Here is a 52,349-nt window from a genome sequence, read left to right as displayed (position 1 = left end):
CCAGAAACCGGCTCGACCAACGGCTAATGAAGCGGGAGTCACAGCGCAGCCGCTGCATGATCGCCTCACGTGTCTCTCCGTCGTCAAGCATCAGGATCAACCGGGCACGCCGCGTGTCTGCTGCGCGCACCGTTTGACTACGAGCCGCCGACAGCAATTGTTTGCGCTCAAGCGTGGTTAAGTTCATCTTTTCCATGTGTTTCATTGAATACCAAATAAGGTGCTTTTTCAATGACGCAATGGACTAGACCTCGCTGGGCTGACGTGTCGTGAGAGGCCGCTCGTAAGAGACGTCTTCACGGTTTCGTGAACTGACGCCATTGCTCATCAGGATTTCCCGCCAGGCAGCAGGCACTTCGGCCGGCGCGAGCTCGTTGATCGCCTCCGAAATGCAAACGCGGGCGGCAATCGCCCACACGCCATTGCGCTTTTCGAAGCGGTCGATATAGCGCCCCACCGCAAGCGTGTCCGGCTTGACGCGGTTCTCGCCGAAGAAGAGCCAGTATGTTTCCCCGTGCGCTACGTCGCCCTTCAACTCGACACTGTGATTGAACACCATATGATGGTGCGAGAGTTGATGCCCGGTATGGTACGCAAAGGCCCAGTTGACGAATTCCTCTGCATTCCCAACGAATGCGCCGTGGTCGTCGATTGCATCCGGGTGGTACGCCGACAGCGTCAACTCCCGGTCCATGCGGTCGACTCCGCGGCAATACCGGTGCACGCATTCGAGTATGGCCTGCTTGTCCAACAGCGCTTCCACGCGTGCGCTCAACTCTTCGTTCATGGTTTCAACCGTTAGTAAGTCATGGCGACAAAAAACACCACTGCGCCGATCACCGCGCCGACGAAGCAATAACCTTCGCCTGTCGACAAGTCAGTTTCGTGGTGTTGCGCGCGGCTCGCAATCGCACATCCAACGATGCCCGCGAATGCCGTCGCACCGAGCACGGCAAACGTCATCACGACGTCGAAGAGCGCCGAACGACCCAGCTCTTCCATCCGCAGATCGCGTTGCAGCAGCCAGACCGCGGCTGCGGAAATCGATAAGAGAATGAGCGGAAGCCATACCCTACGCGCTTCTCGAGCGCGCTCGCCAGGCATCGTTTTCATCGTGCTGCTTCCTCCATGCGTACCTTGCCGAAGATACGGGGCGCCATCGCACCCAACGCACGCGCCGCCCAGTTCGATTGTTCTGCGCGATCGGATTCGTCCGACGAGGGAGGATTGTTGCCAGCAGGCTGGCGCCGATAGTGGAACGTGTAGTCCGCGAGAGGACCACGTAAATCGCTGTCGAGAAGGTACATCGCATGTCTCCGATCAGGCCTATGCCTCTCGGGCGCTTTCGCGGCGCCTCTATGCGGACATCCTAGGTGACAGAGTCCCGTTATGCAACAACTCGTTCAATTAAATGCGTCGGTGTTTTCACTAGCCGCCGGGGCGTAGTGTGCAATGCATGCGCGTGCGCACGCTACGCACGCAGCTAAGCGTGCGCAACGGATCGTATTCAATCGGGGGAAGCGAAATGCAGCCCTAAGCCGCGTCGCCGACGCGGCTTAGCAACGCGAACTAACGAGCCGCTGGCGAGCGATCAGGAAACCTGGAAGCCGCCATCGACGGCCAGAAGCTGGCCGGTCACATAATCCGATGCGGGCGATGCGAAGAACAGCACGGCACGCGCGATATCGGAGGCGACGCCTATGCGGCCCAAGGGCATACGGCCGGGCTGTGTAATTGGCCCGCTTGCCTGATGGACCTTGGTCGATGCAGCCGCGCCCTCGGTTGCCACGCCGCCGGGTAGTACGGCGTTCACGCGAATTCCGTCGGGTGCGAATTCGAGAGCGGCTACTTTGGTGAGATTGTTGACGCCCGCCTTCGATGCGCCGTAATCGCCGTTGTCGAAAATCACGGGCTGCAGCGATGCCACCGACGAAATATTGATGATGGAGCCACCGTTCCTGGCCGCCTGCATGCGCTTGATCGCTTCGCGCATGCAGAGAAAGGTGCCGCGCAGGTTCACGCCGAGAACCTTGTCCCACTTCTCGGCCGTCGTTTCGACGAAGGGCGTCTTCGGGTAGATACCCGCATTGTTGACGAGAATGTCGAGACGCCCGAGCTTCGCCTGCACGGTATCGTACATCGCAAGAATCGAAGATTCATTGCCGATGTCCACCTTGACGGCGATTGCCTTACCGGACACGCTTTCGATTTGTTTGACCGTCTCCTGCGCCGCTTCGTCGTTCAGATCCGCCGCGACCACAGCTGCGCCGGCCGACGCCAGCAGCAGCGCCGTCTCGCGGCCGATACCGGAACCGGCCCCTGTTACCACCGCAACCTTCTGATCGAGACTGAAGAGACTCGCCACATTCGTGCTCACTGCTCCTCCTTTGGCTCGCCATGCGAGCGGGTTGTTTTGTGAACGTCATTCGTAAACATAAACACGCCACCTTGAGGTGTCAAGGTGAACGCGGAACCGAATGACGCGAGGAGCAGCTGGAACGAATCAGTTCATCGGCGCGACTGTGCGCATCACGTCTCGGCCGGCGCCGCGATTTCGCGCATGATGTCGAGCATCGAGCGGTGATACGGCTTGTGAGGTCTATCCGCCCACACCAGCGAAACCTCTGTTTCGCCCGGAGCCGGAACATCCTCAATGTCGACGTAAGCAACACCTTCCACGGGCAAATATCGCGCCGAGTCCAGCATCAAACCGACGCCCAGTTCGTGAGCAACGAGGTTGAGCATCGTATAGGGGTGGCGAGCTTGTTGGGTAACGCGGGGCGACAAGCCCTCCTCGCGCCGCGCTGCTTCAAACGCAGCGAATAGCGGTTGCGACATCTGCTGAGGGAACATGATGAGCGGATATCGCGCGAGATCCGCGATGCGAATCGAACGCTGCGTCGCCACGGGCCACTTCGCCGGAACCGCGGCCACCACCCGCAGACGCTCGATGACTACGCTCTCCAGACCAGAGACGTCCGCGGCGCTGGTGACCACCACACCGAGGTCGATGCTACCGTTTTTCACACCTGCGACTGTTAGGGCACTACCACGTTCGATCAACCGGACATCCACACCCGGCCATTGCTTGCGCAGCCCCTGAATGGCCAGCGGCATGATGCGTAGCGCGCACATCGGCACGAACGCTACGCTCAGGCTCGCCAGTTCGTCGGCTGCCTGGCGTACCCGCCGCTCGGCTAATTCCGCTTGCGCGATCAGCGGCTTGGCTTCCGCGAGCAACGCGGATCCGGCGGGCGTGAGGGATACGCCGCGCGGCGTGCGTTCGAGGAGCTTGATGCCAAGCTGCTCTTCCAGCCGCATGATCGACTGGCTGAGCGGCGGCTGCGCCATGCCGAGGCGTGCTGCCGCACGCCCGAAGTGCTGGGTCTCCGCAACCGCAACAAAGTGTCTGAGATGCCGCAATTCCATGGCTTGATATGACTTCGATATTGGCGTGCCGCCAGCATATCGCCTTTGTTCCGTCGCGGTGCACTGCGGATGAACCCTGGTCACATTGTTGAACGTAGGCCGCATCGGGCGTATCCGGACTTGACGTCGACCAGGGTTCGACATACATTTTTGAATGTCGTTCTAAATTATGAATAATAGACGGGGCCGCCCGGTCGATCTGGAAGAGGCATGGGGCAAGAGAACAATTCGAAGCGTGAATACGAACTGCAGGACCATGAACTGATGGTTTGCTGCGTAGGCGTCCAATCTCAGGTCGTCTATTCGAACCCGGTTTATCAGCGTGTGACGGGATATTCTCTGCAGGAGCTTCAAGCCATGCAGGGTTCGAACCGCATTCGCGACGTACCTCAGCCGGTGCTGGCCGACCTCGGGGCGGCCGTCAGGCGAGGCAAGCCGTGGAGCGGCCTCATCAAGCTCGCCTGCAAGAGCGGCACGCTGGTGTGGTGCCGGCTCAACATGGCCCCGCTCGTTTCGAACGGGCGATACATCGGTTCGCTGATGGTTCTCAGCAAGCCGGCTCATGGGGAAATCGACCAAACCGAGGCACTTTATCGCCGCCTGCACGCCGACCGTGACGGGAAGCTCGGTTGGGAGCAAGGGCGCGTCGTTCGCGGCGGCCTCATTGGCCGGGCCGCCGGCCGGATCCGCTCGTTCGGTCTCAAACGCTATATCTGGGGCGCGCTCTTCGCGCTCGCCCTCGTGGACGCGCTCGGACTGGCCAGCCGGAGCGACGGCCTTGCATCGCTCTCGTTCTGGGCCGAAGTCGCCGCCCTCCTTCTGTTGACAGCTGCGGCAGGTGTTTTCCTTTCTCGCACGATCGTGCACCCGTTGCAGGACGCTGCGCGAGCCGCGATGAAGATCGCCGCGGGCGATCTGAGCACCACGTGCCACAGCGCTCGAAGCGATGAGATCGGCGATGTGCTGCGCACCTTGAATCAGGTCAGCATCAACATGCGCGCCACGGTGCTCGACGTGCGCAACGGCGTACGTGCCATGCGGCAAGCGACGACGCATATCGCGTCGGGCACGCTGGAACTTTCCGGCCGGACGGAAGCGCAGGCCAGCAGTCTCGAAGAGGCCGCGGCTTCAATGGAGCAGATCAACTCGACGGTCGGCAACAATGCCGACGCCGCGAGGCAAGCCAGCGATCTGGCAGAAAGTGCGAGCCAGGCCGCGGAAGAAGGCGGCCGCGTGGTGGACCAGGTCATCTCGACGATGGGGCACATCACGCAATCGAGCCGCAAGATATCCGACATCATTTCCGTGATCGACGGCATCGCCTTCCAGACCAATATTCTCGCCCTGAACGCGGCGGTTGAAGCCGCGCGAGCCGGCGAGCAGGGACGCGGATTTGCCGTCGTGGCGGCCGAGGTCCGCAATCTCGCTCAACGCAGCGCGCAAGCGGCGAAGGAAATCAACGCGCTGATCACGCAGAGTGTCGAAACGGTGGAGAACGGTTCGAAGCTGGTCGATTCCGCAGGCAAGACGATTGCCGACATCGTTGCACAGGTTCGTGATGTCACCACTTTGGTGTGCCAGATTGCCGAGGCATCGCGAGAACAGTCGGCTGGCGTCGGTCAGGTGAGCCAGGCGGTGGAACAGTTGGACCGCATGACGCAAGTGAACGCAACGCTCGTTCAACAACACACGAGCGCCGCCGATAGCATGAAGCAGCAAACCGAGCGGCTCGCCGAAATGCTTTGCGTTTTCACGCTATCGCGCGATGAACGGAACGTGCTGCTAACAGGAGCCGGCGCGTGATCCCTCCGCGCTAAACGCGGTTCAGGAGAATCCTGGCGTTCGTTTCGATCTACCCGAATACGCCCGCCAGCGTTCGATCATCCCGCCACTATCAGTTCCGCAGCCTTCTCAGCAAGGGCGATGGTTGCTGCGTTAGTATTGCCCGAAATGATGTTCGGCATGACGGAGGCGTCAACCACGCGCAGCCGCTCGACACCGCGAACCCGTAATTGCGGATCGACAACGGCCATGTCGTCCGTCCCCATCCGGCAACTGCCTACGGGGTGGTAGCCGATACCTACGCGTTGGCGCACGTATGCTTCCCATGCGCTTTCGCTCTCAGGAAGCGATGCGGGCTCGTGATCGCCGATGACGTGTTTCGCCAGCGGCGCCGCCGCAAACACCCTGGTCACGAGACGACTGCCCTTGATGGTCAGTTCGAGATCGCGAGGATCGCCAAGCAACGCGTGCTTGATGACCGGCTTCGAAAGCGGATCGCGATCCTTCAGACTGATGCGGCCGCGTCCGTGCGGCCGCAAAACCTGCGATCCGATCGTGATGCCCGCCTGCTTCGCCATCGCGGGATGTCCGCCCACGAAGCCAATCGCCAGCGGCAAAAAGCTCATGGCGATGTCCGGTTCGCTCAACTCGGGCGAACTGCGCGCGTAGGCCATCGCATGGACGGCGATTGACGTCAGAATGCCCTTCTTGACGGTCGCATGCTGCAAGAGGTGTCCCGCGAGACGCAGCGGACCCACCATGGTGTTGTACGTCGGCACGTCGATCTGGCGGCTCTGCGAAACCCCGCAGTGCTCCTGAACATTGCTGCCGACGCCGGGCAGATCGGCAACGACATCGATCCCCAACGCGGACAGATCCGCGCCTGCGCCGATGCCGGATCGCAACAACACGCCAGGTGATGCGATCGCTCCGCCACTCAGGACGACCTCCCCGTTTGTATGCAGATATGCGCCGAGGCCGTAGCGCGTGCCGTTGGCGATCGCGAGCGCTTGCGCGTCGTCGGCGAACGGGGTGATCGAGAGCACGGGACCGAACACTTCGTTCTGTTCCAGCGCACTTCCTGGCTGAACATCAGCGAACACGTTCGGCTGGATGAAGAAGCCATCACCCAGTTCGCCCTGCAATCGCTCGCCGCCCGCAATGAGCCTTGCTTCGCGTCGCGCTTGCTCGATGATGCCGAGGATACGGTCGCAAGCCGCCTGGCAGATCACCGGGCCAGCGACCGTATCCTGATCGAAGGGGTCGCCTACCTTCATGTTCGCAGCCACTGCCGCGGCGCGCGCCACCATTTCGTCGTAGCGCTTTCGGTGCAAGAGCAGCCGAGTCGGGTTCACGCAGCCCTGACCGCTCAGACCCAACGCGCCATAGACAGCCTGTACCGCTGCTGCTTCGAGATCAGCGTCTTCGAAGACAAGATTGGCGGACTTGCCGCCCAGCCCCAGCGCGACCGGCTTGAGACACGCCGCCGCCGTCGCCATCACCCGCCGCGCGACGCCTTTGCCGCCCGTGAACGTGACCTTGCCGACGTCGGGGTGCGCCACGAGCGCCTCGCCCGCTTCGGCCTCGCCGGGCACGACGTTGAGAAGGCCCGCCGGAAAGCCGGCTTCGTGAGCGAGTTCGGCGATTCGCAGTGCGACGAACGGCGCGAGTGCGGGGCGGCTTCAGAACGACGCCATTGCCAGCGGCGATGGCCGGAAGCGCCCTCATACAGGTCGCCATGAGCGGACCGTTCCACGGGATGATGACGCCCACGACGCCATAGGGCTCCCGGCGCGTATAGTTGAACCCCGGTGCCGGATAAGACTCTGCGTACGAACCCGCGATCTTGTCGATCCAGCCCATATAGTGGTCGACCCAGCCGAGCGCCATGTCCATCATCGGGAGTGCTACCGGGATCCCTGACTCTCGGGCACCGAGAAATGCCAGCTGCTCCCGATGCGCCTCCAGCAACTCACCGAGGCGCCGAAAGCTTCGCGTCCTCGCGCGGGGCCCCATCTCCATCCATATACGCTGCGCCGCCTTGGCGGCCTTCACGGCGCGGTCGATGTCGCTCGCGCTGCCGAGGGGCACGACGGCCTGCGGCCGGCCTGTTGAAGGGTTGACATGCTCGACGCTGGCCACGCCGTCACCTTCGACGAACGTGCCGTCGAGCGGGCGCTGGTGCGATGGGGAAAGTGCCATGTACTGTTCCATTGAGCGTTTGACTGCTACAGGCAGGAGACGCGTGCAGGAACAGGCGCCGGTCACGCGCCGTCGAGGTCAGTCGTGTCGTCTCCTGAACATTCTCGTAGCTGGCCTCGCGCACGCGACGCGGGCCGCCTCAGATAAATTCGATTCTAGCGGCGGCTCATGCTCTACACTGCTTATCGAACGGAACATTTAGAGTGACTTTTTTTCATTAATCGACGATGCCAGAAATCCGGAATCTGCAGCCTTTCGTCCAGGCCGTCCGCTGCGGCAGCTTCATCGCGGCGGCAACCCGCCTCCAGGTCACGCCGCCTGCCATCAGCAAGAGCATCGCAGCGCTGGAGCGTGAACTGGGCGTGCGCCTTTTCAACCGGACCACGCGCAAGCTGAGCCTCACGAGCGAAGGGCGCCAGTTCTATCAACGAGTGGCGCCATTGTTGGGTCAGCTCGACGAAGCGGTCGCGGATGTGCGGCGCAGCCCCGAGCATCCGGAGGGATTGATCAAGGTATCCGTCACGCCGACGTTCGGGAGGCATTGCCTGACTCCGGTGATCGCAGAGTTTCTGCAACGCTATCCACTCGTCGAAATCGACATCAGCTATGACGAAATTGCACCCAGCCTGGTCAACGACGGCATCGACGTCAGTATTCAGCACGCGCGGGGACGCGGAACCAATCACGTTTCCCGTCCGCTGTGCGAATACCCCATCGTACTGGTCGCGAGCCCGGGCTATCTCGAACGCAAGGGCGTGCCTCAATCCCCGGATGAACTGGCGGAACACGAATTCGTCGGCATCCGCATGTCGTTCGGACTCGCCGCGCTTCATCTCGAACGCTCGCCAGGAAGCACGCGAAAGCGCGGCGCCCGGAAGGACAGAACGTTCGTTCACCATCCCCGCGGGCGTCTAACCGTGGCAGGCCAGCCGGACATCAGCCTCGTCGCTGCGCTCAGCGGCGCAGGGATCACGCCGTCATCCGTGCCCGTGGTGCTGCCGTATCTGCGCACCGGAGCACTCAAAATCGTCCTTCCCGAATACAGGGTGCGCGGCGACGAGGCGGATGGTACGGGGCCGCGCATTTACGTGCACTATCCCCACCGCCAGTATCTGCCCGCGAAAGTCAGGGTTTTTGTGGATTACCTGCTCGAACAGTTTCACTCGACCGATACCGGCAAAGCGGAACTCGACATGTTTGCGGCCTGAATGCTGGCCAGTTTCATTCGCGGCCCGCACCACGCCGTCGATACGCAGAGGGACTCATCGCAACGTATTTGTGGAAGATGTTGCGAAACGCGCGCACATCTGAATACCCAACCATAACGGCGATCTGCTCGATGGAGACCTGTGTGTTGCGCAGCATTCGCTTTGCTGACTCGATACGCAGTGAGCTTGCATAAGCCCGCGGCGTCATGCCGAGGCTTCGCGTAAAGCGGCGCAGCAACGTGGCGTGACTGACGGCCAGCACGTCCGCCAGTTCGCTGATCTTGAAGTCCTGAGCGAAACGCTGTGCGAGCCAGAACTGCGCGCTGCTTACTAGCGGATCATCACTCGACAGGCGCCCTTCCTCGCGATCGCCATCCGTGCCTGTCGTCGAAGCGAGCCATTGGGCGGTATGCGGTGAAATCGCACGATCGACGAGGCGCGTCACGAGTTGCCATTCGCTTGCTGGCACGCTGCAGGTGTGAGCGCCACCGTGCTCGGCGATCGTGACGCCCGTGTCCACGCGCACCTTCGGATAGCGCGACCGGAGCAAGCCCCTGAGCACGCGCGGAACGGCCGCAGGGCCGCCGTCGAGAAAGCCTGCCTGCGCGAGCAGCAACACCGCCGTACCGCTTGCGGCCAATACCGCGCCCCGAGCACGTTGCCAACGCAACCACTCCGTTACCGGCTGTGCGTGGTCGAGCAGCGTAACGAGCGCCTCTTCGCTGGTCACCGCAAAGGCCGGGACGTAGACGATGCTGTACTCGGCATCGCCAAGCAAGTCGCCGTCGCTATCCATCTTTCGGCCGCCGGCGAACTCCAGACCGCCCGCAGTGGCGCTCAACAGGCGCACCTGCGTCTTCATCGTGTGCCGGTACGGCGGCGCGAACTGCGTAAATACATGTCGCGCAATGAGCGCAAATCCATCTACCAGCGCGCCCACGCTCGACAGGTAGCTGCCTGGCAGCACGAGCGCGGCAACGTCTTTCACTGGCTCAGTCGGCATGGCGGGCTTGCGAATTTCTATCCCCTTATATGCAGAATTTGATCCTCTTTCGCGGCGATCTTAGCACGCATCATCGTCATCATTGCCAGCGAAAAGAATGGCGGGGAGAGCGCAGCCGTTACCCGTCACAAATAGCCGCGCCGCCGCGGCAAAACAGGAGACGCAAATGAAGAGCCTCGAAGAAAAGCACGCCTATGGTTTAAAGGTATTCGGCGAGATCATGGGTGAAGAGAAGGCAGCCGGCTTGCGCACCGCAAGCGAGTCCACCGGCTTCGGCGCCGATATTTCACGCCTCGCCGTCAATTACGCGTTCGCGGACGTATGGGGCGACGACAAGCTCGAGCGCAAGCAGCGTAGCCTCGTGACGCTCGGCATCCTGATCGCCAGCCGGCAGACACTCGAACTGAAGAACCACGTCCGCATTGCCGTGCGCAACGGTCTGAGTGCTCGCGAGCTGGAAGGTGTGCTTATCCAGGCGCTGCCGTATGCGGGCTTCCCGGCTGTCGCCTCTGCCACCACGGCCGTACTCGAGACGCTGAGGGAACTGGGCATCGACACTACCACCCGCACTTCGGAAGAACGCGGATTGCTGTGAGGCGGCGTCAGAGCGCCCCTGCAACAAGAGGAGACAATTTGTGAGCACACCAATCCTGGATATCGTGCCGACGATGCGCGAGTTCAACATTTCGAACGATCTGCTCGGCGATCACGCCGCACTGCAAAAGCGGTGGGACGAAGACGGCTACCTGTTCTTCCGCGACGTACTGGACCACGAGCCGCTGGAGCGCATGCGCGGTTTGCTCGTCGACCACCTCGACCGCCACGGTTTCGTGGACCGCACTGATCGAGACGTGCGATGGACCGGCAAGGAGCGCGACAATTTCAGCTTCTTTCCCGTGAAGGAAATGAATGAGCAGCGTGCGGCACGCACCGTCATGGAAGACCCTGCAATTCGCGCGTTCTTTCAGCGGCTCTTCGACGTACCGCTTTATTGGGTGCCGTTTACCGAATACCGCACTTCACCGCCTGCCATCGACAAAAACCGCACGCGCTTCGACTTCATTCACGAAGATGCGATCTACAGCGACCGCCTCGATTTCATCATCTGCTGGGTTCCACTCAGCGATATCGATGCGCAAGTCGGCGGACTGGCCGTAGCGGAAGGGTTGCACAAGCTTCCGTGCCTGCATAAGAAGGATGGCGACAAGATCATTCCAATCGACCTCGCGAGCGTGCCCGAAGATGCATGGCGCCGCACGAACTACCGCCTGGGCGACGTCCTGTTGATGAGCCGACGCACGCCACACTCTGGGCTCAGCAATCATTCGGACCGATTCCGCCTTTCGCTCGACACGCGCATCCTGCCGCAAGGCGGCAGTTTCCCGTTCGAGCCGCGGCTGCCCTATGTGGGCACGCTGACGTCGATCGCGCCTGAACAGATCGTCGTGCGCGACGCGGATGGCGAACATGTCTTGCGGCTCGACGAAACGAGCTATCTGCGCGGCTTCCAGGGCAACCGCGTGCGCGGCGACGAAATTGCCGACGTCTATCAGCCAGGCTGCGAGGTGATCGTCGCACATGAAGGCGGCCTCGTTCAAACGGTGCGGCCGCAGCATTGATCGTGCCACCACGCGGAAAGACGAAGCTTCGCCTTTCCGCTTTATCGCCCGGATTTCGTCACCAGCATATTTTCTGAACATCGTGCTAATATTAGAACATCAGCACGATTGCAGGTGTCTCTGCAATGGCCTGTTGCCTGGTTAGTGACTTCGTGCGCTACGCGCCCAGCCACGATACGGCTGGCCTAGCTTTATAGTTCGACCACCGGAAAAGTCATGACCGAATCATCCGACGTGATACTCGTCATCGGCGCTACAGGCGCGCAAGGAGGTGCCACGGCTCGCCGCCTCCTTGCGGCCGGACGTACGGTGCGCTTCCTGACGCGAGATCCAGACTCGTCGGCTGCGCGGGCGCTCGTCGAATTGAATGCGCAGGGCGTAAGGGGGGATCTGGACGACCGTGAGTCGCTCGAAAAAGCGATGAAAGGTGTCCGCTCCGTCTTTTCCGTTCTCCTCCCCGACTTCGATCGCAGCGACAGGGAGCGCCGCCAGGGTTTCGCGCTCGTCGACGCGGCGCGCAACGCGGGCGTCCAGCAATTCGTTCACACCTCCGTGGCGCAGGCAGGCAATCATTTGACGTTTCCGGGCTGGAACGAGAAGCGCTGGAATCAAAAATACTGGACAGACAAATGGGACGTCGAAGAAGCCGTTCGCTCTGCGGGTTTCGAATCGTGGACGGTCTTGCAACCTGCATTCATGATGGACAATCTCGCTGAGCCGAAAGCACGCGCGATGTTCCCGCACTTGCGCGACGGCTTGCTGCTCAGCGCGTTGCTGCCCGACTCCCGGCTCGACTGGATTGCCGCCGACGACGTGGGGGCGCTCGCAGCCGGCGCGCTCAACGATGCGCAACGCTGGCATGGTGAGACTGTGCCGCTGGCTTCGGAGAAACTCACGATGTCTGAAGTGGGAACTCGCCTCGGCCAGGTTCTTGGCACACAGATTGGCGTTTCGCACGTCTCGCCGGACGAAGCGCGGGCAAAGGGCCTCGCACCAGGCTGGGTGAATGCGCAGGAATGGATCAACGCGGTCGGGTATCGCGTCGACATCGATTCGCTCTCCGAACGTGGTATCGAGCTGACCTCGATGACGGATTGGATCGACGCGAATCGACGGCACATCAAACTCGTCTAATTGATTTGCGAAACAATCCTTGCGTAATGGAAGAGCCGCAATGAATGTCAGTGTTCCCTCCTGGTTCGATCTCGCCATGAGCCAGCCACGCCGCTCCCATTTCACGGAAGCCGGCGGGGCTGCAGTGCACTATGTCTCCTGGAACGCCGCAGACACGGACAAGCCTCCACTCGTCTTCGCGCACGGCTTTCTGGGACACACGCATTGGTGGGACTTCATTGCACCGTTCTTCACCGATCGCTTCCGCGTGTTCGCTCTGGATTTCAGCGGGATGGGTGACAGCGGCTACAGGCAGGAATACAGCGCAGACATTTTCGTGCGCGACCTCGTAGCCGTCGTGGATGCAATCGGCCGCGGTCCGTGCGTCGCGGTCGGCCACAGCTTCGGCGGATCGCGTCTCCTGCAGGCCTGCGCGACTTTTCCCGATCGTCTCTCGCACGCCATCGTGCTCGATTCGTATTTCATGCTACGCGGCGATAGCTTGCCTGCCGTGGAACGGCGTCCGCCTCCGCGCCCCTATCCGGACTGGCATACCGCAGTCAGCCGGTTTCGCCTCATCCCAGAGCAGGATTGCGAGCCGTGGCTTCTCGAACATCTTGCGCAAACATCGCTTCGCCAAACCTCCGACGGCTGGGTATGGCGCTTCGACCCGAAGCTGCGGGATCTCCAGCCGGTCGAAGGCGAGGAAGACCTGCTGACCCGCGTCACGGTCCCCGTCAGCTACGTTCACGCCGAGTGCAGCAGCGTGGTCAGCGCGGATCGCGCGCGCCACATCGTCGGGGCAATTCCCGGCGCGAAGGGACCCATCACGATGCCGCGCGCAGGCCATCACATGATGCTTGACCAGCCACTCGCGCTGGTCAGCCTCTTGCGAGCATTGCTGGCATGAGACCCAACATGCGCGAATCGACAACTGCACCATGGTCGAATGAGCTGCCTCTCTCGGCCCTGATCGCGCGCGCCGTCGAACAGCACGGCGCCACGCCGCTCCATTTTCATACCCAAGGCGGCGCCTACACGTGTACCACGCAGTCCCTGCTGCGCGACGCGAGAGAAATAGGCAAGGCGCTGCGAGCGATCGGCCTGCATCGAGGCGATGTGATCGCGATACAGCTCCCCACGCAGCGCGAGACTGCGCTTCTGTACCTGGCCGCGCTCGAGATTGGTGCCGTGCTCGTGCCGATCGTTCACATCTACGGTCCAGCCGAAGTCGGCTTCATCCTTCGGCAATCGCGCGCCCGACTTCTTTGCGTGCCCGACCTCTGGTGCGGCACAGACTATCTGGAGCGTGTCGCAGCGCTGGGCGCCCCACCCGACCTGGAACGCGTTATCGTAGTCGGCAATCGAGCGCCCTCGAACGGCATCACGTTCGATGCGCTGCAACGACTCGCGGCAACAACGCATGATCAGCATCCTGCTGAAGCGCCAAAGTCGGAAGACATCTGCCTGCTGCTGTACACGTCGGGGACGACGGCTTCACCCAAAGGCGTTCAGCATTCTCATCGCACTGTGGGCGCAGAGTGGCAGATTCCGTTCATCGACGGGCCAGGGCCTTACCTCACGCCCTTCCCCGCCGGGCATATCGCGGGCTTCAATTTTCTGTTGCGCCCGTTCGTCACGGGCACCGAGATGGTGTTCATGGATCGATGGGACGCCTCGCTCGCGGCGCGACTCATCGAAGAGCATCGCGTACGCCTTTCGGGTGGCACGCCGTTCCATCTTCAAGGACTCCTCGATGCCGGCCGCCGCGATGGCCACAGCCTGGCCTCGCTCGTTTCTTACGGTCTGGGCGGCACGGGCGTCACGCCCGAGCACGTCGCCCTCGCCGATCGCGCGGGATTCACGGGAACACGCGCGTATGGGTTGACCGAGCATTCCACGGTGAGCGTTGGTTGGGCCGATTCGCCATTTGACGTCCGGGCCAATACTGACGGGCGCGTTCAGCCCGGCTCGCAGGTGCGCGTTGTCGACGAGTTGGATCGCGACCTGCCTGCGGGACATGACGGGGAGATTCTCATCAAGGGACCGGAGTTGTTCGTCGGTTATACCGATCCAGCGCTTAATGCAGCGGCCTTCACTCGCGACGGATGGTTCCGGACTGGCGATATCGGCCATCTCGACGAACGCAGTTGCCTGACCATCACCGACAGGAAAAAGGACATCGTGATTCGCGGTGGAGAAAACATCTCGTCGCTCGAAGTCGAGCGCGTGCTTGCCACTCACCCCGCAGTGCGCGATGTCGCCGTCGTGGCGCAACCCGACCCCCGATACGGAGAAAAGGTCTGTGCCGTGGTGGTCTTGCGCGAACACACGACGCTCAACCTGAGCGCAGTTCAGACCCACTTTGCCGCTGCGGGCGTGGCGAAGCAAAAGACCCCCGAGCACCTTTGCATCGTTGCAGAACTGCCGCGCACGCCATCGGGAAAAGTACGAAAGGGCGATCTGCGCAAGCAGCTTTCCACATAGCGGCAGTTCGCTCGGCGCTTATTGCGCAGGGCCGTCCTGACGCGACTTGAAAAAGCGATCTCGCTGCCTCGACACCTCATCGGACGAAGCGAGTTGATCGTAGATCCCGCGCGCCGCGGCCAGGCCCGCCTCGAAATCAGCCGATTCGGCGGCGGCAGCGATGGCATCCAGGCACTTGCTTTCTATGGCATCGCCACAGGCAAGGCGTGCGCGCGCCTCAGCGACAACAGTAACCGGATCGTGATCCGGCAATAGCAGCCGGCGTATCAATGGCAACGTCGCGCTCCCGATCTTCTCTCGCGCCAGTTCAATCGCCAGGCGCAACACTTGTTGCTCATCGCCCTCGACGATTCGGTCGAATAGCGCTGTTCCAGCGAACGTACTCGCGGGCACGATTTGCGCACCGAGAATGAATTCGATCGACTTTGCGAGGCCTAGCACGCGCGGCAAACGCTGCGTCCCGGACAAAGGGATCACACCAAGCTTGCACTCCGGCAGACCTATCTGTGCATTGTCCGCCACAAGCCGGTAGTGGCAGACCAGCGCGGTTTCCAGCCCTCCACCAACGGCAAATCCGTGGATTGCGGCGACAACCGGCTTCTCGCTCGCCTCGATAGCCGGATGAACGTGCAGCGACAACGCTGGGGCCGCCGCCGCTGCGGGCGTGCCGAATTCGCGGATATCACCGCCTGCGCAGAAACCGCGGCCGCTGCCATTGAGCACGATTGCGCGAACCTGCACATCGTGCCGCGCCGCTTCGAACGCAGCGACAAGTCCACGACGGACTCCGAGACCCAACCCGTTGACCGGCGGATGGCTCATCGTGACGATGGCCACCTCGTCTTCTACGCGATACTCGACGTTGTTGAAGCGCTGGGCGTCGCGGTTCGTCATCGATTGGCCAGCCAACTCGGCATATCCTGCGGCCACGGATCGGCATATACCGCGTGCACACCCATCGCAGTCGTGTAGGCAAGGTTCAGTACGTTGCAAAACGCGACGAATACCAACACGCGTAGTGCCGTGCGAACCGCTGAATGGCACTCGAGACGATCGACGCCTCGCTCGATCGCGGTGTATCCGTTGTTGTCGACGCTCATCAAAAGGAACGCAGAAGCCACGAAGGCTGTCGGAAACAGCAGGAACTCGTACACCGGAAACTGGTAGTAGTGGCCGCCCCAGAAGGAAACACGCTGAAACGCGCCCGGCCACGCGTCGAATCCCATGAAGCGGCTAGCAGCGATGTCGAGAAAGCCCATCGTCAACCAGATGGCGGCGAAGCCCGCGAGCGTGAGTCCAACGTTACCTGCGCGAGGCCAATGCTTGCGGACTGCACGCATCGCCCACAGCGCGACCACTGCCGTACCCGTGAACGTGTAGAAATAGCTTGGCGCGTCGATCAGGATGGGCTCAGCAATACGCGCATGCGGCGATTGCCAGAACGGAATGAAACGGCACCAGCAGCCGAAATTCAGTGCATAGGCGTTATACGTGAACATCGGCCTAAGGAAGTCCAGCCACGGATCGAGCCAGTATGCCGAGAGCCAGCCGATCATCATGAGCCGCACCGCGTCGATGCGGCGGCTTTTGACGATTCCGTAGACGAACCAGATTGCTACCGGAATCAATGTCAGCACGCTGATCCGCTGGTAATGGTCGATCGTCGTCCTTACGGATTCCGGAATCGGGTCCGCGCCCAAATCGACAGGGCGGAAGTCCTCCGAACGAATCCATGCCACGTAGGCGTAGGTTTGTGCAAATGCGAAAAGCGCGCCGAGCGCAGCCCACGCATACACCCTGTGCCAGGTCGTGCTGCGTCGAGCGACCATCTCCAACATGCTTGCCTCCTCATTATTATCGCATCATTCATATTTGTGAATGATGGTCACAAAAATGTACTCTGACGAGGAGACCGCGTCAAGCGCCATACTCAACGCGGCATTGGTAGCGGCACGCCTGGCTGTGCCGCTCAACGCCACCGAAGATTACCGACCCATCAGGTCATAGATCTCGTGATCGAGCGCTGCCATCGCGAATCGCGGCGCAACGGCACAATTGTTGACTTCCACTTGCCATTCCACGGGGTTCACGAGCCAGAAAAACAGCCCATAGACGATGTGCCGCCGATACGCGTCGAGCGCGCCTTCAAGTGAGGGCGGGTTGTTCACGCCGTGAAACGCAAGCCGCTCGAGATAGTGCTCAAGCAACGCTCGCTCCCATCGTGGTCGATCCGCAATGTCCAATGCCGAGATCAGGAAATACGTGACATCATGGGCCCACGGTCCACGTCGATACGACTGCCAGTCGAGAAAGCCAGGCGTGCCATCGCGGTCGAAATACAGATTTCCGAGGTGAACGTCGCCGTGGAGAAGCGTCATTGGCCCGATACGGTCGAATGCGCGCAGATCGAGCAACGCGTGCTCCATCCAGTCCCGATCATGAAACCGCTTCGGCAAGGCAGCGCCGCGCGGCATTTGCGTATAACTCGCGAAAATATCGGGTTTTAACTGACCCCGGTGATAAGTGCCTGACTCGCCGTCGGGGAGTGGATCCTGCGGTGCGAGCCAGGCTAGTTCGCCATCGTTATCGAGCGCCAGCGATTGCCAGAACTGCGCGTGCCAACGCGCTTGCGCGTCCAGATTCGCCGCGGCCTGCGCAAATGTCAGCGGCTTCTGGACGCGACAGAATTCAACGTCCCGCGAACGTAGATCTTCGAGGATCACGATAGACTGCCCGCTTCGACCATCCGTCTCTGCGTAGAAGCTGGCCGGAACATTCGCGTGCAAGTGAGGATGGACTTCCTTGAAGAACCTGGCCTCGTATTCGTATATGTAGGCGTTCAGATTCCGATACTCGGGAACGAAACCGCCCTTCACGATCAACGACTCCGGCAAGCCAAGCTCGCGCCCTCTTGCGTTGTAGGCAGGATAAACCCTGACTTTGGTGGCGGTTCCGTACATCACATCGCATATGGCGAGTGATTCGACCGCCACGCCCTCATGACCGCGAGCGAGCGCCGACGTCAGCCACGACGGCGTAATTTCCTCGACGTCCAATGGGAGTCTTTCGGCATCTGGGCTCGATCCATTCGACTCAATCAACGCCCGACTATTGCTCGAAATAGACATGTTGACGCGCTCCTGAGAAGTGCATGTGAGTTCACGCGCATGTTGCGCGGCACGTCCGGACGCTCGCAACAAGGGAACTCCCGGCTGGCATCATTGTTACAAATCTAGAACGGCGTGCGTATTTTTGTGAACAGCTTTCGCCCGGTTGCTGGCTCCGCAATCGCGTCGCGACTCGAGCCCTGCCCGTTCTGCCCGACCTAAGTTAGTGAAAATTAGTCACTCTAATTGTTCCTTACGGTAACCAGTGGGTACCGAACGTTGTCGCTAGAATTCGTAAAAAGCCCTACAAGCACCCCCCACAGGAGACAACCCGATGACCACGACCGTGCTTGAACGGCTGTTCGGCATCAGCGGAAAAGTCGCTGTCGTTACCGACAAGGGACACAATTCCAGCATCGATATCGCCCCTGTATTGGCCGAGGCCGGCGCGAGGGTTGTGATCGCGGATCACCGTGCGGCGCACGTGCAACCTGTCGTCGACAGAATCCTTTCGGCAGGCGGAGAAGTCATCGCCATTGAGGCAGACGTGGAACGCGAAGCCTCCGTCATTGCGTTGTTCGAACAAGTGCACGCGACTTGGGGGAGCCCCGATATCGTGGTCAATTGCGCGGCGATGACCAATAACGGACCGCTCACGGATTTTTCCGAGGCAGCCTGGGACGAAGTCATGTCGATCGACCTGAAATCCGTGTTCTTTTGCATGCGAGAAGCGATCAAGCACATGCTCGTCGCAGGCCGGGGTGGTCGTATTGTGAACGTGACCACTATGGGAGCCATGCATGCCGTCCTCAACGGGAATGGCGCTTACGGCGCTGCACGAGCCGGCGTAACGGGATTGGTCCGCTCCGCGGCGCTCGACTATGCCCCTGAACAGATTCTCATCAACTGCGTGCTTCCCGGCGCAGTGCCTGGCAAGGTTCAGTTTCACCCCGACACGCAGGCTCGCCTGAAGACGGGAAAGCTCACGGGACCCGGTACAGACGCAGAGCGACGCTTGCCACTTGGATGGGGAGATCCCGCCGACATCGCCGCAGCGGTCTTGTACCTTGCAGGCCCGTCGGGCCGCTATATGACGGGCCAGTCGATTACGCTCGATGGCGGATTTCTGATTAGCTGACGCGCGCCGAGAAGCACGACTTTCATCGACTACTCAAACGGAGCATTCCATGTTTAGCGAAATCCAGATCGGCGCACGCCTCACGCAGATCTTCAATCTCACGGGAAAGACTGCCGTCGTTACCGGCTCTGCACAAGGTCTCGGCCGCGAAACGGCGCGGCTGCTTGCCGAGGCAGGTGCCAACGTCGTGATCGCCGACCTTAATCCGGATGCCGCATCCGTAACAGCGGCAGAAATTCATGCGAACGGTGGTATTGCGATGCCCTGCAAGGTGGACGTGGCTGATGAAGCTTCCATCAAGGCACTATTCGCGGCTGTCGATGCGAATTTCGGCAGCGTAGATATTCTGGTCAACAACGCCGCGCACCGTTCGAAAGCCGAGTTTTTTGAAATGTCCGTCGAGCAATGGGACCAGATGCAGGACGTGACGCTACGAGGCACTTTCCTCTGTTGCCGCGAGGCCATCGCGCGCATGAAAGCAAAGGGTGCCGGTGGCTCGATTGTCAACGTTTCCTCCGTTGGCGCACTTCGACCCACGTTGTGGGGCGTCAACGCCCACTACGACGCCGCGAAGGCCGGCGTGGACAGCCTTACACGATCACTGGCAAGCGAGTTTGCGGCCGATGGAATCCGCGTCAATTCGATCCTGCCAGGCGGTATGGCTAGCGAGGGCGGCAAGAACATCAGCGCTACCTTCAGGATTCGCGGTCCGATCGTCGGCGCAGGCCGCGTTCCGATGGGACGGATGGCGGCCCCGACTGAGGTCGCCCAGAGTGTGTTCTTTCTCGCCACCCGCGCCTCAAGTTATGTTACCGGGCAAATCATCGCCGCGGACGGTGGCTTCACGGTCAGCTAGGCAAACTCGGCGACGATGTTCATGCGGTAGGAAAAACTCACGATACTGAAATGCCGAAAATTGCTTTCATCGAGCATGACAACACAGAGCACACCGTCAATGCGCTTGCCGGCCAGTCACTGATGCAGGCAGCGATCGACAACTCGGTGCCTCGCATCCTGGCTGATTGCGGGGGCTACTGCAATTGCGCGACATGTCACTGCTATGTCGACGATAGGTGGGCCGCGAGCATCCCACCCGCAAAGCACCCCGAACTCGACATGCTGAGCGGCGCCATCGATGCAAATGGCAACAGCCGGCTCGGTTGCCAGATTCTGTTGACCAACGAACTCGAAGGGTTAGTGGTCCGGTTACCCGTTTCGCAAATCTGATTGAAGCGGCTGGCGAATACCTGTTCGAGGAGAACTCACATGTCCCATATCGCTGTCCCTCTTCAGCAAGCCTCCCGGCGGCGAGGCCGACATCGTCGGCGCATGGAAGCGCCTTCACGATGGTCCGGACATAGTCTGGACACCGTACAACGGCGGTCACTGGATGCTCACGCGGGCGGAAGATATTGAATTCGCGCAGCGCAATCATGACCCGTTCTCGATGCACCAGATCACGCTGCCCGCAAGCACGACGATGCAGATCTTGCCGCTCTCGGCTGACCCTCCCGAGCACGCTGACTATCGCGCGCTGATCAACCGCTTCTTCGCGCCGAAGGTGATACGCGACATGGAGGGCGAGATCCGGGAATTGGCCGTCTCGCTGATCGAAGGCTTCAAGGAAAGAGGCCGTTGCGAATTCATGTCAGACTTCGCGATGAAGTTCCCGATCACCATATTCATGCGACTCGTGAACCTCCCGCTCACCGATCTAGACGATCTGCTTGAGTGGACCGAGGCGAGCGTTTTCTCGGGGACCAGAAACATTAGCCGTGGTATTTAAACCTATGGACCGGTTAAGGTACGCGTTCATTTTCCTCTAGTAGTTTTTGTCAGATATTCTCCAAAACTCGGTCTTTGTCCTATACCTTTTAAATAATCTTCCGTGCTTCATCAGAAGATCGAGATCGTTAATGTATGCAATCGTGTTGCGAACTAGCCCTGCGGACGGATATTCGGACGTTTTCTGCGGAATCCTCGGCTAACAGACCCGCGGCTGCCGGATTGGGCTGCAATACGACAGAGTGTGAGCGTGTTAGTGAGATCTTCATGTCGCCCAGCGGTAATGGTCCGCCAAGTGAAAGCTTGCGAGCGTTGGATATGTCTATTACATAAGTCCTCCACTGCACACGACTTGACCACACTGTTTGCTCTGCCGGTTTGCCGGGATCCGTTTGACAACGCGGGCTCGATGCATCTGCCGCACCACCCCACGATTCAGCACTCTGCGCTGCCTGGTAAGCTCATGCGGTATTTCCTATCGCAAGGAAATTTGTTGCTATCGAGGTCTAGTCCGTCAAGTGAGGTTGTGTCGCAATATGCGTTTGCAAGCGAAGACCATCGCAGCGTGCGAAAACTTACCATCGCGCGCAAACTTTAGAGCCGTACCGGCGATTGAGCATAAACAGCGCGGGCCATATGGCATTTCACGCGGCAGCAATAATGTCCCGAACCGCGCTTGGGGACCAGCACTGTGCGCTCGAAACTCAGAAATTCCTTTCGCCTGCCTTGAGTCCGACCGTTCTCACAGTAACGAGTCCCTGAGTCGGAGGCGATTTCGACTCGCGCTTCAAGAGCACTTCCGACTTAGCGTCGATCGTGTCCTCTACGAATACCGCGCTATTGGGGCCGGGGCACGAGCGCCATGACGTTACGACCAAGCGCACCGTCCACAAGTAACTCCTGTCCGTTCACGTAGCCGGATCGTTCGCTCGCGAGAAATAGCACCACGTCGGCAATGTCCTGCGGCTCGGCAATGCGCCGTGACGGCACCATCCGGGTCCGCGCACGCAGCATGGCGGGGTCTTCGTAGTAGCGCGCGCTCAATGGCGTGCGCACGAGTCCGGGACTCACTGCATTGCTGCGAATATTGTCATCAGCCAGTTCAACGGCAAGCTGCTGGGCGAGCATCGCGAGCGCAGCCTTGCTGCTGCTATACGCGCCGCCCGCCGGGATCGGCGAGCTCGCTGCAATGGAGGCGACATGAACCATCGAGCCGCTCTTCCCGGCGCGCATTTGCTGGCCGAAAGCCTGCGCGCACACCAGTGCGCCCGTGAGGTTCACCGCGAGCACGCGGTCCCAGTGCTCGACATCTAGTTCGAGCAACGCGCCACGCAACGTGATGGCCGCGTTGTTCACGAGCACGTTGCAGCGCCCCAATGCGCGTTCGCTCTCGTGTGCGGCTTCGGCCACACTGGCCTTGTCGGCGACGTCGCAGCCGATAGCGATCGCCTTGCCGCCTTCGTTCCCGATGCGATCGACAATGTCGGCGCACGCCGAGCGGTCGCGGTCGAGCAGTGCCACGTGCGCTCCCTCACGTGCGAGCGAAAGCGCGATTTGCGCACCGATTCCGCCGGCTGCACCCGTTACGACACAAACTCTCTCCTCGAGACTGAGCCACGATTTCGATTTCATTGACCAGGATTCCTTTTGGTAGCTTCGCCGTAAAGCCGTGTCTACTGGCATCACAAGGCAGTCGCGCGCAGTTCGCCGATTACCGTCGCGCCCAGCGCCGTGCCGTGCACGGAAAGATGTGCGCCAAGCTGCATCGCCTGCAGAATTCGCGGCGCTGTTACACCCGCCTCGAGCGCCACGCGCACGAGGCGGCGCACGGCATCGGGATTGAACGCTGTGAAGCAGGCGTGCAACGCGATCTGAATGATGCTGCGCTCGGCATCGTTCAGCCCTCCGCCGGTCGCGCCATGCTCAAGAAAATCAAGCAGCACGTCCACGTAGGCGCGGTCCAGCGTGGCAAGCGTTTGCAGCATGCATGCGGCCTGCGGACATAGTCTCTCGATTCGTTCGCCCAACGCCGCATCGATCGACGATGGGGTCACTTGCGCTGCCTCCTGCGCGAGTATCGCCGCTGATTGATACACGCATTCGAGTCCCTGCGCGGCAACGAGATGCAGCACGTCGAAAACATCGGCCTCACTCGCACCCGCAGCAAGTGCGCCTGCCAGATGCGTTTTGAGCCCCGCTGTATACAGATGCGCCGACGACGCATCGAGCGCCACGTAGATCAGCTCCACCATGCGCGCGGACAGTGGACCGTGGCGCGCGGGGTAGCCTGCATAACGCGCGTACTGCTCCAGAAACGCCGGATGCGCATGCAGGATCGCTTCGGTCCATGGGCGCCAGTAGCCGCGCGCCTCGATGAATTGCGCCTTGATGCGCGCGCGAGCGGAATCGCTTTCGCTCATGCTGTCTCCTTGTTGTGCTGCCCGTTTGGCGGGCCTGCGCTGCCGCGCGCGACGTGGCGCCCCTCAGTCGGCCGCGCGCCATGTTTGCCCCGTGACGAACTGTGCCTGTGCCCCAGCCACGAAATGCACGAGCGGCCCTAGCCTCGTAACAGTGTGTGCGTTGGCTTGAGGGTTGACAGCGAGCGCATTGATGCGCAGCGCACGCGCGCCCCATTCGCAGGCGAGCGTGGCGACCAGCATGCGCGCCGCGCCGCTGTCGCCGGCCGCGTGCCAGTCCGCATCGTCCGCTTCGTGTGGAAGCAGCAACGTGAGGCTCGCCTGCTTCGCGTGCCGGCTCGCGAAGCGAACTGCGGCCGCATGCACGGCGGCGAGGCGCTTGCCCGGATCGGCGTCTAGCACGGAAGCATCCAGCGTCGCCGGATAGCACTCACGTTCGCCATCGCGGCCCATGCCCGCCCAACGCTCGGCCGTGTCGTCGATCACATTGAGCCGCAACGGCGTATCGAGCGGTAGTGGCGCGAACGGAGTTGGCGTGCAGGCCGCACTGCCGCCGTACACCGAAGATCCACCATCGACGCATAGTGTCTGCCCCGAGAGTGGCGCACCTTCTCCCGCGAGAAAGAACAGCGCTTCGGCGAGTTCGGCGGGGTCGGCCATGCGCCCAATCGGCGTTTTTTCCACTGCGCGCGCGGGGTCGAGCCGCCCCGCTTCTATTAACGTCTCGACCAGCTCCGTGCGCACGAAGCCAGGGCATAGCGCACTCACGCATAACTCGGGCCGCACACGCGCGAGCGCCTTGGTCTGCTCGATCAAACCTGCCTTGCTCGGACTGTAAGCGCCGCGCCACGGAATGGCATGGAGCCCCGCGCCCGATGCGACGTTCACAATGCGCGCGCCGGGACGCAGCACGCGCGCAAGCGCTGCATAAACCCGTGCGGGCGCATCGAGATTGAGGGCGACGAGCCGCGCGAGTTGCGCGGCGTCCTGCTCGGCGAGCGGTACATTGCTGCTGTCCGACATGCCCGCGTTGTTGATAATCGCATCGAGCGCCGGCGCGCCCAGCGCGAGTGCGGCGATCTGGTCGGGTTGCGTGAGATCGGCCACGCGCACCAGATGAGGCGCACCGGCCGTCGCTGGCAAGCCCAACACGAGCCGATCGAGCGCCCCGCCGTTGCGATCGACCAGCACGCAGCGCCAGCCTGCCGCGGCGAAACGCTGAGCTGCCGCCCAGCCGATGCCAGAGGCCGGGCCGGTGATCAGGACCGTCTTTGCGGCGTGCTCGCCCATTGCCTGGTGATCCTATATATTCGTGAAGGTAATGCCGCCGTCGATCGTCAGCGCCTGAGCCGTGATGAAACCCGCCTCATCGCTCGCGAGGAAGGCGATGCCGCGCGCGATATCCTCGACTACGCCGAGCCGGCCGAGCGGCGTGCGCGCCACGCGCGCCGCATCGCGCTCAGCGTTGCGGTTGCGCTGCGTGCCTTCCGTCGGCACCGCCGAAGGGCAAACCGCGTTCACGCGGATACGGCGCGCGCCGAGTTCTGCCGCGGCTGCGCGCGTGATGCCGAGTATGCCCGCCTTGATGCCGGAATAGACCACGGAGCTTGCCGCCGAGCGCAGCGCCGCCGTCGAGGCCACGTTGACGATGGCGCCGCCGCGTTCGGCGTCCATCACTTCCGTAGCGGCCTGGATGCCCCAGATCACGGCCTTGAAGCCGATATCGAGCATGCGGTCCACCGTCTCCGGCGAGATCTCGGGCACGCCCTGATACCGCACCCAAGCGGCGTTGTTGACGAGCACGTCGAAACGTCCGCGATGTTCGCGGGCCGCGTACACGGCCCCGGTCATGCCCTCGCGCGTGGCGACGTTGCGCACCACAGCGAAGGCCTGACCGCCTTCCGCGCGAATTTGCGCGACCGTTGCGTCCACAAGCTCTTCTTTCAGATCGTTCACGCCGACGATCGCGCCACGCGCAGCCAGCGCACACGCAGTTGCGCGGCCAATGCCGGCGCCAGCGCCGGTGACGAGCGCCACGCGAGCGTTCATGTCCTGTTGCATGTCTGTCTTCCTCACAATGCTGCGATGAAATCGCGGCCCACTTCGCGAGCGAGTCCGCCTGCGCCGAACGACGCATCGAGCTTGCGCACCTCGCGCAGCGAGTAATGCAGTGGCACCTCCCACGTGAAGCCCATGCCGCCGTGCAGATGAATGGCTTTCTCGATCACGAATGCCGCGTTCGCCAGCGTGCCGGCCAGCGCGGGCCGCACGTCGCGCGCAGTTTCGTATTCGTCCGTCGCGACCGAACGGCGAATCGCAGCAGCGGACGCTTCCTGCACGAGCTTCATGCGCGCGAGCAAATGGCGCACGGCCTGTTTCGCGGAGAGCGGGCGGCCGAACTGGACCCGCGTGGACATATACGCGGCTGCGGCTTCCAGCGCGCCATCGGCCGCGCCATTCGCGAAGGCGGCGGCGAGCACCTGAAGATCGCGGCGAAGCCCGGAAAAGGCGTCGGCATCCAGTGTCGCAACCACCCGCGCGCTCACGAGCGTAAGCCAGACCTGCGGGCATTCGGGATCGAGCGCGCCGTCCGTTTCGCAGCTTGCCGTGCTCATGTCCACGAGCACCGCGCAGCCTTTGGCGTCGGCGACGAGCACCCAGTCGCATTCGTTCGCTTGGCGCGCGTGGCCAGCCACGCCCTGCTCCATGCCGCCCTGAAGCGCCACGGTGGCGAGCTTTTCACCGCTCGCGAGCGAGGCGGCAATTTCGGTGCCGCCAAACGCCTTCGCCAGCACGATCTGTTCGAGCAAGGGAAAGCGCAGTTGCTGCTTGGCCGCCGCATGCACGATGGGCACCGCAAAGTCGATATCGAGGCCAAGGCCGCCATCGCCCTCACACGCGCACACGCCCATCAGCCCCGCTTCGGCCAGCACGCGCGCCGCTTCGCGCAGTGGGCGCGCTTTCGCGTCGTCGATGGGCGCCACCGCGGCCTGTGCGAATTCCTCGGGCTTGAGCCCGTCGTCTCGCATCGTCATATCAGAGATCCTTCGGCAGTTTGAGGATGCGTTGTGCGATCACGTCCATCTGCACCTCGGAGGTGCCGGCGTAGATCGTCTCCGCGCGTGAGAACAGGTAGGCGTGCGTGAAAGTCTTCCGAGCGCGCTGCGCAAGCGGGCTGGACACGGGACTCACATGCGCGACCAGCGAAAGTGCAAGACTCGCGAACTGCTGGTGGCATTCTGACCAGTAGAGCTTGGTGAGCGAGCCACGAGCACCGAGCGACTCGCCCTGCATCACCTGCTCCACAGTGCGCTCGACGAGGCCCTTGAGCGCGTCGATCTCGCCCACCACGTCGCCAATGCGACGCTGGTAGTAGCCGTCGTCAAGAAGTTGCGCGAGCAACGTATCTGACTTGCACGCACTTACAAGCTGGCGCATTTCGCATTCGAAGCGCCACGGCCGGTACATGCGGTTGGTCGCGCGCTCGATGGAGAGCACGCGGATGGCAGCGCTCCAGCCTTCGTCGGGCGCGCCAAGGCGTGCGCTGTCGGGCACCACCACGTCGTCGAAGAACACTTCGGCGAAGGACTCCTTGCCGTCGATCGACTTGATCGGAACCACGCGTATGCCCGGCGTGCTCATGGGCACGGCGAACATCAGCAGACCGCGATGCTTGTCGGCCACCGTGCCCGTGCGCGTAAGCAGCAGGCAGTAATGGGCCTTGGCTGCGCCGCTCGTCCAGATCTTCTGCCCGTTGATGCGCCACGTGTCGCCTTCCTGCACGGCCTTCGTGCGCAGACGCGCGAGATCGGAGCCGGCATCGGGCTCGGAGAAGCCCTGGCACCAGTACTCGCGCATGGCGAGAATGGCGGGCAGGAACGCGCGCTTTTGTTCCTCGGTGCCCACGGCCATGATGATCGGACCGGCCAGCTCCTTGCCGATCGAGCCTACGCTCTCGGGCATGGCCAGCGCGCCGATCTCCTTGTTCACCGCGAGATGTTCGCGCATCGTGAGGCCGTAGCCGCCATAGGCGACCGGCCAGGTCATGCCTGCAAGGCCCGCGTGATACATCTTCGCTTCCCAGTCGCGGCACTCTTCGACAGAGGGAGCACGATAGGCGAGGCTGTCCGTGCACATATGCTCGGGCAGGTTCGCGCGCAGCCAGTCGTGCGCATACTGGCGATAAACCGCCCGCCCCGCGGCGGGATCGGGCACCGCAGGCTTCTTGTCGATATACATCGTTATCCTCACTGATTGGCGGGTGCGTTGCCCGCGGGAATCATGAGCGCGTCGAGCACGACGGCGCCCTCTCCCGCGGGCCTGACCAAAATGGGGTTCATGTCGATTTCGGCCACGTCGGCGGCATGGCGGCAAGCGAACTCCGAAAGCCGCGCCACGGTGCGTGCGGCGGCTTCGAGGTCGGCCTTCGGCTGGCCACGCGCGCCGTCGAGCAGCGCGAACATGCGCAGCGAGCGGATCATCTGCAGCGCCTCGCTTTCCGTCACGGGTGCGCGCTGCACGGATACGTCCTTGAGGATTTCCGCGTGTATGCCCCCCATGCCCACCATCACCACGGGACCAAAGACCGGATCTCGCGACACGCCGGCGATCATCTCGACGCCGCCGCGCAGCATGGGCGCAACCAGCACCCCTGCGATACGCGCAGTCGGTACATGCTGCGCTGCGTTGGCGAGCACGCGTGCATGGGCCTCGCGCACGGCGTCGCCATCGCGCAGGTCCAGTGCCACACCGCCAATTTCAGTTTTGTGCGCAACGTCTTCCGAGGCAATCTTCAGGACGACTGGGTAACCGATTGAGTCGGCAAATCGCACTGCTTCTTCGGCGTCGGCGACGATGGCTTCCCGCGGCACCTCGATGCCCGCCGCCGCCAACGCAGCCTTGGCGCGACGCTCGTTGCGGAACACCTCCGGGTCGATACGTTCGAGCGGACCCGTGTAGCGCGGCGCACTCGCCTGATCGCGCAGCTTGCGAAGGCGCGCGAGCGAAGCGAGGCCGTGCGCGGCGGCGTCAATGCTGCCGAACACCGGAATACCGAGCGCGTTGATCTGCGCGACGGCGTCGGCGGGCCCGTGGCTGACGATCATGAGCAGGCGCTCGGGATGGCTCTTGCGCACCTGCGCGAGCGCATCGAGATAGATGCCGCGCAGCCGCGAATTGAACAACGAGAGCGACATGAAGAGGACGAGCGTGCTGCCGTTCGGTTCATCAAGCAGCGCCGTGAGCATCTTGAGCAGAATGTCGGGGCGGCTCGACATCTGCGCGGACGCATCCACGGGATTGTTCGTGCCTGCCGTGGGCACCGCTTCATTGATGCGAGCGCGGGTGGATGGCGCGAGCGGCGGCAGGCCAATGCCCGCTTCCGACATTGCGTCCGCCATCATGATGCCGAAGCCGCCCGACGCGGCAACCAGCGTGGCCGTATCGGTTTGCGGCAGGCGCGAAGGCAGCAGCAGCGAAGCCGCGTGGCCCACGTCGAGCATCTCTTCGATCGAGCGTACGCGCAATGCGCCGTGACGGCGGAACACGGCGTCGATCACCGCGTCCGAGCCGGCGAGCGCACCCGTATGCGAAGCGGCCGCGCTTTGTCCCTGCTCGGTCGCGCCGATCTTCAGCACGATCACGGGCTTGTTGCGCTCGCGCGCCGCTTCGAGCGCGGCGATGAGGCGATCCGCATGGCGGCACGTTTCCATGCAACACAGAATCACGCGCGTTTCGTCGTCGTGCGCGAGCGCTGCGAGACCGTCCGCCACATCGATATCGGCTTCGTTCCCGGTCGCGACGAAGCGGCTCACGCCAAGCCCGCGTCGCGCCACGCATTGCATGGTATGGCTGCCCACGTTGCCCGACTGCGAGACGATGCCAACGGTGCCCGCGGGCGGCATGCTTTCTTCGAGCGCGATGGAAAACGAACCGATGGTCCCATCGAGCACATTCACGGTGCCAAGGCAGTTCGGCCCAAGTATGCGCATGCCTGCCTCGCGTGCGATCGATACGAGTTCCGCCTGAAGCGCCGCGCCTTCGGGACCCGCCTCGGCAAAACCCGAGGAAAGCACGATGGCCCCGCGCACGCCGCGCGCCGCGCAATCGCGCAAGGCGTCGGCGGTTGCATTCGCGGGCACGGCGAGAATGGCGAGATCCGGCGCGGTGGGCGTTTTGCGCACGCAAGTGTAGGCTTTCAGGCCCTGAATCTCACCGCCACGCGGATTGATCGGATAGACCGGCCCCGCGTAGCCATATTTGCGCAACAGATGCACAGGGCGTCCGCCGATCTTGTTGATGTCTTCCGACGCACCAACGATGGCAATGCCGCGCGCGTTGAAAAACGCGTCCAACCCGGCTCCCGGCCGCTGAAATTCACTGACGTTCATGTCTCAGCGACCCTTGAAAACGGGCGCGCGCTTTTCGAGGAATGCCATGCGCGCTTCGCGTGCATCCTCGGTCTTCGAGAGCGCCATCGTGAAATCCTGCTCGTGGCGGTACGCTTCGCGCTGCGGCATCACTTCCACCATATTGGCGGCGCGCTTCGCGTAGACGATCGCGAGCGGCGCTTTCGAGGCGATCTCACGCGCGAGCCCCATCGTCACGGGAAGCAGTTCGCCCGGAGGGAGCACGTCTTCCAGCACGTTGCGGCGCAGGAGATCGTGCGCGCTCAGGCGTTGGCCCGTGAAAAACATGCGCCGTACCGTGGAACGACCGAATAGCGTGCGCAGCATCGACGCGCCGCCCGCAAGCCCCACGTTGATTTCCGGCATGGCGAAGGTCGCCTCCTCCGACGCGTAATAGATATCGCAGGACGCCATCAAACCCAGTCCCGCGCCGAGCGCCACGCCGTTCACGGCGGCAATGACGGGCTTCGCGCATTCGCGAATCGCGTTGCCGGTTTCGCGCGTCAAGCGGTTGTGCTCGAGAAAATCGCCGGCCGCTTCGCTATTCGGACGATCGCGCAAATCGGCGCCCGCGCAAAACACCTTGCCGATGCCGGTGAGCACGGCGCAGCGAATATCTTCGCGCTCGGACACTTCGTCGAAGGCCGCGATGATCTGGCGGCGCATTTCGCGGTTCAGGGCGTTGACCGGCTCGCGCGCCATCGTCACGAGCGCCACGCCATCGGCCACTTCGAGCCGCACCATACGTTCGCTCATGCTCGCGCTCCCTTGTTCGAATATTCAATCGGCGCGACGGCGCGCGCGGCCCGCAGCGGGGCTTCGAATTTCATCTGCATGATTGCCTCCTCGTGTTCTCGACTCCATGCCGGTTGCCGCGCTAACGAGCCGGGCATTGGCATGGGCTCCTGCGAACCGATTATATGGACGGACCACTCCTGCGATTTCCGCCGAAATCGTTGGATGTCTCCTGCAAAAACTCATGCTATTCGCAGGAATGGAGGTGATTTACGATGCGCAAAGCGGTGCACGAGCACGGCGGGAAGGACCGCGCGCAGACGCATGACGGCGACAATGCACTCCGCAATTACCCTGATTCGAATGGACGGATCCGCTTCATGACAATCGAGATCGAGCGCATCACGACGATTACGGCAGCACTTGGCGAGTGCCCCGTGTGGGACGCCGCGCATACGCGCCTATGGTTCATTGACAGCAGAAAGGGGCGGATTTACCGCGTCGATCCGCAAACGGGCGCGAGCATGCATTTCGACGTGCCGCCGCCTGCCGGTTCATTTGCGTTGAATCACGACGGCAAATTGATCGTCGCGCTCAAAGAGGAAATCGTCTTGCTCGATACGGATACCGGCGAGTGGCGCCCGCTTGCGCGCATCGAGGCCAGCCATCCGAATCTGCGCCTGAACGATGGCACTGCAATGCCCGACGGCAGCTTTGTGGTGGGCACCATGCATATCTATCGCGAGCGTGGCGAAGCACCGCTAGGCGGCATTTACCGCCTGCAATGCGACAGTGCGCTGAACAAGCTGGATGGGGGAATTGGCGTCGCGAACGGGCCAGCCGTGCATCCGTCGAATGGCCGCTTTCATATTGCAGACAGCGCGGCGAAAACCATCTGGTCTTACGCCATGGCAGGCGACGGCACGCTGGGTGAGCGCCGCACGTTCGTGAATACCGAATTGCTGGGCTCCGCGCCCGACGGCTGCTGCTTCGACGCACAAGGTGGCTTGTGGACCGCCCTCGTGCACGCAAGCGCCATTGCGCGCTTCGATGAGCAAGGCCGCATGACCGATCGCATCGCCTTGCCGCTCGCGCATCCTGCTTCGCTCTGTTTTGGCGGCACGCAGCTAGACGATATTTACGTGACTTCGATCACCGATAGTGGCCGGCTGCGCGCGAGCGGCGAACTCGACGGCGCGCTGCTGCGCGTGCGCGGCGCGGGCTATCGCGGCGCGCCGCGCTTTGCGTGCCGCATACGCGCGGCGTGAAAGACGCGCGCTTTGACACGCTCAAAGCGCGAACGCGTCACCATAAGCCGAAAACCGCAGTTCTTTTCCCGACACGTGCGCCGCGATGAAGTCCAAAAACAGGCGTATTTTCGCGGGAATCATGGGCGTGTCGAGAATGGTGGCATACATGCCATCCTCGAACGACGTGTTGCTCACCTGAAATCGCGGCATCAGGCGCACGAGCCTGCCGCTCGCGATATCGTGGTGCACGGTGTAATCGTCGAGCAGCGCGATGCCTTCGCCAAGCCGCGCAAAATCCAGCAGCACAATGCCGTTGTTACTCACGTGGCGCGGTTTGAACGCCACCTCCTCTACCGCTTCTTCCTGCTTGAAGCGCCAGATGTAGTTGTCGCCGGGCAATGTGTATGCAAGGCATTCGTGCGTGGCGATGTCTTGCGGCGTTTCTGGCGCCGTGTGCGCGGCGAGATAGCCAGGCGAGGCCACGAGATAGCGCTCGCTCTTGAAGAGAATGCGCCGCTTGAGTCCCGCTTCCACGGGCGGCGCAATGCGAAAGTCAATGTCGATCTGCTGGCGACGCAAGTCGGCTTTCGATTCGCCAAGAATCAATTCGACGTGGATGTCCGGATACTGGCGACGAAATTCCGCGATCAGTGGCGGCAGCACGCCAAGGCCGAACATCATGCGCGAATGCACGCGCAAGGTTCCCATGGGCGCGGCGCTAATGGCCGTAATGCTGCTTTGCGCCTCGCTGATGCTCCAGAGAATGCCCTCCAGATGCCGCGCGTATTCCTGTCCGGCTTCGGTCAGCACCACCTGCCGCGTGGAGCGCAGCAGCAGCTTGACATTCAGTTCGCCTTCGAACTCGGTGATCATGCGTGAGACCGAGGTGGCCGAAACGCCGAACTTGCGCGCCGTCTCCGAAAAACTCTCCGTTCGTGAAATAGAGAGAAACAGCTCCATCGCACGAAGCCGATCCATGATTCCTCCAGTTCTTGCAGTTCAGAACGCATGTTTTACGTTATTCCTGATAATAACATGGCGAATCTAGAATTCCTCTCAAGCCCTTTGGGTTTTATAAAGAGAGAGGAGCACTATGGAATTCGGCGTTTTCATCCTGGCCCAGCAGCGGGGCTATCATCAGACTTCACAGCAAGTCATCGGCAATTCGATCGAGCAAACCGTTGTGGCGGAACAGGCCGGATTCGACACTGCCTGGTATGCGGAGCACCACTTCAACAACTATTCGCTTTCGCCCTCGCCGCTCATGACGGTTGCGCACGCGGCCGGCAAGACAAAGCGCATTCGCCTCGGCACAGCGGTCTGCATTCTTCCGCTCTATCACCCGGCGCGTTTTCTCGCCGAAGTCGGCTTTGTCGATACGGTGTCGAACGGCCGCCTCGAACTTGGGGTCGGTTCGGGCTATCAGGAGTTCGAATTCGAGCGCTTTGGCGTGGACATTGCCGAATCGGGCGCGATTTTCAATGAATTCCTCGACGTGATCCCCAAGGGCCTCACGCAAAAGATTTTCGACCACGACGGCAAGTATCTGAAGATTCCGCCCAGCTCGATCGCCGTGCGCTGCATTCAGGACCCCATGCCGCCGCTGTGGATTACCTCAGGCAACCCCGTCACGCTCGGGCGCGGCGTACGCGAAAATCACAATTTGTTCGTGACCTCGCTGCTCAACGGCACGGACGCTATCACGAGCCTGCGCGGCCGACTCGAAAAGGTTGCGCAAGAAAACGGCAAGGACCTCGACCGCGACGTCAAATTCGGCTTCCTGCGCTGTGGCTATGCCTCGGACAATAAGGCCGAAGTCGACGCGTACCTCGATTGCGCGCGCTTTCAGCGCCGCATTTCCGAAAGCCTTAAATATCGCCGAGCGCATTCCGAAGACGGCTATATGGTGAAGGAAGAGCCGTCGCCCACCGACCTGAGCTTCGATCAGTTGCGCAAGAATTTGCCGGTGGGTTCGGTTAATGAAGTGATCGACAAGATGCTCGAAGAGATCAGCATTCTGCGTCCAAAACACATTGCGCTGCAAACCCAGCTCGGCGACTTCGACCAGAAGACCATGCTCAAGCAGATCGAGCTTTGGGGCGAGAAGATCATTCCGGCCATCCGCAAGGAAGTGGGCCAGTTAACCACGACGGTCTGAGGAGGCGGCCATGCGTCTGCACCTGACGAACGCGGGAGCGATCACGTTACTCGACCCGTCGAACTTCAAGAAGCTCGACGTGCTCGTCGACCCCCAGCCGCGCGAGCGGCTCGACCAGGCCGTTGCGCGCATTGGCCGGCGCGACGGCGATGATCATATTCTGCTTGCGCCCCCCGTGCTGCGCTTTCTCTCTGGGCACGCCGGCGATGCCGCATGGGAAGTGGGCTTCACGGGCATGCTCGACTACGCGGCGCGCTTCGGCTGGGTCAACGAGCGCGGCGAAGTGCGCGCGCACATTACGCTCACCGATAGCGACGAAGTCGTTTCGCTCGCTGACTTCAAGGCTGCGATGCGCGCCCTGCCCGCGGGTATCAGCGCGATCACGACCGGCAGCGGCGACGCCGTGGCGGGCATGATCGTCTCGAGCCTCACGTCGATCTCGGCCGAGCCGCCGCTCGTGGGATTTTTCGTGAACCAGTCGTCGTCCATACGCGCGCCGCTCATGGCAAGCGGCCGTTTCGTCGCCAATATTCTGGGCGAGGAACATGGGTCGGTCATGGGCCAGATCCTCGGGGCGCCGCAAGGACCGCAGCGCTTCACCGAAGGCTGCTGGAGCGATGGCCAGCACGGCCTGCCGGTGCTCACAGATGCGCTCGCGAGCCTGGAATGCGACATTGTCTGCACGCAGCCGCTCGGCACGCACGATCTCGTCGTCGGCAAGATTCGCAAGGCGGCCAATCGCGAAGCCAATCCGATGGTGAATTTCAACGCCTCGACTCACAAGCTCGTGCAGCTCACGTTGCACTAAACGGAATCTCCGTGTTGCATCTTGCGCCGCTGATTTCAGCGGCGTTTTTGTTTTTGCTGCCTCGCTCCGTTCCCGCGCACTCAAAGCTGAATTCGAGCCACGCGTGATAGCTACCCAAAAGTAACTGGCCGCTGCCCGGAGAGAACCGGACAGCGGCCATGCAAAGTTTCAAACGCAATAAATGCTTCCGGTCAGAAGCGTTGAATGATGCCTACGCGGCCCACGAACTGATGATTCGTGCTGGAAGGCGTCATGAGCTCGATGCTGGCAACGGCCGGTTGGCCGAGCGAGTCGGTTCCGGTAGCGGCTTGATACACGCCGAAGAAGTACAGCTCGGTGCGCTTCGAGAGAAAGTACTGCACGGCGAATATGCCCTGATGATACGTGGCCGAACCATTGCCGCCCGCACCGCCGCCATGCGTGTACGTATAAGCGCCGCCGATGAGCAGCGCGGGCGTGGCAAGGTACGAGACGGTGGCGGTAGCCGTGTTGAAGATGGCTGTGCCGCTATAGTGAAACGGATTGGGACCGGCGTCGAGATCGCCAAGCTTGTCGAACGCGGAATGGCTGAACGAGGCCGCGAACGTCGTTCCCCCGTATTTGTAGCTTGCGCCTGCCGAATAGATCTCGTACGTACGGGCGGAGGAATAACCCGCGTAGATCGGATTGGATTGCGCCGTCGCGAGAGAACCGGCCGACCCCATGTTGTTCGTGGCCGGGCCGCCGTTATTCGGGCTGTTGCCAAACGAGGAAAGATTCGGGTCGCGCGCGTTGAAGTAGCCGAGGCCCGCGGAGAATCCGCCGATCGCGTAGTTCGCGCCCAGCGCCCATACCTGGTTGCGCGTGAAATTACCGGCCTGGCCGCCCAGCGAATACAACCCGCCGAAGGTGAAACCGCGATAATTCTGGCTCAGATATTTGATGGCGTTATTCACGCGGCGAGTGTGGCCGAGGCCGTCCACATCGCCGGGCACGGCGCCCGAGATGCCCGCAATGATGGCCGGCGAATAGTTCGACACGAAGTCCGATTGCGTGTCGTACTGACGGCCGAGTGTGACCGTGCCGAACGTGTTGCTGCTCAGCCCGACGAAAGCCTGGCGGCCGAACATTGCGCCGCCTTGCGCGATGGCGCCGTTCACGATGTTATAGCCGTTTTCGAGCGTGAAGATCGCAGAGAGCCCGCCGCCCAGATCCTCCGAACCCTTCATACCCCAACGGCTGCCGCCGTAGCCGCGTGTCGCGCCGTCGCTCATGTTGATTTGCGATTTGCCGTTGAGCGAGCCATCGGCGTTGCGGCCCGTTTGCGCATTGCTCGAATAGTTGATGCCGAGATCGATCAGGCCGTACAGCGTGACGGAACTCTGCGCATTTGCGTTCGCCGCTACGAGCGCGACGATCGGACCAACCCAAAAATGACTCTTCTTCATGACGTCTCCAGAACACGATCCTGTTATGTATATTTATTTGTACTCCGAATCTTCTATTGAACTGATGTGCGGCTGCATCCCTCCACGCGATTTTCGAATGAGTGTGGCGTGCTCCCGTGTCTGGAGCGCACCGTGTCAGGTCACACCACGCCCCGGCGGGCGAGGTCGGCGATACGCTCGGGGCTAAAGCCCAGCACGCCTTGCAGCACGTCGCGCGTGCCTTCGCCAAGTTGCGGCGGCGCACGGCGCACGGGCATGCGCTCGCCATCGAAGCGCCACGGCGGGGCGAGCACGGGCGTCGTGCCCGATTCCGTATGCGGATGTGGCTGGGTGGTCAAGAGTCCAGCCTCGGTGGCGCGCGGCGAAAGCAGCGCTTCGCGCAGGCCCGCCACTTCGCCGCACGGAATGCCGGCGCGGGCGAGCCTTTCGAGCAGCGCGGCGCGCTTCTCACTCGCAATTGCACGGCGAATTTCCGGCAGCAGCGCCGCACGGTTCTGCGAGCGCAGGATATTGGTCTTGAAGCGCGCGTCATCGGCAAGTTCGGGGCGCCGCAGCACTTCACGGCAAAAGCGCTCGTACTGGCCGTTGTTGCCTACCGCCACCACGAGCGGTCCGTCGGCCGCTTCGAAGACGCCATAGGGCACGATGGACGGATGCTCGTTGCCAAAGCGCGGCGGGTCCTCGCCTGCTACGAGCGCTTCAAGTCCGTAATAGGCGGTGATCATAAGCCCGCAGTCGAACAGCGCCATTTCGATATGGCGCCCGCTGCCGCCGCGCTCGCGCTCGTATAGCGCCGCGAGAATGGCCTGCGCGGAATACATGCCAGTGAATAGATCGACGGCCGCGATGCCGAACTTGAGCGGCGGCCGTTCGGCTTCGCCGTTCAACGCCATCAATCCGGCTTCGCCCTGCACGAGCAGATCGTAGCCGGGGCGCTCGGCTTCGGGGCCGGCGCGGTCGTAACCGGAAATCGAGCAATAGACGAGCTTGCTGTTTTCACGCTTCAATTGCTCGTAACCCAGACCGAGTTTTTCCGCGCCGCCATATTTGAAATTCTGAATGACGACATCGGAAGTCTTTGCAATATCGCGCGCAATCTGCTGCCCTTCAGGTGTTTGCAGATCGAGCGTGAGCGAGCGCTTGTTGCGGTTCACGCTATTGAAATAGGCTGTTTCCGTGCGGCCGATGCGCAAGCCCCAGTCGCGCGTATCGTCGCCGCGACCAGGATGCTCGACCTTGATGACCTCCGCGCCGAGGTCGCCGAGCACCATGGCGCACCACGGGCCGGCCAGCACACGCGAGAGATCGAGCACGCGCACGCCGGCAAGCGGCAGCGCCCTGTTTTCTGGAGCCATCGAATCGTTCCTCATTGCGTTGCGCGAGACGAAGCGGGCCCCGGCACGCGGCGCGCCGTGTGCCCGTTCGTTCATTCAGTGAGTGGATCTACGTGCCGCGCGTGCGGGCGCGGCTCAGTGCTGCGAGGCCGCCGGGGTCCCCGTCATGCGCTCCGCACTGCGCAGATCCGGCGCATGACGCCCGAGCATGAGCAGCGCGCCGGCTGCGATCAGCGAAGGCACCGCGAGCAGGCCGAAAATGGCCGAGAACTCCCAGTTCAGGCTGAGCAGGAACGCGCCGCCGAAGGTGCCCGCCACGGCGCCAAGGCGCCCGATCGCCAGCATCCACGCGCAGCCGGTCACGCGGCTCGTGGTGGGATAGAACTGCGTGGCGAGTGTGGACATCGAAGAAGCCGCGCCCGAAAGCGTGAGACCCGTGGCGACGATCAGTACCGTGAGGCCCGCGTCGTGCGCCACGTTACGCCCAATGATGAGCACCACGAGCGCAGTGAGCGCAAAGAACAGCGCGATCACGCGCACCGGGCTCATGCGGTCCATCAGCCAGCCCGCCATGAGAATGCCCACGCACGCGCCGAGATGGAAATACGCGGACGTTGCAGCGTATTGCGGCAGCGAGAAGCCCGAGCCCTTAAGCAGCGTCGGCATCCAGTTGTTGATCAGGTATAGCACCACGAGGCACATGAAATACGCCACCCACAGCATGATCGTGCCCACCAGGTAGTTGCGGGAGAGCAGTTCGAGCACGGGCGATCGGTTCGCGCGTTCGCGAGGCGCGTGTGCCGCGCTAACGAACACGCACCCGTCAAGGCGCGCGTTGGGGGCGAGGCGCTGCAGCGCGCGTGCGATGCGTTCCGCGGGCTTGCCGCTCGACACCATGAATTTCACCGATTCCGGCAGGAAGGCGAGCAGCAGGAAGGCGAGCACGAGCGGCGCGGCCCCTCCCACGAGCAACACGCTGCGCCAGCCGAACGCGGGAATGAGCCACCCGGAAAGCACGCCGCCCACGGTGTTGCCGGCCGCGAAGCCCACGAGCATCCCATTGACAGCCAAGCCGCGAATGCGCGCCGGCACGAACTCGGCCATCAGTGTCGCCGTGTTGGGAATGGCCGCGCCGAGGCCCATGCCGGTGAGGAATCGCATGGCGGTGAGCGCATCCATCGAAGTGGCGAAAGCCGCTGCCGTGCTCCATACGCCGAAGAACGCCACCGAGCCGATCAACACGCTGCGGCGACCGATGCGGTCGGCGAGCGGACTCACCAGCAGCGCTCCCACGCCAATGCCAACGAGGGTGGCGCTCAAGACGGGGCCGAGCGAGTCGCGCGGCACGTTCCAGTCCTGCGCGAGTGTGGGTGCGATAAGGCCCATCGCGCCCGTGTCGAGACCATCAAGTGCGATCGTGAGAAAGCACAGCACGAATAAAATGCAGTGGAAGAGCGTAAAGCGCTGATCGTCGATGAACGCCTGGACGTCGACAGTGCGTCCTCTTTCAAATGTCTGGCTCATCGTGTGCCTCCCATCACGCATACCGCGCAGCGCGCAATGCACAACCGGGAAAGACGCTGATTGCCGCTAGCGATCCTCTTCATACTGTTCTGTCTCCATTGAGTCATATCCGTGCGCCCATCGCTTTTTGCACCAGGCAATGCGCAGCGAGACTACGAGCGCTTTGGCCCGTTTTTGTTCCACGCCTCACGCGCGTCTCGCTGTGCGCGGCGCGTTTTGGGTGGTTTTATCGGTGTTTTCCGCCGTCGATTCACGCGCCGTTGTTCTCGCATCGATTCGAACGATCGTTTTCTAAACGCCATGCGTTGCACGAATCTCTTGCGGTTCGATTATATGGATCGAGTGCGGCGCCGATTTCGTCGAAATAAGCGGATGTGTCCTGCGAAATTCGACATATTCGCGCGGTCCGCAGGCGAGCCTAAGGGATAACCCGCTTAAAAAAACGCTCACGCAATCCCTCGACGAACGCAACGAGCCCCGGAGGCAACGCCGCACGCATGCTGTTGATCCCGGCATGCTGCGGCACGCCGGCGGGCAGCGTCAGTTCGATGCCAAAGGCTTGGCCGCTAGCCGTTTTTCGCTCTCGGCGATGATCGCTGGGATGTCTGCGGGGATCTCGCGCGCGCAAGCCCGAGCACACCTAGGCCGCCGGCCTCGGCGAGCGCGACGCTCACGGCGGGCGAATGCGAGAAGCCGAAGATCGGGTAACGCACGCCGAGGCTCGCAGCAAATGGCGGTGGGACCGAGTCGGACCATGAGGCATCTCCAGTGGTTGCTTCTGCGTTCGCTCCGCGCTCACTCTGCGCTCTGATGCATCTGGTGACAGCGCGCGTCGTGCAGCGGCGCGCGCAGCGTGAGCTTCGCGATGTTCAGTTCGTGAATCTGCGACGTGCCTTCGTAAAGGCGGAACAAACGCACATCGCGATAGAGACGCTCGACGGAGTTGTCGGCGATGAAACCGCCGCCGCCATAGACCTGCACTGCTCGATCAGCCACGCGCCCGCACATTTCCGATGCAAACAGCTTGCACATCGACGCGGACATCGTCACGTCCTCTCCGCGGTCGCGCGCACGGGCCGTCTGAAGCACGAGCGCGCGCGCCGCATGAATGTCGGTGTTGCTTTGCGCGATGAACTGCTGCACGAGCTGGAATTCGGCGATCGGCTTGCCGAACTGTTCGCGCGCCTTCGCATAGGCCAGCATTTCGTCGAGCAGGCGTATCGCCGGCCCCACGCACAGCCCCGCCAGATTGATGCGCTGCTTGTTGAGCGCCTGCATGGCGCTCTTGAATCCGCGCCCGGGCTCGCCGCCAAGCACTGCCGATGCGCTCACGCGGCAGTTGTGCAAATGCACTTCGCCCACAGGCGAACCACGCTGCCCCATCATGCGATAGCCAGCCGAAGTCGTGAGCCCCGGCGTGCCGCGTTCGATCAGGAATGCTGAGATTCCGCCGGCTCCTGGGTCGTCCGGATTCGTGCGCGCGAACACGGTGAACAGGTCGGCAATCGGCGCGTTCGTGATATAGCGCTTGCTGCCATCGAGCACGTAGCCGTCACCTTCGCGGCGCGCCGTAGTGGCGAGCGCGGTGGCGTCCGAGCCGGCATCAGGCTCGGTCAGCGCGAAACAGCCCGTGATTTCACCGCTCGCGAGACGCCGCAGATAGCGCTGCTTCTGCTCTTCTGTGCCGTCGGCGATCAGCGCCTCGGAGCCGATGCCCGTGTTGCCGCCAAAACGCGCCCGGAAGGTCGGCGCGGCCTGCGAGACCACCATGTTCACGCACGCGAGTTCTTCGGTCGTGAGGCCCGCTCCGCCGTATGCTTGCGCAATGCTATGACCAAAGAGCCCCAGTTCGCGCATGCGCGCAACGAGCGTTTCGGGCAGCACGTCGGTACGGTCGATTTCGGCCTCGAGAGGAATGCACTCGTCCTGCACGAAGCGATAGAGCTCCGTGAGCAGGCTGTTCAGGCGTGCGGCGTCGCGAATCATGGAATCTCCTGTTTGGGCGTTGGGTTCGTTCGGTCGATGTCAGTGCGGGCCGGCCGCCGCGCTCGCATCCGTCACGCCACAGGCGCGCTCGATGCGCAGCGCCGCTTCGAGCAGCAGCGGCGCGACCGTGCACTCGATCCAGTCGTCGGCGAGACGGCGGCTCACCACCGTGCAGTTCAGCGCGATGCGCTCCGCGTCGGGCGGCTGGTGTATGGGCACGGCGATGGCGTGGATGTCGCGGATCCAGTCGCCGCGGCTCAACGTGAAGCCACGCTCGGCGAAAGCCGCGCGGTCGGCTTCCCACTGCGGCTGGTCGACGGCGTAGCGCTCGGGGTCGTTCAGGCGCAGCCGGTTCAGCACGGCCTGACGCTCCTTCGCCCTCTCACCGATCAGCAGTGCCCGGCCAATCGCTGTAGCCAGCAGCGGCCGCGTGCTGCCGATGTCGGGCTGAGCACTGTTGTCGCGCCCCGGGCGGCAGGTATCGACGTAGACCACGTTGAGCCGGTCGCGCATGCCGAGGTTCACCGAGCAGCGCGTCTCGCGCGCGAGCTTCTCCATGTACGGGCGCGCGATCTGCCGGACCTGCATGGCCGCCAGCATCGGATAGCCGAGCGTGAGCACGCCCGCGCCGAGGCGGTAGCGCTGGTACTTCTCGCTGCGGTTCAGGTAGCCGAGCAGGGTTAGCGTGTAGGTGAGCCGCGAGATGGTGGCCTTGGGCAGGCCCGTGCGGTCGGCCAGTTCGCGGTTGCCGAGCATCGGCTCGGCAGGCGTGAACGCGCGCAGCACCTGCAGGCCGCGCGCCAGGTTGATCGCGAACTGGCGGTCGGTTGTTTCGTCGTCGGGCGGCGCAGGCAGGAGCGGCTCGGCAGTGCGCTGGGCGCGAGGCCTTACCGCGCCATGCGTCGCGTCGGCGGCGGACTCGCCCGCGTTGCCCGGCACGCCGCCAGAGCGCGCGGCGCGGCTTTCGGAAGCGGATGAAGTGGGCGTTTGCATCTGCGCGGTTCTACGGCCAGGCCGTTTGGAAGTGGACGAACTCATGGTCGATAAACGCCTTCGGGTGGTCAAGAAATTCAGCATAGTGTTTCGCTCTGCGGTACGCCAGTTGAGCAAACGCGAACCCCATAGCTGTAGTGATAAGGACTCTCGACCATCGTTTTTACAACCCATTTATTATCAATGGGTTACCCGTTACCCTCGGACCACTATTCGTTTGCGAGCCACCACGCGGACTGTTTTCTGCACATATTTAAGGGCCGCGCTACACTCGAGCGGTTGTCGAAAGGCCGAGCCCACGGGCCTGCGCTTGAGCCCGCTCATTAGGCGAGCCAGGCGGAACAGCCGGCGCGCGGACACTTCGATTGCACGATCAAGAACGACAAATCCCCACTCTCGGAGAGCCGCTCCATGACGACGCTAACAATCAACGGAGAAACTCATACGGTCGACGCGCCACCCGACATGCCGCTGCTCTGGGTCCTGCGCGACATCGTCGGCCTCACCGGCACGAAGTTCGGCTGTGGCATTGCACAGTGCGGCGCATGCACGGTGCATCTCGACGGCGTGGCAGCGCGCTCGTGCGTGTTGCCCATCGCGGCCGTTGCGGGCCGCAAGATCACCACCATCGAGGCCATCGGCGCAACCCCCGCCGGACAGAAGGTGCAGAAGGCCTGGCGCGAGATCGACGTGGTGCAGTGCGGCTACTGTCAATCCGGGCAGGTGATGTCGGCGGCAGCGCTCGTCGCCGCGAATCCGAACCCGAGCGACGCGGATATCGACGCCGCCATGGCGGGCAACATCTGCCGCTGTGGCACCTATGCGCGGATTCGCGCCGCCATCAAGCAAGCCGCGAAGGAGGCCTGACATGTCACAGGGTCTCCTCGATGCGCAAAACGGCGCGCCAGAACGCAAACTGCAGCGCATTCAGCAAGCCGCCGCAAGCGGCCAACTCTCCCGCCGCACTTTTCTCAAACTTGGCGCGGCGGCGGGCGGCGGGCTGCTGCTCGGCATCAGCTTTTCTGCCGGCGCACAGGGCGACAGCCAGACGCGTCAATCGGTCGTTGGTGGCGATGGCAACGAAGCCCCGCAAGACGGCGTGTTCGAGCCGAACGCGTTCGTGCAGATCGACCGCTCGGGCAAGGTCACGCTCATCGTCCCGAAGGTGGAGATGGGACAAGGCGTGTACACCTCGATTCCGATGCTGATCGCGGAAGAACTCGAAGTGCCGCTCGATAGCGTCACGATCGATCACGCGCCGCCCAACGAGAAGCTCTTCACCGACCCGCTGCTGGGCGGTCAGCTCACGGGCGGCTCGACGTCGATTCGCTTTGCCTGGCAGCCCATGCGCGAAGCGGGCGCCGCCGCGCGCACCGTTCTGATCCAGGCGGCGGCGCAACAGTGGCAAGTCGATCCCGCCACCTGCCACGCCCGGGCCGGCGAGGTGCTGCACGACGCGAGCGGCCGGCGCATCGCCTATGGCCAGCTCGTCGATGCGGCCGCGCACCTGCCTGTACCGCAAAAGGTGGCGCTCAAGGACCCGAAGGACTTCACGCTGGTCGGCAAGCCCACAAAGCGCCTCGACTCGCCCGAGAAGGTGGACGGCTCGGCGCTCTTCGGCCTCGACGTGCGTCTGCCGGACATGGTCTATGCCGCCATCGTGAACTGCCCTGTGTTCGGCGGCACGCTCGCGAAGGTCGACGACACGCACGCGAAGCAGGTGCCCGGCGTCACGCAGGTCGTGAAGATCGACAACGCCGTGGCCGTGATCGGCGCGCACACGTGGGCCGCGAAGCGGGCCGCTGCGGCGCTCGTCGTCGAGTGGAACGAAGGCGCGGGCGCGAACGTTTCGATGCAGCAGATCGTCGCCGATCTCGCAAGCGCCTCGCAACGCGAGGGCGCGGTCGCCCGCAAGGATGGCGACGTGCAGCAGGGGTTCGGCACGGCAAAAACGCGCATCGACGCCGTTTATCAGCAGCCGTTCCTTGCGCACGCAACGATGGAGCCGATCAACTGCACGGTCCACGTGCAGCCTGACGGCTGCGAAATCTGGGTGGGCACCCAGGTGCCCACGCGCGCCGTGGATGCGGCCGTGGCCGTCACGGGTCTGAAGCCCGAGCAGGTCACGCTGCACAATCACCTGCTTGGCGGCGGCTTCGGGCGGCGGCTCGAAGTCGATGCCATCACTCAGGCGCTCAAGATCGGCAAGCAGCTGAAGGTGCCGGTGAAGGTGTTCTACACGCGCGAGGAGGACATTCAGCACGACATGTACCGGCCGTACTACTACGACCGCCTTTCGGCCGGGCTCGACGCGAACGGGAAACCCGTAGCCTGGCAGCACCGCATCGCGGGCTCCTCGATCATGGCGCGCTTTGCTCCCCCCGCGTTCCAGCACGGCGTAGACCCTGACGCCGTGGAAGTCGCCGCCGACCTGCCCTACGACCTGCCGAACCAGTTGATCGAATACGTGCGCCAGGAGCCGCATGCGGTGCCCACCGCTTTCTGGCGCGGCGTGGGGCCCACGCGCGGCAACTTCGTGGTGGAGAGCTTCGTCGACGAACTGGCCGTGGCCGCGAAGACCGATCCGGTCACCTACCGCCGCAATCTGCTCGGCAAGTCGCCGCGCGCGCTCAATGTGCTCGACGTGGCCACACGCGCCGCGAACTGGGGACCGCCCATGCCGAAGGGCCAGGGGCGCGGCGTTTCGGTGATGCACGCGTTCGGCAGCTTCCTCAGCATGGTCGCGGACGTCACCGTGGACGACGGCGAGGTGCGCGTGAACCGCGTGGTGTGCGCCGTGGATTGCGGCATGGCCGTGAATCCCGAGACCATCGAGGCACAGATCCAGGGCGGCATCGTATTCGGCATCACGGCCGCGCTGTGGGGCGAGATCACGATCGAGCGCGGACGCGTCACGCAAACCAACTTCACCGACTACCGGATCATGCGCATCGACCAGATGCCCGTGATCGAAGTGCATCTGGTGAAGAGCGCCGAAGCGCCCGGCGGGATCGGTGAGCCCGGGACCTCGGCGGTCATACCGGCCGTGGCGAATGCGATCTATGCGGCTACCGGAAAGCGTCTGCGCCACTTGCCCGTGGGCCGCCAGCTCGTGAACGCGGGCGCGTCCGCACAGTCGGCTTGAGGGAGCGAACCATGACGAAAATGATCAACGCATCCCGACGCGCCCGCGGCCTGCGCCGCGTCGCGGGTACAACGCTCGCGCTCGCAGCATTCGCCTGCGTGACTGCGCGCCCCGCCCTCGCGGCAGGCGCAGCGGACGCCGCCACGATCCAGCGCGGCGCCTACCTCGCCGCCGTGGGCGACTGCGCGGCGTGCCACACCGCGCCGCACGGCAGGCCGTTTGCAGGCGGCCTGCCGATGAGCACACCGCTTGGCCGCATCTACACGACCAACATCACGCCTGACCCGGACACCGGCATTGGCCGCTACACGCAAGCGGACTTCGCGCGCGCCATGCGCGAGGGCGTCGCCAAAGACGGCCACAACCTCTATCCGGCGATGCCTTATCCCTCGTACGCGAAGGTGCGCGACGAGGACGTCGCCGCGCTCTACGCGTACTTCATGCAAGGCGTGCAACCGGTCAAGCAGAGCAACCGCGACGCCGACATCAAGTGGCCGATGAACATGCGCTGGCCGCTCAAGATCTGGAACGCCGTCTTCCTCGAGAAGGGCGCGTACCAGGACAAAGCGGGCAAGGACCTGGCATGGAACCGCGGCGCGTACCTTGTGCAGGGTCTCGGCCATTGCGGCTCGTGCCACACGCCGCGCGGCATCGGTTTCAACGAGAAGGCGCTCGACGAAAGCGGCGACGCCTGGCTCACAGGTGCCCTGCTCGACGGCTGGTTCGCCTCGAACCTGACCGGCGCGCACAACACGGGCCTCGGGCGCTGGAGCGAAGCGGACCTCGCGCAGTTCCTGAAGACGGGCGCGAACCAGCACGCCTCGGCGTTCGGCGCGATGACCGATGTGGTCAACAAGAGCACCCAGTCCATGAACGACGCGGACGTCAACGCGATCGCGGTCTACCTGAAGTCGCTGCCGGCGAAAGGCGGCGACGGCGGACCGGCCTACGCCTATGATGCGCAGGCGACGAAAGTGTCGCTCTCGCGTCCGGCGAACGATGCGGGCGCGCGCGTCTACACGGCGTATTGCATGCATTGCCACGGCGCCGACGGGCGCGGCTTCGCGCCGATGTTCGCGCCGCTCGCGGGCAATCCGAACGTGCTGGAGAAGGACGCTTCGTCGCTCATCAACGTTACGCTCAACGGCACGGGCGACCTCGTGATCCAGGGCATGCCCGCGCCGTACCCCATGCCCGCTTATGCAGATGTCCTAAGCGACAAGCAGATCGCCGATGTGCTCACGTTCGTTCGCGCGGGCTGGAACAACAAGGCAGGCGGGGTGGGCGTGGCGGAAGTCGCCAAGCTGCGCACGAGGACGCAGGCGGCGCGGTAGGAAGGCGTGTGATGAAGCGAAACGCGCCGGCCATGAATGCGGCCGGCGCGATTGTCGCGAAACGCCTGTAGCGTTAGTGAGCGAGCGGTTGCGTCACGTCCTGGCCGAACCACTGCATGGAGATTTTCTTGAGCGTGCCGTCCTGCTTGAGTGAGGTAAGCGCGTCGTTGATCGCCTTCTCGAACTTCGGATTGCCCTTGCGGAACGGAATGGCCATTTCCTGATCGGCGCCTGGCAACACGGCGCCCGGACGCAGCGGCAGATTCGACGTCTTGATGATGTACGGCAGCATCAGGCGGTCGTCCATCGTCGCGTCGATGCGCTTCGTGGCCAGGTCGCGCAGTTTCTCGGGCGCGCCGGGATACGTTTGCACGTTGATGCCCGGCACGGCGCGCGCCATCTGGTCATAGTTGGTGCCGAGCGTCACGCCGAGCTTCTTGTCGCCCTTGAATTCGTCGAGCGTCTTGAATTCGCGTTTGTCGTCGGAGCGCTGGATCAACTGCGCGGCCGAGTACGTGTACGGCTGGCTGAAGTCGAGCGCCTGCTGGCGTTGCGGCGTGATGGTCACCTGATTGACGATCACGTCGAACTTGCCGGCCTGCAGCGCCGCGATGATGCCGCTCCACTCGGTGGGAATGAACTCGGGCTTGACCCCGAGCTTGGCCGCGACGGCCTTCGCGACGTCCACGTCGAAGCCGACGAGTTCGCCCTTGCTGTCACGGGAATCGAACGGGGGATAGGTGCCTTCCAGACCGATCTTGAGCACCCCGGCCTGTTTGACGGAATCCAGCAAATCTTCCGCATGGGCGGAAATGGCGGTAAATCCAAGTGCCGATACGGCAAACGCGCTTGTGAACAGGAGCTTCGTCAACTTCATTCAACCTCTCCTCTTTATGTGGATGTCTGGACTGCTTCGCGATGGCACATCAGCGCCCCCCGAGGCCGCGTCGCTAGAGAATACTACGATCGGCAGCGCGATCGTAGCCCGCACAACTGAGTACTTTCCCGCGAGCGGCGCGCTGAACGGGGCAAGCGACGAGGTCGTCGCGACCGCGCTCGCGCGGGAACGCCTTTGATATCGGCCGCGGTCTGAAATGTAGGGATTCGCTTAATAGCGCGTTCACACGCGGCGCTATCAGCCCGCGGAGGCGTTCATCGCCTTCACGGCCTCGAGCGCGCCGTCAACCATCCTGCTCACCACCGGCTCGACTTTCTGCGCGAGCGAAGGCACGTAGTCGAACGGCGCTGCCTCGCTCATGTACGTCGGCTGGCACATTTCGAGTTGCACGGCATGCACGCCGTCCTGCGGCGCGCCGTAATGACGCGTGTTGTAGCCGCCCTTGAACCGGCCATTCGCGATCCACGTGAAGTCGCTCGCTGCCGCCGCACGCTCGACCGCCGCCTGCACCGCCGCCGCCGAGGTGCGCCCATCCTGCGTGCCGATGTTCAGATCGGGCAGTTGGCCATCGAATAGCCGCGGCAGCACGCTCGCAATCGAGTGCGCTTCCCACAGCAGCACGTTGGCGTGCTGCGCACGCAGGCGCTGCAGCTCGCCGCGCAGCGCGTCGTGATACGGCTGCCAGTATGTGGCGACGCGGCGTTGCCGCTCCTGCGCATCAGGCGCGCGGCCCACGCGATAGAGCGCCTCGCCGCGGAACGTTTCGGTCGGGCACAGCGAAGTCGTCGTCTGCCCCGGATACAGGCTCTCGTCGTTGGGCGGTGGGGAATCGAAATCAGCAGCGGCGCCGTGCCGCGTTCGAGCGAAAAGAGGTCGGTCATGTGGGCTCCGTTCGGTTGGCCGCGCACTCAAGCGCCGGCGAGGAGATGGTTCAACGCTTTGCGATAGTCGGCGTACAGGCGCGTTTCGTCGCGGTGGCGCCGCTGCGCGACGACTTGCTCGCCGCCTACATAGACGTCGCGTACCGGCGTCTCGCCGTGCTCGCAGAACACCACTGAGGAAAGCCAGCTTTGCGGCGTCTGCTGCGCGAGGTTCGGATGCTGTACGTCGAGCACCAGCCAGTCCGCGCGGGCGCCCCCCTGCAACGCGCCCACCGTGCGCCCCGTCGCGCGCGCGCCGCCCGCGAGCGCCGCGTCGAAAAGACGGTCGGCCACCTGCGCGGTCTCGGGCGACGCGAGCACGTTGCGTTCGCGCCGCGAGAGCCGCTGTCCGTATTCGAGCAAGCGCAACTCGGCGCGCCAGTCCACGCCGATATGGCTGTCCGAGCCGATGCCGAACGCGCCCTGCGCCCCCAGGTAGTCGCGGGCCGGGAAGAGTCCGTCGCCGAGATTCGCCTCAGTCGTGAGGCATAAGCCCGCCACCGCGCCGCTCTTCGCGAGCGCGAGCGTCTCGTTCATGTCGATGTGGGTCGCATGCACGAGGCACCAGCGCGCGTTCACGTCGAAGCGATCGAGCAGCCATTGCACGGGCCGCGCGCGCTCGGTCGCGAGGCACGCGTCCACTTCGGCCGTCTGCTCAGCGATGTGGATATGCACCGGCGCGTGAGGCAACGCGGCGTCGAGCCCTTCGAGCAGCGCACGCAACGAGTCCTGCGAAACCGCGCGCAGCGAATGCGGCGCGACGCCATAGCGCAACGCGCCATGCTCCGGCAGAAAGCGTCGCAACGACTCGACGATGGCGAGCAACTGGTCGGGCGTGTTGATGAAGCGCCGCTGATCGTCGCGCGGCGCTTGCGCACCGAAGCCGCTGTACTGGTAGAGCACGGGCAGCATGGTCATGCCGATACCGGTGACCTCTGCCGCCTTGACCACACGCTGCGCCAGTTCGGCGGCGCTCGCATAACGCTGGCCGTCGTGGGCGTGATGCACGTAGTGAAACTCGCAGACGGACGTGTAGCCCGCCTTGAGCATTTCCACGTAAAGCCAGCTCGCGACCGCGGCAAGATCGTCGGGCGTGATGCGCGCCGCGAAGCGGTACATCAGGTCGCGCCAGCTCCAGAAGCTGTCGGTGGGATGCGCGCGATATTCGGTGAGCCCCGCCATGGCACGCTGGAACGCGTGTGAATGTAGATTAGGCATGCCAGGCATGATCGGCCCCGCCGCGTGCGCAACGCCGTTCGGAGCGTGCGCGAGGTCGGGCGTCACGCCGCGCAGCGTGCCCGTTGCGTCCCATTCGAGCAGCACGTTGCGGCGCCAGCCTCCGGGCAGGTACGCATGTTCCGCGAAGAGCGCGTTCGTCATGGAAAGCGGAGGAATAAGGGTGCTCATGAAATCAGGCTTGCGCGATATCGAGTGTGACGGCCAGCAGCGCGCCTGCGCCGCGCGTTTCGAGGTCCACGGCCTGCTCCGCGTCCACGCGCAACGTGTCGCCGGGCGCGAGCGCGATGAAGCCCTCGCCGGCCACGCGCACCTCGACTCGACGTTGCACGGCATGCAGCAACACGGTCTGCGCATGCAGACTGCGCCGACTTGCCTCGCGCCACACTTCGAGCGCGCCGCGCGCGGCCTCGCGGCGCACCATCAGGTTGAACACGCGCACGGGGCCGGCGGCGATCCGTGCATCGATCGCGGACTCACCGGCAAAGCGGGCGATGTCCAGCGCGCGTTCGAGCGTATGCGTGGCGCGAGGTTCTTGCCCGCCTGCGCGCGCTTCGTCCAGCTGCAAGGCGGCGCCCTCGATCAACACGAGCGTGCGGTCGATGCCCGCGAAGCACGAAAACGGGCCGCCTTGCGCGATATCCGCGAGGCTCGCGCGCCACGCGAACCCATCGGATGGCGCGCTCGCTGCGGAACCCGCCGCGATTTCGCGCGTCACGCCGCCGCCATTTTTCCATGGCGCGGGCACAAGATCGGCGCCGCGCAGCAGCATCACGTTTGCGCCTGCCTTACCGTCGAGTACGGACGAGCGGCTCATGCGCGCGACAACACCGCTTGCAGGAAGCTGCGCGTGCGCGGTTGTGCCGGCGCGGTGAAGATCGTCGAAGGCGGCCCCGCCTCGACGATCTCGCCGCCGTCCATCACCACCACGACGTCGGCCACTTCCTTCGCGAAGCCCATCTCGTGCGTGACGACCACCATGGTCATGCCCTCGGAAGCCAGCAGCTTCATGACCTGCAACACCTCGCCGACCAGCTCCGGGTCGAGCGCCGATGTCGGCTCGTCGAACAGCATCACGCGCGGCTGCATGGCAAGCGCGCGCGCAATGGCGACACGCTGCTTCTGCCCGCCCGAAAGGCTCGCCGGCATGACGTGCGCCTTGTGCGCGAGCCCGACTTTCTCGAGCAAGGCGAGCGCGGCGGACTCGGCCTGCGCCTTCGATGCCCCGCGCAACATGCGCGGCCCAACCGTGATGTTGTGCAGCACGGAGAGGTGCGGAAACAGGTTGAACGACTGGAACACCATGCCGACTTCGGTCCGCAGCGCATTGAGCGCGCGGTCCTTGAGCATGGCGCCGTTTTCCACGAGACGATGACCGCAGATATCGACGGTGCCGCCCTCGGGCTGCTCGAGGCCGTTGCAGCAGCGCAGGAACGTGCTCTTGCCCGAACCGCTCGGGCCGATCACCACGACCACCTGTTGCGGCTGAATGTCGAAGTCGATGCCGTTGAGCACGAGGTGCGAGCCAAACGACTTCTTGAGTCCGCGAATGCGAACGATCGGATCCGGTTGCGCGCTCATTGCACCATCCCTCCTGCGCGCAGACGGCGCTCGACGCGATGCAGCGCATAGTTGGTCGTCTGCGTCAGCACGAGATAGACGAGCGCGATCACGAGGTACACCTCCAGCGAGCGATACGAAACGCTGATGATCTTCTGGCCTTCATGCATCAGGTCGTCGATCGTCAGCAGCGAGACCAGCGCGGAATTCTTGATGAGCGCGATGAATTCGTTGCCGAGCGGCGGAATCATGCGAACCACGGCCTGCGGCAGGATGATCGCGCGCATGGCCTGCCCCGCCGACATGCCGATCGAACGCGCGGCTTCCGTCTGCCCGCGATCGACGGACTGGATCGCGCCGCGCACGATCTCCGAGACATAGGCCGCCGAATAGAGCCCGAGCCCCAGCATGCCGCAGACGAACGCCGGCAGCAGAATGTTGAACTGTGGCAGTCCGAAGAACAGCAGGAACAGCTGCACGAGCAGCGGCGTGCCGCGAAAGAAGACGAGGTAGCCCGTGCAGAAGCCGTAAATGAGCCGCCGTTGCGGCGCGAGCCGGCCGATGCCGATCAGAAGGCCGAGAATGCAGCTGAGCACGAGCGCGGCGGCGGTCACTTCCACCGTGACCAGCGCGCCGTGTGCGATGTCGGCCCAACCGGCGATGGCCGCAGAGAAGTCGAGTTGCATGGATCAGATCCGCCGGGTCACTTCGAACTCGTGCCGAACCACTTGTTCACGATCTGGGCATAGGTGCCGTCTGCCTTGATTTTCGCAAGCGCCGCGTTCAGCGAATCGCGCAGTTGCGGTTCGTCCTTACGCACGGCGATGCCATAGGCCTCCTTCGTCAGCTCCGTGTCGAGCACGCGAAATCCCGCGCGCGTGCGGGCGAACTGGTAGGCGGCGGGCTTGCCGGTCACGGCGGCGTCGGCGCGGCCAATGCCGACCAGGTCGAACATTTCCTGGTTCTTCTCGACCTCGACGCGCGTGACCTTCGGGTAGTTGTCGCGCAGGAAGTTCACCGACTTCGTGCCGACCTGCACCGAGACCTTCTTGCCGTCGAGATCGGCTAGCGTCTTGATGGGCGAGTCGGCCTTCACGAGCGCGACGAGGCCGCCTGCGAAATACGGCTGCGTGAAGTCCACCACCTGGCTGCGTTCAGGCGTGATGTAGATGCCGGAGATCGCGACGTCGAAGCGGTGGGCGATCAGCCCCGGAATCAGCCCCTTGAAGTCGATGTCGGTCCACTGGACCTGCTTGCCCATTGCCTTGGCGAGCGCGTTCATCAGGTCGACGTCGAACCCGGTGCGCTGACCGTTTTCCGTGAATTCCATCGGCGGGAACGTCG

48 protein-coding genes and 3 pseudogenes (1 of these 51 cut by a window edge) are annotated in these 52,349 nt (G+C 63.1%); 18 read left to right on the top strand and 33 right to left on the bottom strand.

Features of this window, described 5'->3' with window-relative positions; translation table 11 throughout:
* The 6 genes from M3I54_RS08655 to M3I54_RS08630 all read right to left on the bottom strand — a co-directional run.
* Positions 1-196: helix-turn-helix domain-containing protein (locus tag M3I54_RS08655; RefSeq protein ID WP_254333639.1), on the bottom strand; the 196-nt coding region annotated here is incomplete at its 3' end.
* Positions 197-244: 48 nt separating this feature from the next.
* Positions 245-787, bottom strand: coding sequence for a nuclear transport factor 2 family protein (locus M3I54_RS08650; protein ID WP_254334760.1), 543 nt, complete (start codon positions 785-787; stop codon positions 245-247).
* Between the two features lie 11 nt (positions 788-798).
* Complete coding sequence (locus tag M3I54_RS08645) at positions 799-1,113, bottom strand: hypothetical protein (protein ID WP_254334758.1); 315 nt, start codon at positions 1,111-1,113, stop codon at positions 799-801.
* Positions 1,110-1,307 carry a hypothetical protein gene (locus M3I54_RS08640; protein ID WP_254334756.1) on the bottom strand — a complete coding sequence of 66 codons (198 nt, stop codon included), beginning with the start codon at positions 1,305-1,307 and terminating at the stop codon, positions 1,110-1,112. The genes M3I54_RS08645 and M3I54_RS08640 overlap by 4 nt, the downstream gene beginning before the upstream one ends.
* 284 nt (positions 1,308-1,591) lie before the next feature.
* Positions 1,592-2,377: a glucose 1-dehydrogenase gene (locus tag M3I54_RS08635; RefSeq protein ID WP_254334755.1), complete on the bottom strand. Its 786-nt coding sequence runs from the start codon at positions 2,375-2,377 to the stop codon at positions 1,592-1,594.
* A gap of 152 nt (positions 2,378-2,529) precedes the next feature.
* The gene (locus tag M3I54_RS08630; protein ID WP_254334753.1) at positions 2,530-3,429 is read right to left on the bottom strand and encodes a LysR family transcriptional regulator; all 900 of its coding nucleotides are present in this window, start codon (positions 3,427-3,429) and stop codon (positions 2,530-2,532) included.
* A gap of 210 nt (positions 3,430-3,639) precedes the next feature.
* On the opposite strand from M3I54_RS08630, the gene M3I54_RS08625 reads away from it, so the two are divergent.
* Positions 3,640-5,232 (top strand): PAS domain-containing methyl-accepting chemotaxis protein, encoded by a 1,593-nt coding sequence (locus tag M3I54_RS08625; RefSeq protein WP_254334745.1) that lies wholly within the window; start codon positions 3,640-3,642, stop codon positions 5,230-5,232.
* A gap of 77 nt (positions 5,233-5,309) precedes the next feature.
* Here M3I54_RS08625 and M3I54_RS08620 read toward each other — a convergent pair whose 3' ends face one another.
* Both M3I54_RS08620 and M3I54_RS45325 read right to left on the bottom strand, forming a co-directional pair.
* Positions 5,310-6,857 (bottom strand): aldehyde dehydrogenase family protein, encoded by a 1,548-nt coding sequence (locus M3I54_RS08620; protein ID WP_254334781.1) that lies wholly within the window; start codon positions 6,855-6,857, stop codon positions 5,310-5,312.
* A gap of 85 nt (positions 6,858-6,942) precedes the next feature.
* Positions 6,943-7,413 (bottom strand): annotated as a pseudogene (locus M3I54_RS45325) (aldehyde dehydrogenase family protein); the annotation flags it as partial.
* A 227-nt stretch (positions 7,414-7,640) separates the two neighbouring features.
* Here M3I54_RS45325 and M3I54_RS08615 point away from each other — a divergent pair.
* Positions 7,641-7,817 (top strand): annotated as a pseudogene (locus tag M3I54_RS08615) (LysR family transcriptional regulator); the annotation flags it as partial.
* Positions 7,818-7,856: 39 nt separating this feature from the next.
* On the top strand, positions 7,857-8,621 hold the full coding sequence (locus M3I54_RS08610) for a substrate binding domain-containing protein (RefSeq protein ID WP_254334779.1): 765 nt from the start codon (positions 7,857-7,859) through the stop codon (positions 8,619-8,621).
* 13 nt (positions 8,622-8,634) lie between these two features.
* Here the strand turns inward: M3I54_RS08610 and M3I54_RS08605 are convergent, their stop codons facing one another.
* Positions 8,635-9,624 carry a GlxA family transcriptional regulator gene (locus tag M3I54_RS08605; RefSeq protein ID WP_254334740.1) on the bottom strand — a complete coding sequence of 330 codons (990 nt, stop codon included), beginning with the start codon at positions 9,622-9,624 and terminating at the stop codon, positions 8,635-8,637.
* 166 nt (positions 9,625-9,790) lie between these two features.
* Here M3I54_RS08605 and M3I54_RS08600 point away from each other — a divergent pair, with 166 nt between their 5' ends.
* The 5 genes from M3I54_RS08600 (at position 9,791) to M3I54_RS08580 (ending at position 14,843) form a co-directional block, all read left to right on the top strand.
* Positions 9,791-10,219, top strand: a complete 429-nt coding sequence (locus tag M3I54_RS08600) for a carboxymuconolactone decarboxylase family protein (protein ID WP_254334739.1) — start codon at positions 9,791-9,793, stop codon at positions 10,217-10,219.
* 40 nt (positions 10,220-10,259) lie between these two features.
* Positions 10,260-11,243 (top strand): phytanoyl-CoA dioxygenase family protein, encoded by a 984-nt coding sequence (locus M3I54_RS08595; protein WP_254334738.1) that lies wholly within the window; start codon positions 10,260-10,262, stop codon positions 11,241-11,243.
* 216 nt (positions 11,244-11,459) lie between these two features.
* Complete coding sequence (locus M3I54_RS08590) at positions 11,460-12,377, top strand: NmrA/HSCARG family protein (RefSeq protein ID WP_254334737.1); 918 nt, start codon at positions 11,460-11,462, stop codon at positions 12,375-12,377.
* Between the two features lie 40 nt (positions 12,378-12,417).
* A complete protein-coding gene (locus tag M3I54_RS08585) occupies positions 12,418-13,266 on the top strand; it encodes an alpha/beta fold hydrolase (RefSeq protein WP_254334736.1) in 849 nt (282 codons plus the stop codon).
* 8 nt (positions 13,267-13,274) lie between these two features.
* On the top strand, positions 13,275-14,843 hold the full coding sequence (locus tag M3I54_RS08580; protein ID WP_254334735.1) for an AMP-binding protein: 1,569 nt from the start codon (positions 13,275-13,277) through the stop codon (positions 14,841-14,843).
* 18 nt (positions 14,844-14,861) lie between these two features.
* Here the strand turns inward: M3I54_RS08580 and M3I54_RS08575 are convergent, their stop codons facing one another.
* The 3 genes from M3I54_RS08575 to M3I54_RS08565 all read right to left on the bottom strand — a co-directional run bounded on the left by M3I54_RS08575 (position 14,862) and on the right by M3I54_RS08565 (position 17,971).
* Positions 14,862-15,680, bottom strand: a complete 819-nt coding sequence (locus M3I54_RS08575; RefSeq protein ID WP_254334734.1) for an enoyl-CoA hydratase/isomerase family protein — start codon at positions 15,678-15,680, stop codon at positions 14,862-14,864.
* Between the two features lie 53 nt (positions 15,681-15,733).
* Entirely contained in the window at positions 15,734-16,681 is a 948-nt protein-coding gene (locus M3I54_RS08570) for a spirocyclase AveC family protein (protein WP_254334733.1), read from the bottom strand.
* 147 nt (positions 16,682-16,828) lie between these two features.
* The gene (locus M3I54_RS08565; protein WP_254334732.1) at positions 16,829-17,971 is read right to left on the bottom strand and encodes an ecdysteroid 22-kinase family protein; all 1,143 of its coding nucleotides are present in this window, start codon (positions 17,969-17,971) and stop codon (positions 16,829-16,831) included.
* Positions 17,972-18,284: 313 nt separating this feature from the next.
* On the opposite strand from M3I54_RS08565, the gene M3I54_RS08560 reads away from it, so the two are divergent.
* From M3I54_RS08560 to M3I54_RS08545, 4 genes are all read left to right on the top strand, one after another.
* Positions 18,285-19,088 (top strand): SDR family NAD(P)-dependent oxidoreductase, encoded by an 804-nt coding sequence (locus M3I54_RS08560; protein WP_254334731.1) that lies wholly within the window; start codon positions 18,285-18,287, stop codon positions 19,086-19,088.
* A 49-nt stretch (positions 19,089-19,137) separates the two neighbouring features.
* Positions 19,138-19,944, top strand: coding sequence for an SDR family NAD(P)-dependent oxidoreductase (locus tag M3I54_RS08555; protein WP_254334729.1), 807 nt, complete (start codon positions 19,138-19,140; stop codon positions 19,942-19,944).
* Between the two features lie 50 nt (positions 19,945-19,994).
* Positions 19,995-20,315, top strand: coding sequence for a 2Fe-2S iron-sulfur cluster-binding protein (locus tag M3I54_RS08550; protein ID WP_254334727.1), 321 nt, complete (start codon positions 19,995-19,997; stop codon positions 20,313-20,315).
* 163 nt (positions 20,316-20,478) lie between these two features.
* Positions 20,479-20,874 carry a cytochrome P450 gene (locus tag M3I54_RS08545; RefSeq protein WP_254334725.1) on the top strand — a complete coding sequence of 132 codons (396 nt, stop codon included), beginning with the start codon at positions 20,479-20,481 and terminating at the stop codon, positions 20,872-20,874.
* An 836-nt stretch (positions 20,875-21,710) separates the two neighbouring features.
* Here M3I54_RS08545 and M3I54_RS08540 read toward each other — a convergent pair.
* From M3I54_RS08540 to M3I54_RS08505, 8 genes are all read right to left on the bottom strand, one after another.
* On the bottom strand, positions 21,711-22,505 hold the full coding sequence (locus M3I54_RS08540) for an SDR family NAD(P)-dependent oxidoreductase (RefSeq protein WP_254334723.1): 795 nt from the start codon (positions 22,503-22,505) through the stop codon (positions 21,711-21,713).
* 50 nt (positions 22,506-22,555) lie between these two features.
* On the bottom strand, positions 22,556-23,293 hold the full coding sequence (locus tag M3I54_RS08535; protein ID WP_254334721.1) for a carboxymuconolactone decarboxylase family protein: 738 nt from the start codon (positions 23,291-23,293) through the stop codon (positions 22,556-22,558).
* A gap of 63 nt (positions 23,294-23,356) precedes the next feature.
* Entirely contained in the window at positions 23,357-24,580 is a 1,224-nt protein-coding gene (locus tag M3I54_RS08530; RefSeq protein WP_254334719.1) for an SDR family oxidoreductase, read from the bottom strand.
* A gap of 12 nt (positions 24,581-24,592) precedes the next feature.
* Complete coding sequence (locus M3I54_RS08525) at positions 24,593-25,351, bottom strand: SDR family NAD(P)-dependent oxidoreductase (protein WP_254334717.1); 759 nt, start codon at positions 25,349-25,351, stop codon at positions 24,593-24,595.
* A gap of 11 nt (positions 25,352-25,362) precedes the next feature.
* Complete coding sequence (locus M3I54_RS08520) at positions 25,363-26,325, bottom strand: acyl-CoA dehydrogenase family protein (RefSeq protein ID WP_254334715.1); 963 nt, start codon at positions 26,323-26,325, stop codon at positions 25,363-25,365.
* Position 26,326: 1 nt separating this feature from the next.
* Complete coding sequence (locus tag M3I54_RS08515) at positions 26,327-27,529, bottom strand: acyl-CoA dehydrogenase family protein (protein WP_254334713.1); 1,203 nt, start codon at positions 27,527-27,529, stop codon at positions 26,327-26,329.
* Positions 27,530-27,537: 8 nt separating this feature from the next.
* Complete coding sequence (locus tag M3I54_RS08510; protein WP_254334711.1) at positions 27,538-29,679, bottom strand: acetate--CoA ligase family protein; 2,142 nt, start codon at positions 29,677-29,679, stop codon at positions 27,538-27,540.
* Positions 29,680-29,682: 3 nt separating this feature from the next.
* On the bottom strand, positions 29,683-30,453 hold the full coding sequence (locus M3I54_RS08505) for an enoyl-CoA hydratase/isomerase family protein (protein ID WP_254334709.1): 771 nt from the start codon (positions 30,451-30,453) through the stop codon (positions 29,683-29,685).
* 254 nt (positions 30,454-30,707) lie between these two features.
* On the opposite strand from M3I54_RS08505, the gene M3I54_RS08500 reads away from it, so the two are divergent.
* Positions 30,708-31,700 (top strand): SMP-30/gluconolactonase/LRE family protein, encoded by a 993-nt coding sequence (locus M3I54_RS08500; protein WP_254334707.1) that lies wholly within the window; start codon positions 30,708-30,710, stop codon positions 31,698-31,700.
* 21 nt (positions 31,701-31,721) lie between these two features.
* Here M3I54_RS08500 and M3I54_RS08495 read toward each other — a convergent pair whose 3' ends face one another.
* Complete coding sequence (locus M3I54_RS08495) at positions 31,722-32,660, bottom strand: LysR family transcriptional regulator (protein WP_254334705.1); 939 nt, start codon at positions 32,658-32,660, stop codon at positions 31,722-31,724.
* Between the two features lie 115 nt (positions 32,661-32,775).
* On the opposite strand from M3I54_RS08495, the gene M3I54_RS08490 reads away from it, so the two are divergent.
* A complete protein-coding gene (locus M3I54_RS08490) occupies positions 32,776-33,840 on the top strand; it encodes an LLM class flavin-dependent oxidoreductase (protein WP_254334703.1) in 1,065 nt (354 codons plus the stop codon).
* A gap of 10 nt (positions 33,841-33,850) precedes the next feature.
* Positions 33,851-34,648 (top strand): flavin reductase family protein, encoded by a 798-nt coding sequence (locus M3I54_RS08485; protein WP_254334701.1) that lies wholly within the window; start codon positions 33,851-33,853, stop codon positions 34,646-34,648.
* Between the two features lie 191 nt (positions 34,649-34,839).
* On the opposite strand, the gene M3I54_RS08480 is transcribed toward M3I54_RS08485, so the two are convergent.
* The 5 genes from M3I54_RS08480 to M3I54_RS08460 all read right to left on the bottom strand — a co-directional run bounded on the left by M3I54_RS08480 (position 34,840) and on the right by M3I54_RS08460 (position 41,912).
* Positions 34,840-36,075, bottom strand: a complete 1,236-nt coding sequence (locus tag M3I54_RS08480; RefSeq protein ID WP_254334694.1) for a porin — start codon at positions 36,073-36,075, stop codon at positions 34,840-34,842.
* Positions 36,076-36,215: 140 nt separating this feature from the next.
* Complete coding sequence (locus M3I54_RS08475) at positions 36,216-37,430, bottom strand: CaiB/BaiF CoA-transferase family protein (RefSeq protein ID WP_254334692.1); 1,215 nt, start codon at positions 37,428-37,430, stop codon at positions 36,216-36,218.
* Between the two features lie 114 nt (positions 37,431-37,544).
* On the bottom strand, positions 37,545-38,933 hold the full coding sequence (locus M3I54_RS08470) for an aromatic acid/H+ symport family MFS transporter (RefSeq protein WP_254334690.1): 1,389 nt from the start codon (positions 38,931-38,933) through the stop codon (positions 37,545-37,547).
* 795 nt (positions 38,934-39,728) lie between these two features.
* Positions 39,729-40,919: an acyl-CoA dehydrogenase family protein gene (locus M3I54_RS08465; RefSeq protein WP_254334688.1), complete on the bottom strand. Its 1,191-nt coding sequence runs from the start codon at positions 40,917-40,919 to the stop codon at positions 39,729-39,731.
* Between the two features lie 39 nt (positions 40,920-40,958).
* Positions 40,959-41,912, bottom strand: a complete 954-nt coding sequence (locus M3I54_RS08460; protein WP_254334686.1) for an IclR family transcriptional regulator — start codon at positions 41,910-41,912, stop codon at positions 40,959-40,961.
* A gap of 411 nt (positions 41,913-42,323) precedes the next feature.
* On the opposite strand from M3I54_RS08460, the gene M3I54_RS08455 reads away from it, so the two are divergent.
* From M3I54_RS08455 to M3I54_RS08445, 3 genes are read left to right on the top strand one after another with little or no spacing between them, the layout of a single operon-like run.
* The gene (locus M3I54_RS08455) at positions 42,324-42,779 is read left to right on the top strand and encodes a (2Fe-2S)-binding protein (RefSeq protein WP_254334685.1); all 456 of its coding nucleotides are present in this window, start codon (positions 42,324-42,326) and stop codon (positions 42,777-42,779) included.
* A gap of 1 nt (position 42,780) precedes the next feature.
* On the top strand, positions 42,781-45,057 hold the full coding sequence (locus M3I54_RS08450; RefSeq protein WP_254334677.1) for a xanthine dehydrogenase family protein molybdopterin-binding subunit: 2,277 nt from the start codon (positions 42,781-42,783) through the stop codon (positions 45,055-45,057).
* An 11-nt stretch (positions 45,058-45,068) separates the two neighbouring features.
* On the top strand, positions 45,069-46,391 hold the full coding sequence (locus M3I54_RS08445) for a c-type cytochrome (RefSeq protein WP_375542115.1): 1,323 nt from the start codon (positions 45,069-45,071) through the stop codon (positions 46,389-46,391).
* Between the two features lie 73 nt (positions 46,392-46,464).
* Here the strand turns inward: M3I54_RS08445 and M3I54_RS08440 are convergent, their stop codons facing one another.
* The 7 genes and pseudogenes from M3I54_RS08440 to M3I54_RS08410 all read right to left on the bottom strand — a co-directional run.
* Complete coding sequence (locus M3I54_RS08440; RefSeq protein ID WP_254334674.1) at positions 46,465-47,268, bottom strand: transporter substrate-binding domain-containing protein; 804 nt, start codon at positions 47,266-47,268, stop codon at positions 46,465-46,467.
* A 258-nt stretch (positions 47,269-47,526) separates the two neighbouring features.
* Positions 47,527-48,111, bottom strand: a pseudogene (locus M3I54_RS08435) (N-formylglutamate amidohydrolase); the annotation flags it as partial.
* Positions 48,112-48,197: 86 nt separating this feature from the next.
* Positions 48,198-49,616, bottom strand: a complete 1,419-nt coding sequence (locus M3I54_RS08430) for a formimidoylglutamate deiminase (protein WP_375542114.1) — start codon at positions 49,614-49,616, stop codon at positions 48,198-48,200.
* Between the two features lie 4 nt (positions 49,617-49,620).
* Positions 49,621-50,262, bottom strand: a complete 642-nt coding sequence (locus tag M3I54_RS08425; RefSeq protein WP_254334673.1) for a HutD family protein — start codon at positions 50,260-50,262, stop codon at positions 49,621-49,623.
* Positions 50,259-51,026 (bottom strand): amino acid ABC transporter ATP-binding protein, encoded by a 768-nt coding sequence (locus tag M3I54_RS08420; protein WP_302058878.1) that lies wholly within the window; start codon positions 51,024-51,026, stop codon positions 50,259-50,261. Before M3I54_RS08420 ends, M3I54_RS08425 begins: the two co-directional genes overlap by 4 nt.
* Positions 51,023-51,691 carry an amino acid ABC transporter permease gene (locus M3I54_RS08415; protein ID WP_254334672.1) on the bottom strand — a complete coding sequence of 223 codons (669 nt, stop codon included), beginning with the start codon at positions 51,689-51,691 and terminating at the stop codon, positions 51,023-51,025. The genes M3I54_RS08420 and M3I54_RS08415 overlap by 4 nt, the downstream gene beginning before the upstream one ends.
* 17 nt (positions 51,692-51,708) lie before the next feature.
* On the bottom strand, positions 51,709-52,349 hold the 3' portion of the coding sequence (locus M3I54_RS08410) for a transporter substrate-binding domain-containing protein (protein ID WP_254334671.1). It continues 115 nt past the right edge of the window; the window shows 641 of its 756 coding nt (coding positions 116-756); the start codon falls outside the window, past its right edge; its stop codon occupies positions 51,709-51,711.

Source organism: Paraburkholderia sp. CNPSo 3274, assembly GCF_024206475.1.
GTDB lineage: Bacteria > Pseudomonadota > Gammaproteobacteria > Burkholderiales > Burkholderiaceae > Paraburkholderia.
This window is presented reverse-complemented; position numbering and strand designations above follow the sequence as displayed.

Bases quoted from the DNA above. Each gene is read 5' to 3' on its own strand.
- M3I54_RS08425 (WP_254334673.1), bottom strand. From the start codon at position 50,262: ATGAGCCGCTCGTCCGTACTCGACGGTAAGGCAGGCGCAAACGTGATG.
- M3I54_RS08475 (WP_254334692.1), bottom strand. From the start codon at position 37,430: ATGGCTCCAGAAAACAGGGCGCTGCCGCTTGCCGGCGTGCGCGTGCTC.
- M3I54_RS08600 (WP_254334739.1), top strand. From the start codon at position 9,791: ATGAAGAGCCTCGAAGAAAAGCACGCCTATGGTTTAAAGGTATTCGGC.
- M3I54_RS08625 (WP_254334745.1), top strand. From the start codon at position 3,640: ATGGGGCAAGAGAACAATTCGAAGCGTGAATACGAACTGCAGGACCAT.
- M3I54_RS08550 (WP_254334727.1), top strand. From the start codon at position 19,995: ATGCCGAAAATTGCTTTCATCGAGCATGACAACACAGAGCACACCGTC.
- M3I54_RS08415 (WP_254334672.1), bottom strand. From the start codon at position 51,691: ATGCAACTCGACTTCTCTGCGGCCATCGCCGGTTGGGCCGACATCGCA.
- M3I54_RS08470 (WP_254334690.1), bottom strand. From the start codon at position 38,933: ATGAGCCAGACATTTGAAAGAGGACGCACTGTCGACGTCCAGGCGTTC.
- M3I54_RS08420 (WP_302058878.1), bottom strand. From the start codon at position 51,026: ATGAGCGCGCAACCGGATCCGATCGTTCGCATTCGCGGACTCAAGAAG.
- M3I54_RS08555 (WP_254334729.1), top strand. From the start codon at position 19,138: ATGTTTAGCGAAATCCAGATCGGCGCACGCCTCACGCAGATCTTCAAT.
- M3I54_RS08445 (WP_375542115.1), top strand. From the start codon at position 45,069: ATGACGAAAATGATCAACGCATCCCGACGCGCCCGCGGCCTGCGCCGC.
- M3I54_RS08535 (WP_254334721.1), bottom strand. From the start codon at position 23,293: ATGAGCGAAAGCGATTCCGCTCGCGCGCGCATCAAGGCGCAATTCATC.
- M3I54_RS08585 (WP_254334736.1), top strand. From the start codon at position 12,418: ATGAATGTCAGTGTTCCCTCCTGGTTCGATCTCGCCATGAGCCAGCCA.
- M3I54_RS08455 (WP_254334685.1), top strand. From the start codon at position 42,324: ATGACGACGCTAACAATCAACGGAGAAACTCATACGGTCGACGCGCCA.
- M3I54_RS08570 (WP_254334733.1), bottom strand. From the start codon at position 16,681: ATGTTGGAGATGGTCGCTCGACGCAGCACGACCTGGCACAGGGTGTAT.
- M3I54_RS08540 (WP_254334723.1), bottom strand. From the start codon at position 22,505: ATGAAATCGAAATCGTGGCTCAGTCTCGAGGAGAGAGTTTGTGTCGTA.
- M3I54_RS08490 (WP_254334703.1), top strand. From the start codon at position 32,776: ATGGAATTCGGCGTTTTCATCCTGGCCCAGCAGCGGGGCTATCATCAG.
- M3I54_RS08605 (WP_254334740.1), bottom strand. From the start codon at position 9,624: ATGCCGACTGAGCCAGTGAAAGACGTTGCCGCGCTCGTGCTGCCAGGC.
- M3I54_RS08505 (WP_254334709.1), bottom strand. From the start codon at position 30,453: ATGAGCGAACGTATGGTGCGGCTCGAAGTGGCCGATGGCGTGGCGCTC.
- M3I54_RS08510 (WP_254334711.1), bottom strand. From the start codon at position 29,679: ATGAACGTCAGTGAATTTCAGCGGCCGGGAGCCGGGTTGGACGCGTTT.
- M3I54_RS08650 (WP_254334760.1), bottom strand. From the start codon at position 787: ATGAACGAAGAGTTGAGCGCACGCGTGGAAGCGCTGTTGGACAAGCAG.
- M3I54_RS08525 (WP_254334717.1), bottom strand. From the start codon at position 25,351: ATGCAACAGGACATGAACGCTCGCGTGGCGCTCGTCACCGGCGCTGGC.
- M3I54_RS08565 (WP_254334732.1), bottom strand. From the start codon at position 17,971: ATGTCTATTTCGAGCAATAGTCGGGCGTTGATTGAGTCGAATGGATCG.
- M3I54_RS08485 (WP_254334701.1), top strand. From the start codon at position 33,851: ATGCGTCTGCACCTGACGAACGCGGGAGCGATCACGTTACTCGACCCG.
- M3I54_RS08480 (WP_254334694.1), bottom strand. From the start codon at position 36,075: ATGAAGAAGAGTCATTTTTGGGTTGGTCCGATCGTCGCGCTCGTAGCG.
- M3I54_RS08530 (WP_254334719.1), bottom strand. From the start codon at position 24,580: ATGGGCGAGCACGCCGCAAAGACGGTCCTGATCACCGGCCCGGCCTCT.
- M3I54_RS08630 (WP_254334753.1), bottom strand. From the start codon at position 3,429: ATGGAATTGCGGCATCTCAGACACTTTGTTGCGGTTGCGGAGACCCAG.
- M3I54_RS08545 (WP_254334725.1), top strand. From the start codon at position 20,479: ATGCTCACGCGGGCGGAAGATATTGAATTCGCGCAGCGCAATCATGAC.
- M3I54_RS08520 (WP_254334715.1), bottom strand. From the start codon at position 26,325: ATGACGATGCGAGACGACGGGCTCAAGCCCGAGGAATTCGCACAGGCC.
- M3I54_RS08515 (WP_254334713.1), bottom strand. From the start codon at position 27,529: ATGTATATCGACAAGAAGCCTGCGGTGCCCGATCCCGCCGCGGGGCGG.
- M3I54_RS08645 (WP_254334758.1), bottom strand. From the start codon at position 1,113: ATGAAAACGATGCCTGGCGAGCGCGCTCGAGAAGCGCGTAGGGTATGG.
- M3I54_RS08440 (WP_254334674.1), bottom strand. From the start codon at position 47,268: ATGAAGTTGACGAAGCTCCTGTTCACAAGCGCGTTTGCCGTATCGGCA.
- M3I54_RS08640 (WP_254334756.1), bottom strand. From the start codon at position 1,307: ATGTACCTTCTCGACAGCGATTTACGTGGTCCTCTCGCGGACTACACG.
- M3I54_RS08590 (WP_254334737.1), top strand. From the start codon at position 11,460: ATGACCGAATCATCCGACGTGATACTCGTCATCGGCGCTACAGGCGCG.
- M3I54_RS08450 (WP_254334677.1), top strand. From the start codon at position 42,781: ATGTCACAGGGTCTCCTCGATGCGCAAAACGGCGCGCCAGAACGCAAA.
- M3I54_RS08495 (WP_254334705.1), bottom strand. From the start codon at position 32,660: ATGGATCGGCTTCGTGCGATGGAGCTGTTTCTCTCTATTTCACGAACG.
- M3I54_RS08465 (WP_254334688.1), bottom strand. From the start codon at position 40,919: ATGATTCGCGACGCCGCACGCCTGAACAGCCTGCTCACGGAGCTCTAT.
- M3I54_RS08460 (WP_254334686.1), bottom strand. From the start codon at position 41,912: ATGCAAACGCCCACTTCATCCGCTTCCGAAAGCCGCGCCGCGCGCTCT.
- M3I54_RS08430 (WP_375542114.1), bottom strand. From the start codon at position 49,616: ATGAGCACCCTTATTCCTCCGCTTTCCATGACGAACGCGCTCTTCGCG.
- M3I54_RS08500 (WP_254334707.1), top strand. From the start codon at position 30,708: ATGCGCAAAGCGGTGCACGAGCACGGCGGGAAGGACCGCGCGCAGACG.
- M3I54_RS08580 (WP_254334735.1), top strand. From the start codon at position 13,275: ATGCGCGAATCGACAACTGCACCATGGTCGAATGAGCTGCCTCTCTCG.
- M3I54_RS08560 (WP_254334731.1), top strand. From the start codon at position 18,285: ATGACCACGACCGTGCTTGAACGGCTGTTCGGCATCAGCGGAAAAGTC.